Annotated in this window: 44 protein-coding genes, 3 pseudogenes and 1 riboswitch; of the genes and pseudogenes, 25 read left to right on the top strand and 22 right to left on the bottom strand. The window is 65.6% G+C overall.

The window, feature by feature from the left end; translation table 11 throughout:
- A pseudogene (locus DKT70_RS15200) lies at window positions 1-206 on the bottom strand (transposase); the annotation flags it as partial.
- A gap of 72 nt (window positions 207-278) precedes the next feature.
- Here DKT70_RS15200 and DKT70_RS15205 point away from each other — a divergent pair.
- A pseudogene (locus tag DKT70_RS15205) lies at window positions 279-746 on the top strand (LysR substrate-binding domain-containing protein); the annotation flags it as partial.
- A 75-nt stretch (window positions 747-821) separates the two neighbouring features.
- On the opposite strand, the gene DKT70_RS15210 reads toward DKT70_RS15205, so the two are convergent.
- Window positions 822-1,889: an SDR family oxidoreductase gene (locus DKT70_RS15210; protein ID WP_111559938.1), complete on the bottom strand. Its 1,068-nt coding sequence runs from the start codon at window positions 1,887-1,889 to the stop codon at window positions 822-824.
- Window positions 1,890-1,985: 96 nt separating this feature from the next.
- On the opposite strand from DKT70_RS15210, the gene DKT70_RS15215 reads away from it, so the two are divergent.
- The 3 genes from DKT70_RS15215 to map all read left to right on the top strand — a co-directional run bounded on the left by DKT70_RS15215 (window position 1,986) and on the right by map (window position 3,655).
- Entirely contained in the window at window positions 1,986-2,372 is a 387-nt protein-coding gene (locus DKT70_RS15215) for a winged helix-turn-helix transcriptional regulator (RefSeq protein WP_111559939.1), read from the top strand.
- A 97-nt stretch (window positions 2,373-2,469) separates the two neighbouring features.
- The gene (locus DKT70_RS15220) at window positions 2,470-2,820 is read left to right on the top strand and encodes a DMT family protein (protein WP_111559940.1); all 351 of its coding nucleotides are present in this window, start codon (window positions 2,470-2,472) and stop codon (window positions 2,818-2,820) included.
- Window positions 2,821-2,902: 82 nt separating this feature from the next.
- Window positions 2,903-3,655 carry a type I methionyl aminopeptidase gene (map, locus tag DKT70_RS15225; protein ID WP_111559941.1) on the top strand — a complete coding sequence of 251 codons (753 nt, stop codon included), beginning with the start codon at window positions 2,903-2,905 and terminating at the stop codon, window positions 3,653-3,655.
- Between the two features lie 4 nt (window positions 3,656-3,659).
- Here the strand turns inward: map and DKT70_RS15230 are convergent, their stop codons facing one another.
- Genes DKT70_RS15230 through DKT70_RS15245 form a run of 4 tightly spaced genes read right to left on the bottom strand, consistent with a single transcriptional unit; the run spans window position 3,660 to window position 8,003 of the window.
- Window positions 3,660-4,469: a PPC domain-containing DNA-binding protein gene (locus DKT70_RS15230; RefSeq protein ID WP_111559942.1), complete on the bottom strand. Its 810-nt coding sequence runs from the start codon at window positions 4,467-4,469 to the stop codon at window positions 3,660-3,662.
- Window positions 4,448-6,028, bottom strand: a complete 1,581-nt coding sequence (locus DKT70_RS15235; RefSeq protein WP_111559943.1) for an acyl-CoA synthetase — start codon at window positions 6,026-6,028, stop codon at window positions 4,448-4,450. The genes DKT70_RS15230 and DKT70_RS15235 overlap by 22 nt, the downstream gene beginning before the upstream one ends.
- Window positions 6,025-7,194: an acetyl-CoA acetyltransferase gene (locus DKT70_RS15240; RefSeq protein WP_111559944.1), complete on the bottom strand. Its 1,170-nt coding sequence runs from the start codon at window positions 7,192-7,194 to the stop codon at window positions 6,025-6,027. The genes DKT70_RS15235 and DKT70_RS15240 overlap by 4 nt, the downstream gene beginning before the upstream one ends.
- Window positions 7,191-8,003 (bottom strand): IclR family transcriptional regulator, encoded by an 813-nt coding sequence (locus tag DKT70_RS15245; RefSeq protein ID WP_111559945.1) that lies wholly within the window; start codon window positions 8,001-8,003, stop codon window positions 7,191-7,193. The genes DKT70_RS15240 and DKT70_RS15245 overlap by 4 nt, the downstream gene beginning before the upstream one ends.
- A gap of 137 nt (window positions 8,004-8,140) precedes the next feature.
- On the opposite strand from DKT70_RS15245, the gene DKT70_RS15250 reads away from it, so the two are divergent.
- Genes DKT70_RS15250 through DKT70_RS15265 form a run of 4 tightly spaced genes read left to right on the top strand, consistent with a single transcriptional unit; the run spans window position 8,141 to window position 11,757 of the window.
- Window positions 8,141-9,148: a DctP family TRAP transporter solute-binding subunit gene (locus tag DKT70_RS15250; RefSeq protein ID WP_111559946.1), complete on the top strand. Its 1,008-nt coding sequence runs from the start codon at window positions 8,141-8,143 to the stop codon at window positions 9,146-9,148.
- 45 nt (window positions 9,149-9,193) lie between these two features.
- Window positions 9,194-9,673, top strand: coding sequence for a TRAP transporter small permease (locus tag DKT70_RS15255; RefSeq protein ID WP_233490608.1), 480 nt, complete (start codon window positions 9,194-9,196; stop codon window positions 9,671-9,673).
- A complete protein-coding gene (locus tag DKT70_RS15260; protein WP_111559947.1) occupies window positions 9,666-10,979 on the top strand; it encodes a TRAP transporter large permease in 1,314 nt (437 codons plus the stop codon). The genes DKT70_RS15255 and DKT70_RS15260 overlap by 8 nt, the downstream gene beginning before the upstream one ends.
- A gap of 19 nt (window positions 10,980-10,998) precedes the next feature.
- Window positions 10,999-11,757: an SDR family NAD(P)-dependent oxidoreductase gene (locus tag DKT70_RS15265; RefSeq protein WP_111559948.1), complete on the top strand. Its 759-nt coding sequence runs from the start codon at window positions 10,999-11,001 to the stop codon at window positions 11,755-11,757.
- Between the two features lie 6 nt (window positions 11,758-11,763).
- Here DKT70_RS15265 and DKT70_RS15270 read toward each other — a convergent pair whose 3' ends face one another.
- Window positions 11,764-12,897 (bottom strand): Gfo/Idh/MocA family protein, encoded by a 1,134-nt coding sequence (locus DKT70_RS15270; protein WP_111559949.1) that lies wholly within the window; start codon window positions 12,895-12,897, stop codon window positions 11,764-11,766.
- 10 nt (window positions 12,898-12,907) lie between these two features.
- Window positions 12,908-13,648 (bottom strand): GntR family transcriptional regulator, encoded by a 741-nt coding sequence (locus DKT70_RS15275; protein WP_233490609.1) that lies wholly within the window; start codon window positions 13,646-13,648, stop codon window positions 12,908-12,910.
- A gap of 84 nt (window positions 13,649-13,732) precedes the next feature.
- On the opposite strand from DKT70_RS15275, the gene DKT70_RS15280 reads away from it, so the two are divergent.
- From DKT70_RS15280 to DKT70_RS15325, 10 genes are all read left to right on the top strand, one after another.
- Window positions 13,733-14,887: an LLM class flavin-dependent oxidoreductase gene (locus DKT70_RS15280; protein ID WP_111559951.1), complete on the top strand. Its 1,155-nt coding sequence runs from the start codon at window positions 13,733-13,735 to the stop codon at window positions 14,885-14,887.
- On the top strand, window positions 14,888-15,778 hold the full coding sequence (locus tag DKT70_RS15285) for an aldo/keto reductase (RefSeq protein WP_111559952.1): 891 nt from the start codon (window positions 14,888-14,890) through the stop codon (window positions 15,776-15,778).
- Complete coding sequence (locus DKT70_RS15290) at window positions 15,778-16,284, top strand: flavin reductase family protein (RefSeq protein WP_111559953.1); 507 nt, start codon at window positions 15,778-15,780, stop codon at window positions 16,282-16,284. Before DKT70_RS15285 ends, DKT70_RS15290 begins: the two co-directional genes overlap by 1 nt.
- Window positions 16,285-16,339: 55 nt before the next feature.
- Window positions 16,340-16,927 carry a TRAP transporter small permease gene (locus DKT70_RS15295; protein ID WP_111559973.1) on the top strand — a complete coding sequence of 196 codons (588 nt, stop codon included), beginning with the start codon at window positions 16,340-16,342 and terminating at the stop codon, window positions 16,925-16,927.
- Window positions 16,927-18,216: a TRAP transporter large permease gene (locus DKT70_RS15300; protein WP_072297418.1), complete on the top strand. Its 1,290-nt coding sequence runs from the start codon at window positions 16,927-16,929 to the stop codon at window positions 18,214-18,216. The genes DKT70_RS15295 and DKT70_RS15300 overlap by 1 nt, the downstream gene beginning before the upstream one ends.
- A 23-nt stretch (window positions 18,217-18,239) precedes the next feature.
- Complete coding sequence (locus DKT70_RS15305; protein WP_111559954.1) at window positions 18,240-19,295, top strand: TRAP transporter substrate-binding protein; 1,056 nt, start codon at window positions 18,240-18,242, stop codon at window positions 19,293-19,295.
- 51 nt (window positions 19,296-19,346) lie between these two features.
- Window positions 19,347-20,360: a YeiH family protein gene (locus DKT70_RS15310; RefSeq protein WP_111559955.1), complete on the top strand. Its 1,014-nt coding sequence runs from the start codon at window positions 19,347-19,349 to the stop codon at window positions 20,358-20,360.
- Window positions 20,361-20,616: 256 nt separating this feature from the next.
- Window positions 20,617-22,065: a cytochrome ubiquinol oxidase subunit I gene (locus tag DKT70_RS15315; RefSeq protein ID WP_111559956.1), complete on the top strand. Its 1,449-nt coding sequence runs from the start codon at window positions 20,617-20,619 to the stop codon at window positions 22,063-22,065.
- 2 nt (window positions 22,066-22,067) lie between these two features.
- Window positions 22,068-23,099 (top strand): cytochrome d ubiquinol oxidase subunit II, encoded by a 1,032-nt coding sequence (cydB, locus tag DKT70_RS15320; protein ID WP_111559957.1) that lies wholly within the window; start codon window positions 22,068-22,070, stop codon window positions 23,097-23,099.
- Window positions 23,099-23,203: a DUF2474 family protein gene (locus tag DKT70_RS15325; protein ID WP_072297423.1), complete on the top strand. Its 105-nt coding sequence runs from the start codon at window positions 23,099-23,101 to the stop codon at window positions 23,201-23,203. The genes cydB and DKT70_RS15325 overlap by 1 nt, the downstream gene beginning before the upstream one ends.
- Here DKT70_RS15325 and DKT70_RS15330 read toward each other — a convergent pair.
- From DKT70_RS15330 to DKT70_RS15355, 6 genes are all read right to left on the bottom strand, one after another.
- Window positions 23,200-23,568, bottom strand: a complete 369-nt coding sequence (locus DKT70_RS15330; protein ID WP_233490610.1) for a DUF1850 domain-containing protein — start codon at window positions 23,566-23,568, stop codon at window positions 23,200-23,202. The genes DKT70_RS15325 and DKT70_RS15330 overlap by 4 nt on opposite strands.
- Complete coding sequence (locus tag DKT70_RS15335; protein WP_111559958.1) at window positions 23,568-25,673, bottom strand: TRAP transporter permease; 2,106 nt, start codon at window positions 25,671-25,673, stop codon at window positions 23,568-23,570. The genes DKT70_RS15330 and DKT70_RS15335 overlap by 1 nt, the downstream gene beginning before the upstream one ends.
- 54 nt (window positions 25,674-25,727) lie before the next feature.
- Window positions 25,728-26,684, bottom strand: a complete 957-nt coding sequence (locus tag DKT70_RS15340; RefSeq protein ID WP_111559959.1) for a TAXI family TRAP transporter solute-binding subunit — start codon at window positions 26,682-26,684, stop codon at window positions 25,728-25,730.
- Between the two features lie 82 nt (window positions 26,685-26,766).
- Window positions 26,767-27,459, bottom strand: coding sequence for a thiamine ABC transporter ATP-binding protein (locus tag DKT70_RS15345; RefSeq protein WP_111559960.1), 693 nt, complete (start codon window positions 27,457-27,459; stop codon window positions 26,767-26,769).
- Window positions 27,452-28,990, bottom strand: coding sequence for an ABC transporter permease family protein (locus DKT70_RS15350; protein WP_111559961.1), 1,539 nt, complete (start codon window positions 28,988-28,990; stop codon window positions 27,452-27,454). The genes DKT70_RS15345 and DKT70_RS15350 overlap by 8 nt, the downstream gene beginning before the upstream one ends.
- Entirely contained in the window at window positions 28,966-29,946 is a 981-nt protein-coding gene (locus DKT70_RS15355) for a thiamine ABC transporter substrate-binding protein (protein ID WP_199559624.1), read from the bottom strand. Before DKT70_RS15355 ends, DKT70_RS15350 begins: the two co-directional genes overlap by 25 nt.
- 31 nt (window positions 29,947-29,977) lie before the next feature.
- Window positions 29,978-30,078, bottom strand: a riboswitch (TPP riboswitch).
- 70 nt (window positions 30,079-30,148) lie between these two features.
- On the opposite strand from DKT70_RS15355, the gene mutS reads away from it, so the two are divergent.
- Both mutS and aroC read left to right on the top strand, forming a co-directional pair.
- Complete coding sequence (mutS, locus tag DKT70_RS15360) at window positions 30,149-32,779, top strand: DNA mismatch repair protein MutS (protein ID WP_111559962.1); 2,631 nt, start codon at window positions 30,149-30,151, stop codon at window positions 32,777-32,779.
- The gene (aroC, locus tag DKT70_RS15365; protein WP_111559963.1) at window positions 32,776-33,882 is read left to right on the top strand and encodes a chorismate synthase; all 1,107 of its coding nucleotides are present in this window, start codon (window positions 32,776-32,778) and stop codon (window positions 33,880-33,882) included. The genes mutS and aroC overlap by 4 nt, the downstream gene beginning before the upstream one ends.
- Here the strand turns inward: aroC and DKT70_RS15370 are convergent.
- The 8 genes and pseudogenes from DKT70_RS15370 to DKT70_RS15405 form a co-directional block, all read right to left on the bottom strand.
- Window positions 33,873-34,748: a ribokinase gene (locus DKT70_RS15370; RefSeq protein ID WP_111559964.1), complete on the bottom strand. Its 876-nt coding sequence runs from the start codon at window positions 34,746-34,748 to the stop codon at window positions 33,873-33,875. The genes aroC and DKT70_RS15370 overlap by 10 nt on opposite strands.
- A gap of 117 nt (window positions 34,749-34,865) precedes the next feature.
- Window positions 34,866-35,588 (bottom strand): annotated as a pseudogene (locus DKT70_RS15375) (cytochrome c1); the annotation flags it as partial.
- A gap of 319 nt (window positions 35,589-35,907) precedes the next feature.
- Entirely contained in the window at window positions 35,908-37,230 is a 1,323-nt protein-coding gene (petB, locus tag DKT70_RS15380; RefSeq protein WP_108503209.1) for a cytochrome b, read from the bottom strand.
- 11 nt (window positions 37,231-37,241) lie between these two features.
- Entirely contained in the window at window positions 37,242-37,805 is a 564-nt protein-coding gene (petA, locus tag DKT70_RS15385; protein WP_072297434.1) for a ubiquinol-cytochrome c reductase iron-sulfur subunit, read from the bottom strand.
- 172 nt (window positions 37,806-37,977) lie between these two features.
- Complete coding sequence (gene radC / locus DKT70_RS15390) at window positions 37,978-38,748, bottom strand: RadC family protein (protein WP_199559625.1); 771 nt, start codon at window positions 38,746-38,748, stop codon at window positions 37,978-37,980.
- Window positions 38,749-38,794: 46 nt separating this feature from the next.
- Window positions 38,795-39,970, bottom strand: coding sequence for a molecular chaperone DnaJ (gene dnaJ / locus DKT70_RS15395; protein ID WP_072297436.1), 1,176 nt, complete (start codon window positions 39,968-39,970; stop codon window positions 38,795-38,797).
- A gap of 81 nt (window positions 39,971-40,051) precedes the next feature.
- The gene (dnaK, locus tag DKT70_RS15400; RefSeq protein ID WP_111559966.1) at window positions 40,052-41,962 is read right to left on the bottom strand and encodes a molecular chaperone DnaK; all 1,911 of its coding nucleotides are present in this window, start codon (window positions 41,960-41,962) and stop codon (window positions 40,052-40,054) included.
- A gap of 204 nt (window positions 41,963-42,166) precedes the next feature.
- Window positions 42,167-42,991, bottom strand: a complete 825-nt coding sequence (locus DKT70_RS15405) for an ABC transporter permease (protein ID WP_233490611.1) — start codon at window positions 42,989-42,991, stop codon at window positions 42,167-42,169.
- A 158-nt stretch (window positions 42,992-43,149) separates the two neighbouring features.
- Here DKT70_RS15405 and cysQ point away from each other — a divergent pair, with 158 nt between their 5' ends.
- The 5 genes from cysQ to DKT70_RS15430 form a co-directional block, all read left to right on the top strand.
- The gene (gene cysQ / locus DKT70_RS15410) at window positions 43,150-43,947 is read left to right on the top strand and encodes a 3'(2'),5'-bisphosphate nucleotidase CysQ (protein ID WP_111559967.1); all 798 of its coding nucleotides are present in this window, start codon (window positions 43,150-43,152) and stop codon (window positions 43,945-43,947) included.
- A gap of 1 nt (window position 43,948) precedes the next feature.
- Window positions 43,949-44,749, top strand: coding sequence for a 3-deoxy-manno-octulosonate cytidylyltransferase (locus tag DKT70_RS15415; protein WP_111559968.1), 801 nt, complete (start codon window positions 43,949-43,951; stop codon window positions 44,747-44,749).
- A gap of 189 nt (window positions 44,750-44,938) precedes the next feature.
- Entirely contained in the window at window positions 44,939-45,835 is an 897-nt protein-coding gene (locus DKT70_RS15420) for a UTP--glucose-1-phosphate uridylyltransferase (protein ID WP_111559969.1), read from the top strand.
- A gap of 5 nt (window positions 45,836-45,840) precedes the next feature.
- On the top strand, window positions 45,841-46,827 hold the full coding sequence (galE, locus tag DKT70_RS15425; RefSeq protein ID WP_111559970.1) for a UDP-glucose 4-epimerase GalE: 987 nt from the start codon (window positions 45,841-45,843) through the stop codon (window positions 46,825-46,827).
- Between the two features lie 62 nt (window positions 46,828-46,889).
- Window positions 46,890-47,209 (top strand): glycosyltransferase family 2 protein (locus tag DKT70_RS15430; protein ID WP_233490613.1); only part of this gene is annotated, 320 nt, incomplete at its 3' end.

Here is a 47,209-nt window from a genome sequence, read left to right on the forward strand (position 1 = left end):
TCGCGTTCTCATCCTCGAGCGTCTTCAGCCGCTTCGCCTCCGACACCGTCATGCCGTCGAACTTGGCATTCCAGTTGTAAAAGGTGCCTTCCGATATGCCGTCCTTGCGGCACAGGTCAGCGCAGTTCGCGCCGTCGACGTATACGTCGGCCGTGCTCCCCAAGGATGCCGATGATCTGTTCATTCGTGAACCTTGTGCGCTTCATTGTCCGTCCTCAAGTCGGGCCGGACTCTAATCAGCGGTGGAGAAAAATCCCGTGGTAGGTCACGACATCGACGATCTGGTGCCGCACGACATGATTGCGCTGCCCTTGGGGCAGATGCAGCGGCACGCCGTGGTGGCGTCGCCGGCCTGGGTCGCGGTTCACGGCATGCCCCGGACGCCTTCGGATCTGCCGCTGAACGAATGCATTCGCGTGCGCCTGCCCGATGGCGCGTTGTTGCGCTGGCCGTTTCAGCGCGACGACGCCGTGACGCAGGTCGAGGCCCAGGGCCGTTTGACCTTGGACGAGGCCGCCATCGCCCGCGCCGCCGTGCTGGATGGCGCGGGCGTCGGGTTCTTCATCGAACAGGATGTCGCCGCCGACATCGCCGATGGTCGGCTGGTGCATCTGCTGCGGGACTGGACCCCGGCGAGACCGGGCTTCAGCCTGTATTACCTTGGCCGACGCAACCCTTCGACGGGGTTCACGGCCTTCTTGGGAATGGTCAGGAAGGCCGCCGCCCGCGATGCCGACATCGGCTAGGGCGACTGGTCGCCCGGGCAGATGGCCATTGCCGGCCCTTGGTGCCGACAGCGGGTTTCCGGCGCGGACCGGGGATCAGGCCGGGGGAATGATACCGTCCGCGCGAAGCTGTTCGAACAGGTCAAAGAAGGCATCATCCGTCGCCAGGTAACCCGTAAAGCCAAGCCGGCGGCTTTTGGACATATCCGTCACCACCTCGATCGGACGCCCCAGATCGGCGTCGCTGTGCCAGGGCGAGGCAAGGCGGGTGATGTCGCTTTCGACCAGACCGTGGCGTGCGGCGATCTGGGCCCAGATCGCCGCATCATCCGCCATCTGTTCCTGCAGCGGGCGTTCCGTGCCATCGAACTCCTCGGCCTCGATGCCGAACCAGCCCGCGATGCGGAACCACATCCAGTTCCAGCGGAAGACGTCGCCGTTCACGACGTTAAAGTCCTGGTTCTGAGCCTGCGGGGTAACCGCCGCCCAAGCCATCTGCGCGGCCAGCTGACGGGCATCGGTCATGTCGGTCAGCGAATCCCATTGGACCTGCGATCCGGGAAAGCGGAACTTGCGTCCGGTCTCCTTGCAGATCGTGGCATGGACGGCCAGCGTCTGGCCCATGTTCATCGCATTGCCGACCGCCTTGCCGATCACGGTATGCGGGCGGTGGACGCTCCAGGTGAAACCGTCCTGCCGGGCGGCGGCGAACAGTTCGTCCTCTTGGGCATAGTAGAAATTCTCGACCTCCAGACGTCCCTGATCCTCGCGGAAGGGAGTCTTGGGCAGGGTGCCCTTTCCATAGGCTTCGAAGGGCCCAAGATAATGCTTCAACCCGGTGGCCAGCGCCACGTGCTGCACCGAACCGGCCGGGCGCAGGGCGTCAAAGAGATTGCGCAGCATCTGCGCATTGACGCGGATATTTTCGGCTTCGGTCTTCATCCGCAGCCAGGCCGTGACAAAGACATGGCTGGGGTCGATGCCCTGCAGGGCCCGTCCCAGATCATCGGGGTCCAGCAGGTCGGCCGCCACCGGGGTGACCCCGTCCCGGTCCCCGGGCGTGCGGGCCAGTCCGAAGACCTCCCATCCTTCGGCGACCAGCTTGTCCGCCAGGGTGTTGCCCTGGATGCCGGTGACGCCGACCACGAGTGCGCGTTTCGTCATGTCGTATTCTCCGTGTTAATTCGGACTGGACCTAGGCATGCGCGGCGTCCTGCGCTAGACGGCACCAAAATGGGACATAGGCACCAAGAGGTAACCATGCGATCGGGCAGCGATGAAGGCGAATGGCGCGAGGATTGCGCCCCACGGCGCGTGCTGGACATCTTTTCCACGAAATGGACCAGCATGATCCTGCACACGCTGCAGGCGCGTCATAACGGCCAGGCACGGACCGGCGTCCTGCAGCGCAGCGTGCCGGGCATCTCCAAGAAGATGCTGGTCCAGACCCTGCGCGAGATGGAGGCCGCAGGCCTGATCGGGCGGCATGTGGAAAGCGCCGTGCCCCCGGCCGTCCGCTATACCCTGACGCCGCTTGGCCTGCGCTTCGTCGACCTGGTCGAACTGACCTATGACTGGGGACGCCGCAACGCGGATGCGCTGGACGACATGCAGGCCAACCTGTCATCGCGTCAGGGCGACGGCTGACAATGGGCTTTTTCACCGGTCCATGCGCAGGATGCATGGGCGCGATCTTGACGGGAGGCGCGGTCCATGGCGAATGTCGCGTCAAAGGACATATCCCATGACATCCCCGGCCATCATCCCCATTCTGCTGCTGCTGTGTTCCAACGTCTTCATGACCTTCGCCTGGTACGGCCATCTGAAATTCGGCAGCAAGCCGGTGATGATCGTGATTCTGGCCAGCTGGGGGATTGCCTTTCTGGAATATTGCTTTGCCGTGCCCGCCAACCGCATCGGCCATCAGGTCTATTCCGCGGCCGAGCTGAAGGTGATCCAAGAGGTGATCACGCTGACTGTCTTCATGGTCTTTTCGGTGACCTATCTGGGCGAAAGGATCACCATGAACCATGTGGTGGGCTTCGGACTGATCTGCGCGGGCGCCTTCTTCATCTTCAAGGGTCCCTTCAACTGACCCCGATCCGATCCTGGCCAAGCGGCCTGTCCCACGGCAGGATGACCGATCGCATCATGCCTTAACCACCAAGGAGCCGACGATGACCATCACGCAGCAGGATGAGCTGGACGGCCTGCACAAGATCGGCCGGATCGTCGCCAACACCATGCATGCCATGGCCGCCGCGATGGAGCCCGGCATGACCACCCGCGATCTGGACGGCATCGGAGAGGCGCTGCTGGAGCGTGAGGGCGCGGTGTCGGCACCCCGCGCGACCTATGATTTTCCCGGCACCACCTGCATCAGCGTCAACGAGGAAGTCGCCCACGGCATTCCCGGCACGCGCAGGCTGGCGGCGGGCGATCTGGTCAATATCGACGTCTCGGCCTCTTTCGACGGTTATTTCGCCGATACCGGGGCAACCTTTGCCTTGGGTCGCATCGACGCCGGGCTGTACCGGCTGTGCCGCGACGGAAAACGCGCCACGCAGATCGGCATCGCGCAGGTGGGACATGACAAGCCGCTGGCGGGCATCGGCCATGCCATCGGCGCCTTCGCGTCCCGTCGCGGCTATACCCTGATCCGCAATCTGGCCAGCCACGGCGTCGGCAGGGCGCTGCACGAAGCCCCCGAAGAGATCCCGACCTGGCCCACCAAAGGCGACAGGCGCCGGATCCATGACGGCCAGGTGCTGACGGTCGAACCCTTCCTGTCGCGCGGCGGCCAGTGGGCGACACCCGGCCGGGATGACGAATGGACGCTTTACAGCCAGCCTGCGGCACCGGTCGTGCAATATGAACACACGGTCGTGGCGACCCGCCGCGGCGCGATCATCGTCACCCTGCCGGGGTGACGGGTCAACGGTCGATCAGCAGCAGCTCGGCGGTGATGCAGACGGGATTCGGCCCGGACAGCCAGCCTTGGCGCACCGTCCCCGCCTGACCGACCGATGCGATCCGCAGGTTCGCGCGGTCCTGGCCCAGAACCAGGATCTCGGTCGCGGGGCCAGGCAGGGGCGGCCCCTTGGACAGTGCGGTGCCGACCAGGCTGCCCAGCCCCATGACGCGGGACCGGCCACCCGCCATCGCACCGATTGTCGCCCCCAGATCCAGATGCGGACGCAGCCGGACCAGCCGCGCGGGCAGGCCGCCGGGGCGGCGGCGGGGCAGGGTACGGGGGCTGAACAGCGCAAAGCCGGTCTCGGCATCGGGTTCGCGCCGGAAGGTGGCCCCGTCCAGCCCCCAGGCGGCGACATGCGCGTCGCGCGACAGCCGGGTCGCCTCGGGGCGCAGGTGGCCCATGCGCAGCACGCCGGTGGCGTCAGTCCACAGGCCATGGGCGTGGATCGCCCCGCCCTGTCCCAGATGCAGGCCCGCCGTCACGATGCGCGCGCCGCGCCCCAAAACATGGGTGTCGCTGTAAAAGGCCACGCGCCCGTCGCCCGGCGGTGGCGCGGGAATGACATAGGCCAGCTGGTCGCAGGACAGGTTCTCCAGCATCAGCCAGCCGGCCGCAAATCCCGCGCCCCGCGCCGCCGCCGCGATGGCCCGGTCCAAAGGCAGCCCCGCCCGCAGGCGCAGGCGCAATGGATGGGCGCGACAGGGGACGGCGCGGACCCGCTGCGGATCTGCGGGTCCGGGATGGGTCAGCATGCCGGTTGCGGCCATTGGTTGCGGGCGATCAATTCGTCGCGAATCATCTTGCGGGTGATCTTGCCATAGGCGGATTTGGGCAGCGCATCCCACAGGATCAGCCGTTTGGGGCGTTTATAGCTGGCGATGCGCGGCGCCAGCCAGTCCAACACCGTCTGCGGGTCGGGGGTGGTACCCGCGCGCGGGACGCAGACGGCCAGCCCGGCCTCGCCCCAGACCGGGTCGGGGGCGCCCAGCACGATGACCTCGGACAGGTCGGGATGGGTCAGCAGCTTTTCCTCGATCTCGCGCGGGTGGATGTTCGATCCGCCCGAGATGAACATGTCCGACGACCGCCCCGTCAGATACAGAAACCCCTGCGCGTCCATGTGGCCCAGATCGCCGGTCAGGAACCAGCCGTCCCGAAAGGATTTCGCATTGGCCGACGGGTTGTCGTGATAGCCCGCAAAGACCGCCGGGCCGATCACGGCGATCTCTCCGGTCTCGCCTGGGGGCAATTCCTGCCCCTGGTCGTTTTGGACCTGCACATGCATGCCGGTGCGCGCCAGCCCGCAGGTGCCGATGCGCATCGCCGCGTCGTCGGGCGAATGATGCGCGGGCGGCAGGACGGTGATGTTGCCGGTCACCTCGCCCAGGCCGAAATACTGGACCAGCACGGGGCCCAGGGTTTTCAGTGCGCGGATCTGGTCGGCGCGATACATCGGCGCCCCGGCATAGATGACATAGCGCAGGCTGGAATGGTCATGGCGGGCGACGGACGCATCCTCGACCAGCAGCTTCAGGATGGTGGGGACGGTGAACATGTTGCTGACCCGGTGGCGTTCGACCAGCGTCCAGATCTGGGCCGCATCGAAGCGGTCGCCCGCAGGCAGGATGGTCGGCACGCCGCGGGCGATCTGGGTCAGGGCATGGATGCCCGCACCATGCGACAGCGGCGCCACCACCAGCGAGGCATCCGCTTCGGTCGTGCCGGGCATCAGGTCGCACAGGTGGTTGGTGACGACGAAGGCCATCTGGCCATGGGTCAGTACCGCGGCCTTGGGGTGCCCGGTCGTCCCCGACGTATAAAAGAACCAGGCCGGATCGTCCCGGGCCACCGCGACCTCTGGCGGCATCCGGCCCATGTGGCGGCTGATCAGCGCGTCGTGGTCGAGGCCCAGGGGTGACGGGCCGATGGGGATGATCGCCGGGATGTGGGCCGCGCAGGCTGCCGCGTGGTCGGGGAACTGCGCCCCGCAGAACATGGCCCGCGCGCCCGATGATTGCGCCAGCCAGGCCAGGTCATCGGGTGAGAGGCGGAAATTGGCGGGCACCCAGACCGCGCCGATGCGCCAGCAGGCGAACATCGTCTCCAGCATCTGCAGGCAGTTGGCAGATTGCACCAGCACCCGGTCGCCCTTGCTCAGACCATGATCGTGGATCAGCGCATGGGCCAGCGCACCGACGCGGGCCTGCATCTGCGCCCAGGTGGTGACATGGTCCCCATGGATCAGGGCGGGGGCGTCGGGCAGGCGGCGGGCGTTCTGGGTCAGGAAATGCCCCAGGTTCATCACCCGGTCCGAAACGGGGATCATCGCACCCGCTCCAGGATCGAGACATAGTTCGTCACCGCGGCGCCCCCCATGTTGAAGACCCCCGCCATGGTCGCGCCCGGCAGTTGCATGTCGCCGGCATCGCCCATCAGCTGCATCGCAGCCATGACATGCTGGGACACGCCGGTCGCGCCGATGGGGTGGCCCTTGGATTTCAGCCCGCCCGACAGGTTCACCGGCAGGCGGCCTTCGCGGGCGGTCACGCCGTCCCGGATCACGCGGTGGCCTTGGCCAGGTTCGGCCAGCCCCATCGCCTCGTATTCCAGCAACTCGGCGATGGTGAAACAGTCATGGGTCTCGACCAGCGACAGATCGTCCAGCGTGACGCCCGCGCGGTCCAGCGCCTGCGTCCACGCCGACCGCGCGGCGCGCATTTCCAGCATGTCGCGGCGCGATAGGGCCAGCGGGTCGTTGGCCTGCGTCCGGGAGCGAAAGGCGATGGCGCGGCGCATGGTCAGCGCGGTTTCGGCATCGGCCAGCACCAGCACCGCCGCCCCGTCCGAGATCAGCGAACAGTCGCTGCGCCGCAGGGGACCCGCCACACGCGGGTTGCGGTCCGACACGGTATTGCAGAAGGCCACGCCCAGATCCTTGCGCATATGGGCATAGGGGTTGCGCATGCCGTTTTCGTGGTTCTTGGCCGCGATCATCGCCAGTGCCTGCGACCGGTCGCCGTGGCGCTGGAAATAGCTGGCTGCGATCTGACCAAAGAGGCCTGCAAAACCGGCATCGATCTGCCCCTCCTCGGCGTGGAAACTGGCGCCCAGCAGGATGTCGCCCACATCTGCGGTGGGGGTCGCGGTCATCTTTTCCGCCCCCACCACCAGCGCGATCCGGCCCCGGCCCGCGGCGATGAAATCCATCGCGCCATGCAGGGCGGCCGACCCGGTCGCGCAGGCGTTTTCATACCGTGTGGCGGGGACATGGGCCAGCTCCGGCACGGCCATCCCGACCAGCGCACCCTGGAAATCCTGGGGTGAAAAGCCGTTGTTGAAAACACCGGTAAAGATGCCGTCCACATCCGCTGCCGTGATGCCGGCATGGTCCAGTGCCAGGGGCACGGCCTCGGCCATCAGGGCGCAGGTGTCGGGGGCGTCGGATTTACCGAACCGCGTATGGCTCCAGCCGACGATCATCGGGTCGGTCATGTCAGTTTGTCCTTCTGCGTCAGGCGGTTTTCGATCTGCGCAGCCTCGGCGCGCAGGTGGCGGATCAGGTCGGGAAGGCGGTCGGGACGCATCCGCGCCTCGACCGTGGCGACGGACAGCGCGCCCGCCAGCCGCCCGTCGGGGTGATGCAGCGCGATGCCCAAGCCCCAGGACCCCTCGATCACCAGGCCGGGGTTCAGCGCCACGCCCTCGGCGCGGGTCCGCGCGATCAGGGCGCGCATGCGGTCAGGGGTCAGGGTCGGATAGCGGTCGGCCAGAACCGGCGCGATGGCCCGCAGGATGGTGTCGGCTTCGTCATCCGGCAGGGCTGCCAGCATCGCCAGCGACCCCGCACCGACGCCCAAGGGATGGGTCTGACCCGCGACCAGCGCATGGCTGCGCAGGGGATAGCTGCCTTCCTCGCGCATCAGGCACAGCGAACTGGCTCCGCGCCGCACCGACAGCAGCGCCGCATCGCCGGTGATCTGCGCCAGGCGCATCACGCTTTCGCCCGCTGCCGCCATCAGGCCCGGGCGCCGCGCCGCCTGCGCGCCCAACACCTGTATCTGTTCGCCCAGGTGATAGCGGCTGGCGGCGTCCTGTTCGGCCATGCCCGCCCGGATCAGCGCCAAGGCCAGCCGCCGCACGGTGGCCTTGTTCAGCCCGGTCTCGGCGACCAGACTGGCAAGGCTGGCGCCCTGTTCGCCGCTGGCACCGATGCGCCGCAACAGCATCAGCGCCCGGTCGACGCTTTGCGTCCCGGTATCCGGGGTGTCCACGATATGGACCGATGGTTCGGGCTGGGTCATGCATCTTCCCGTTGATTCATGCAAAGATGGCAAGGATATCGCGGATTGCGCAAGTTTTTTCTTGCCACGCCGCGAAAGGTCGCACCATGATATGAACCGACGCCACGGGAGGGTGGCAGGTTCAGGGAGGAATTGCGATGTCACGGACGGGATGGGGACGGCTGGCGTTGGCCACGGCTTTGGTGTCGGCGATGGGCATGGGGGCCGCGCTGGCCGAAACGCTGCGCCTGTCGCACAACACCGGCGACGGCACGACCTGGCACAAGGGCGCGGAACGGTTCGGCGAATTGCTGGCCGAACGCACCGACGGGGACATGGAACTGCGCGTGTTCCCGAACGCCCAGCTGGCGGGCGGCGACCAGATGCGCCAGGCCGACATGGTGGGCCGCGGCGCGCTGGATTTCGTGATGACGTCTGCCATCAACGTGACGCCGCTGGTGCAGGAAATGGCGGTGTTTTCGCTGCCCTACATGTATGAAAACTATGCCCAGGTGGATGCCACCACCGCTGATGGCGGCCCGGCCGAGGCGCTGCGCGAGATCCTGCGCGGCAAGGGCATCGAGGTTCTGGCCTGGGGCGAAAATGGCTTTCGCGAGGTGACGAACAACACCCGTCCGATCACGACCCCCGCCGACATGGCAGGCCTGAACATGCGCGTGGCGGGGCCGATGTATATCGACGTGATGAATGCGCTGGGCGCCAACCCCCAGCAAATGCAGTGGACCGAGACGATGACCGCGCTGCAGCAGGGGGTCGTCGACGGGCAGGAAAACCCCATCGGTGCGGTGATCATCCCGCAGCAGGTCTATGAGGTGCAGAAATACCTGACGACCTGGCACTATTCCTATGACCCGATCTTCCTGGGGATATCGAAGGCCAAATACGACGGCTATGACGCCGAAACCCAGACCATGCTGCGCGAGGTTGCGGCCGAGGCGATGGAATACCAGCGCCAGATCACCCGCGAGGGCACCGAAACCGGCGTGGCCTTCCTGCGCGAAAAGGGGATGGAGGTTCATGAACCTACCCCCGAGGAACTGGCCGCCTTCCGCGAGGCGACGCAGCCGGCCTTCGACCAATGGGCCGAACGCGTCGGACCCGAGCTGGTCGCGTCCTTCCAGGATGCCATCGCGCAGGCACAGTAACCCGGACGGGGGGCAAGGCGCCCCCCGCTCTGCCCGGAGGTCCCCATGTTGTCATTCCTGTCGCGCGAGGCCGAGCGGCTGATCTGCGCCGTCCTGTTTCTGGGCATGACCCTGTTGGGGTTCGCCAATGTGGTCGTGCGCTATGCCACCAACTATTCGCTGGCCTCCTCCGAGGAACTGCTGACCAACGGTTTCCTGCTGCTGACCGTCTTCGGCGCGGCCATCGCGGCGCGGCAGGGTCAGCACCTGGCCGTCACGGCGGTGGTGTCGATGCTGCCGCGCCGGGCGGGGCAGGCGGTCGTGATGCTGTCGGTGGTCCTGTCGGTGGGGCTGCTGATCGCGTCGGCCTGGCTGGCCTGGGGGGCGGTCGCTGTGCTTTATCGCAACGGTCTGACGTCATACGCGCTGCGGATTCCGATGTGGTATTACCAGGCGGCGGTGCCCTTCGCGTTTCTGCTGATCGCTTGGCGCTTCGTTCAGCATGCCATCGAAGAACTTCGGCAGGCGGGGGCGGATCATGGCTGATATCGGCGCCGGCACGCAGATGATCGTGCTGTTCTTCCTGCTGCTGGCGCTGCGCGTGCCGGTGGCGTTCTCGTTGGGCCTCTCGGCGCTTTACGCCATGGCGCGGATGGGCTTCGGGCTGGAGCTGGCGGGCGATCTGATCACCGCGGGCGTCGCGCGCTATTCGCTGCTGGCCATCCCGTTCTTCATCCTGGCGGGCGCGCTAATGGGGTCGACCGGCATCGCGGAACGGATGATCCGGTTCTTTCGCGTCCTGGTGGGTGGTCTGCCCGGCGGCATGGGGGTCGTGGGCACGGTCGTGTGCCTGTTCTGGGGTGCGGTCAGCGGGTCGGGGCCGGCATCGGTCGCGGCCATCGGCTCAATGATCATCAAGGGGATGGAGGAAGACGGCTATACCCGCGCCCATGCCGCGGGGCTGGTCTGCGCGGGCGCGGCGCTGTCGATCGTCATCCCGCCCTCGATCGGGCTGGTGCTGTTCGGGGTCATCGCCGAAGTGTCGATTTCCCAACTGTTCCTGGCGGCGATCATTCCGGGGCTGTTTATGGGGCTGGCCATGCTGGTTGTGCTGCCTTTCATCGCGCCGAAAGGCGCGGGCGGGTCGCTGGACCGGCTGATTCCCGATCCGCATGCCGGCCTGCCCTACGGCACCCGCCTGTGGCGCAGTTTCCGCGACAGTTTCTGGGGACTGATGACGCCGGTGGTGATCCTGGGGGGCATCTATTCCGGCATCTTCACGCCCACCGAGGCGGCGCTGGTCGCCACCGTCTATGCGCTGCTGGTGGGCGGGCTGATCTATCGCAGCCTGTCGCTGCGCGCGCTTTACGACACCTTGGCGGATGCGGCGGCGTCTTCGGCGACGGTGATGCTGATCGTGGCCTATGCGGGCCTCTTCGGATGGGTCATCACGGTCGAGGATCTGGTCGGCACCTATTCCAGCGGCCTGCTGGGACTGTCCGAGAATGAATGGGTGATCCTGCTGGTCATCATGCTGATCCTGCTGGTCGCGGGCATGTTCATGGACGCGATCACGGTGATGTTCATCACCCTGCCCATCGTACTGCCGGTGATGCAGGAACTGGGTTGGGACCCGGTCTGGTTCGGGGTTGTGGTGATGATCAACCTGGCCATCGGGCTGATCACCCCGCCGGTGGGCGTCAACCTGTTCGTGGCCGCCAACGTGGCCCGCCTGCCGATCGAACGCGTGGCCCGCGGCGCGCTGCCGTTTCTGGTGGCGACGCTGGCCGGACTGGCCGTGGTCGCGGCCTTTCCCCAGATGTCGCTGTGGCTGATCCACTGGCTGAGATGATTTCCCGAAAGGACGAACCATGACCGACAAGACCGCCATCATCACCGGGGCCGCGCGCGGCATCGGTCTGGCCACCGCCCGGCTGTTGTCGCAGCGCGGATGGCGCGTGGTGCTGGCCGATATCGATGCCGATGAACTGGCCCGCGCCGCCGCCACCCTGCTGGATGCGCATGCCATCCCCTGCGACGTGTCCGACCCCGATCAGGTCGATGCGATGGTGGCCGATGCCGTCGCCTGGTCGGGTCGCATCGACGCGCTCGTCAACAATGCGGGCGTCGCCGATTTCCGCCCGATGGGCGAGACCGACCTGGCGACGTGGCGGCGCGTCATGGCGGTGAATCTGGACGGGGTCTTTCTGTGTTCGCAGGCCGCGATTCCGCATCTGGCCCGGACGCATGGCGCGATCGTGAACATCGCCTCCATTTCGGGATTGCGGGCCAGCACGCTGCGGGTGGCCTATGGCACCTCCAAGGCGGCGGTGATCCATCTGACCCGTCAACAGGCGGCCGAACTGGGCGAACAGGGCATCCGCGCCAATTGCGTGGCCCCGGGTCCGGTCGATACCAAGCTGGCCTTGGCGGTGCACAGTCCGGCGATCCGCGCGGCCTATCACGACGCGATCCCGCTGAACCGCTATGGCCGCGAGGATGAGATCGCGCAGGCCATCGCCTTTCTGTGCAGCGACCAGGCCTCCTATGTCACCGGGCAGGTGCTGGCCGCCGATGGCGGGTTCGAGGCGACGGGCGTCGGCCTGCCGGCCCTGCGCGCGGGGAACTGAGCGGCCTCACGTCAGCGAGGCCAGCGTCACCGAGGCGCCCGTCGCCATCGACCGTTGTGCGGCAAGGCCCATCAGCACCGCCCATCGGCCGTCGTCCAAGCTGACCTCGGCGGCGGTGCGGGTGCCGCGCACCAGTTCCAAAAAGCGCTGGTGCTGATAGAAGGTCGATCCGTTGTGATCGCCCGCCTCCAGCAGGACGGGGTCCACCGGGACCGGCTCCAGCCGCGGTCCCTTGGGGCTGCGGGGCGAGATCACGACCTCGGGCACGGGGGCGGGGCCCAGATCTTCGGGCCAGAAGCGGCCCGGCCCAGGCACGAAGGCCTCGATCTTGCCCAAGGGACCCATGGCCGAGATCTGTTCCTGGAACCGCGCCCCTTCCGCGAACATGCACAGTTCCAGCATGGCGCGGGCGCCGTTGGCGAAATCGACGATGACATAGCCGTGGTCAAAGATGTCGGCCGGACGCCCGTCGGGCCGTTCGTCCAGGTGATTGACCGCCTGACCGCCCGACGCCATGACCCGCACCGGGTCCGATTTCAGCAACACCCGCATCAGATCGAAGAAATGGCAGCATTTCTCGACGAAGGTGCCGCCGGTCTGGTCGTTGAAACGGTTCCACGCCCCCACCTTGTCCAGAAAGGGAAAGCGGTGTTCCTGGATGGTCAGCATGCGGATGCCGCCAGTCGCCTGCTGCGCCTGCTGGATTATCTTGGCCACGGGCGGCATATAGCGGTATTCCATCGCCACCCAGACCGGCGCGGGATAGCTGGCAGCAAAGGCGTCGATCTGGGCCAACTGGGTCAGGTCGGTGAACAGCGGCTTTTCGACCAGGACCGGCAGGGGCCGGCGCGCCGCGATTGCCTGCAGCTGTTCCAGATGGCGGAAATTGGGGCTGGCGATCAGCAGGCAGTCCAGATCCGCGACCTCCAGCAGGGCCTCGACGCTGTCGACGAACTGCGCCTTGGGGGCCAAGGCGCGGGCGGCGGCGCGCATGCCCGCATCGGGTTCGAAGATGGCACCGATGGCGGTATCGTCCAGCAGGGCGATGTTGCGCAGGTGTTCCTGTCCCATCATGCCGCAGCCGATGATGCCATAGGATACAGTCCGGGTCTTGGCGTGAACCAGGGTCTGGGTGGTCATGCGGGTCTCCTCAGATCAGGCGCTGCACGTAAAGCGCCCTGTCGGTGTCGTACCAGGTTCGAGAAAACTCGACGGCACGGGCGGTCTGTGCCCATGACAGGCGCTGGATATGGGCGGTGATGGTGCCGGGGCGGGGGGCAAAGCGGTCATGCGACCAGTCGGGGACCGGGGCGATGCCCACGCGGTCCTCGGCGCGGGTGATCCACAGCTTCAGCGCACGCTTGTAGGTCAGATAGAGCGAATCCTGCACCTTGTCGCGGGGCACGCGGCCCGCACCGCCATCCAGCCAGATCTCCTCGACGGCGATGGGAATGTCGTCCAGGAATCGCAGGCGGCGAAAGCGCGTGCCGTGGTCGGATGTGCCGTAATCGGGTTGGGCGGCATCCTTGGGCAGGTAATCGACTGACATGATTTCGGCATTGGGCAGCCCGCCCCCGCCCGTCGCATGTTCCAGCCGGAACATCGAATAGACCGAAGCCACCTGCTGGCCCGCACGGACATAGTTTCCCGACCCCTGCCGACGCTCGATCAGGCCCTTGTCTTCCAGCTGGGCCAGGGCCTTGCGCAGGGTGCGGACGGTGGTGTCATGGGCCTCGGCCATCTCGCGCTCGGGGGGCAGGCGCTGGCCGTCGACCAAGCGGCCCGCCGCGATGTCGCGGATGACCAGTTCCTCGATCTGCAGATGGATCGGCAGGGCATCGGGGCGGGCTGTCGATGTGCGGCGGGTCGAATTCAATTCCCCGACCTCCACTCTGGAATAATTGATACACCATTGATCTACATCAAGGCCAAGGCTATGCAAGGGGAAAGTTCGGATGAACCCGCGGAGGAAAGCATGACCGTCGTTCCCGTCACATCGGCCGATCTGGACCGCGTCGAGGTCGCGTGGTTCTCCGCGCTCTGTTCGGATGATTTCCGCCATCTGGGGGTTCCCGACGATGACCTGCGGTCGTCCTGGGCGCATTGTTCCGATATCGTGAAGACCGCCGAGGCGCAGGGTTTCGGCAACATCCTGTGCCCGTCCTCCTATCAGGTGGGGCAGGACACGCTGTCCTTCGTGGCGGGCTGCGCGCCCATCACCGACCGCATCAACATGCTGGCCGCGGTGCGCTGCGGGGAAATGCAGCCGATCATGCTGGCGCGCACGGTCGCGACGCTGGACCACATGATGCAGGGGCGGCTGACGCTGAACATCATCTCGTCGGATTTTCCGGGCGAAAAGGCCGACAGCGAGTTCCGGTATCAACGCTCGCGCGAGGTGGTGCAGATCTTGAAACAGGCTTGGACGCAGGACCGGATCGACTTCCACGGTCAGGTCTATGATTTCAGCGATGTGACCACGGACCCGGCCAAGCCCTATCAGACGGGCGGGCCGATGCTCTATTTCGGCGGCTATTCCCCTGCGGCGCTGGACCTCTGCGGCGAACATTGCGACGTCTATCTGATGTGGCCCGAAAAGACCGAGGACATCGCCGACCGGATGAAGGCCGCCCATGCTGCGGCCGAACGTCACGGGCGGGTGCTGGATTACGGCTTTCGGTCGCATGTCATCGTCCGCGACACCGAGGCCGAGGCACGCGAATATGCCCGCGAACTGGTGTCGAAATTGGATGACGAACAGGGCCGCCTGATCCGCGAGCGTGCGCTGGATGCAGGCTCTCTGGGCGTCAGCCGACAGGCGCGCAACCGCGAGCTGGCCGATCTGGAAGGGTATATCGAACCGAACCTGTGGACCGGCATCGGGCGGGCGCGGTCGGGCTGCGGGGCGGCCATCGTCGGATCGACTGATCAGGTGCTGTCCAAGTTGGAGGAGTTGCAGAAGATGGGCATCCGGTCCTTTATCCTGTCGGGCTATCCGCATATCGATGAGGCCGAACATTTCGGAACCCGCGTGCTGCCGCAGATGAAGACATGCCAGTTGAACCGCGAATGGGGCCGCGTGCCCGCCACCACACCGCAGACGCCGCTTGGCGCAGGAGAACGTCGCTGAATGGAACGCGTCACGATTGCCGAAGGCCTGTCCCTGTCCCGCCTTGTCTATGGCATGTGGCGGGTGGGCGATGATGCCGACACCTCGGTCGCGCATGTGCGCGCCAAGATCGATGCCTGCCTGGACCAGGGCATTACCACGCTGGACCAAGCCGACATCTATGGCGACTATACCGCCGAAGCCATCCTGGGCGCCGCTTTGAAGGCCGACCCGGGTCTGCGCAGCAGGGTCGAACTGGTCAGCAAATGCGACATCGTTGCGCCCTGCGGAAAATACGCCGATGCGTCCTGCAAGCATTACGACACCTCGGCGGCGCATATCCGCGCCTCGGTCGAAAGCTCGCTGCGCGATTTCGGCACCGACCATCTGGACCTGCTGCTGATCCACCGCCCCGATCCGCTGATGGACCATCACGAAACCGGCGGCGTGCTGGATGCGCTGGTCCGCGAGGGCAAGCTGCGCGCGGTGGGCGTGTCGAATTTCCGCCCTTGGGATGTGGAATTGCTGCAATCGGCGATGAACACCAAGCTGGCCACCAACCAGATTGAACTTTCGCTGGCCAGCGTGGCGCCCTTCACCAATGGCGATCTGGCCTTCCACCAGAAGCGGGGCGATTGCGTGATGGCGTGGTCGCCCCTGGGCGGCGGCAGCCTGATGACCGGCGAAGGCCCGGTGCAGGCGGTGCTGGATGAACTGGCGGGCGAATTCGGCGTCGATCGCGCGGCGATGGCCGTGGCCTTCCTGCTGCGCCATCCGGCGACGATCCTGCCGGTGCTGGGCACGAATGCGCTGCCGCGCATTGCTGCCATCTCGGATGCGGCGAAGGTGGATCTGGATCGTCAGCAGTGGTTCCGCCTCTATCAGGCGGCCCTGGGCCACGAGGTCGCGTGATGAAGCATGGCGCGGCCACCAGCTTTGTTCCCGCCGCTGACAACAGCCGCGACCTGCGCGACGCCTTCGGGCGGTTTGCGACCGGTGTCACCATCGTGACGGCGCAGGGGCGGAACGGCTGCGTGGCGATGACCGCCAACAGCTTCGCCTCGGTCTCGATGCAGCCGCCCTTGGTGTTGTGGTCGCCGGGACGGGCCTCGTCGCGCTATCCGGTCTTCGTGGGGGCCGAACATTACGCGATCCACGTGCTGGGGGCCGAACAGGAATCGCTGGCCTTCGCCGTGGCACGCGACCAGGCGGCGCTGCCCGTCGACAAGCTGAGCCTGAACGAAAACGGCGTACCGGTGCTGTCGAACTGCCTTGCGCGCTTCGACTGCGTCCGCCATGCCGTGCATGAAGCTGGCGACCACGCCATCATCGTGGGCGAAGTCCTGCGGGCCGAAATGCGCCAGGGCGATCCGCTGGCCTTCTTCGGCGGTCGGGTGACGCGGCTGGACAACAGTTAGGCGCCGCCGCATCCCGCAGGAGGAGGCGGGGCGCGGAACGGGGCGGAGGGGAATGATGACGTTTCTGAGCGGGCTGATCCGGCCCTTGTCCTGGCTGAATGACCACGTCCTGCGGGTCGGCCGCGCCGTGGGCATCACCGCCGTGGCGGTCATGGTCGCCGTGACGCTGCTGCAGGTGTTCAGCCGCTATGTGCTGAACAGCGCACTGGCCTGGCCTGACGAGGCCGCGCGGTTCTGCATGCTGTGGATGACCGGGCTGATGGCGCCGACGGCCTTTCGCACCGGGGGTTTCGTGGCCATCGACGTGCTGCCGGAAATGTTGCCCGCAACCGTCGCGCGCATCCTGAACCTGATCCTGCTGTGCCTGTCACTGCTGGTCCTGTATTTTACCATTCCCATCGCTTGGGCCGAGGTGACGGGCATTGGCGGCCGCTTTGCCAGCGCATCCCTTTATCTGCCCGTCTCGCTTGATTTCAGCCAGTGGTACCGGGTGCCGCGGTCCTGGATGATGGCATCGCTGCTGGTGGGGGCGGTGATGCTGTTCGTGGTCAACATCGAATTGCTGCTGCGCAACCTGGCACTGCTTCTGGGGGTGACGGGCCTGCCGGAAATTCCGAAAACCGATACGCAAGGGGCCGAATGATGCTGGTCTGGTTTCTTCCGGTCTTCCTGGTCTTCCTGCTGGTCGGCCTGCCCGTCTTCTTCGCGCTTCTGGCCGCGCCGGGGCTGCTGTTGTTCCTGAACGGTCAGGAACGCGACCTGACGCTGCTCTATCGCAACCTCTATAACGGCATCGACAGTTTTCCGCTGATGGCGATCCCCTTCTTCATGCTGGCCGGCGAGATCATGAACCGCGGCGGCATCACGCTGCGGCTGGTCGAATTCAGCCAAGCGCTGATCGGGCATCTGCGCGGTGGTCTGGCGCATGTGAACGTGCTGTCATCGATGCTGTTTGCGGGCCTGTCGGGCAGCGCGGTCGCCGACACGTCCGCCTTGGGATCGATGCTGATCCCCGCGATGGAGAAGCAGGGCTATACCCGCAAATTCGCCGCCGCCATCACCGCCGCCAGTTCCGTGATCGGGCCGATCATCCCGCCGTCGGGGATCATGATCATCTATGCCTATGTCATGGGCGAAAGCGTTGCGGCGCTCTTTTTGGCGGGCATCGTGCCGGGTGTGCTGGTCGGCGTCGGGCTGATGGCCCTGATCAAGCTGATGGCCGACAAATACGACTTTCCCGTCGCGTCGCGCAAATACACTTGGCCCGAACGCGGTCAGGCCAGCCTCAAGGCATTCTTTCCGCTGATGACCCCGGTCATCATCCTGGGCGGGATCCTGTTCGGCATCTTCACGCCCACCGAGGCCGCCGCCGTCGCCGTCCTTTATGCGCTGGTGATCAGCCTTTTCGTCCTGCGGACGTTGCGGGTGCGCGAATTGCCGGACGTGCTGGGCAAGGCGGGGCTGACCTCGGCGGTGGTGCTGCTGCTGGTGGGCGCGGCAATGTCGTTCAAGACCGTCGTCTCGCTCAGCCATGCGCCCCAGCAGCTGGCGGAATTCATCCTGATCCTGACCGACAATCCGCTGCTGCTGCTGTTCCTGATCAACATCCTGCTGTTCATCGTGGGCATGTTTTTGGATGCGGGGCCGGCGATCATCATCCTGGGACCGATCCTGGGACCTGTCTTCACCGGCATGGGTGTGGACAGCATCCATTTCGCCATGATCATGTGCGTCAACCTGACGGTGGGACTGGCGACGCCGCCGATGGGGTTGGTGCTGTTCGTCGCCTCGGCCGTGTCGGGGGAAAGGGTATCGACCATATCGCGGGCGATCCTGCCCTTCCTTGCGGTCGAGATCCTGGTAATCTTTCTGATCACCTATTTCCCCGCCATCTCGCTGACGATTCCGCGCCTGACCGGCTTTGCAAACTGACTGAATTCTGTGGGAGGAACACGATGAAGACGACACTGACATTGGCCGCCGCACTGGCCTTGGGCACGGCCATCGCCCTGCCCGCCATGGCGCAGGAATACACCATCCGCGCCGTGGCCAACTCGAACGAGAACGATGAGGATTACGACGGCCTGCAGGTCTTCAAATCCTATGTCGAGGCCGCCTCGAACGGCGCCATCGCGGTCGAGATCTATATGGGCACGCAGCTATGCTCCAACGGTGCAGAATGTCTGCAGGGCGTGGCCGAAGGGTCGATCGACGTCTATATTTCGACCTCGGACGGGGCGGCGGGGCTGTTCCCCTATGTGCAGGTGCTGGACTTGCCCTATATCCTGCCCAACGACCGTGTGGCGGAAACCGTGCTGTCGGGCGATTTCACCCGCGACCTGCGCGAACGCATGCTGGCCGATTCGGGCGACACGCTGCGGCTGATGACCATCGGCAACACCGGCGGCTGGCGCAATTTTGCCAATACCAAGAAACAGGTCAGCACCCCCGCCGATCTGGAGGGCATGAAGCTGCGCAGCGTCGTGGCCGACCTGCCGCAGGAACTGGTCCGCGCCATGGGCGCATCGCCCACCCCGATCCCCTGGCCGGAGCTGTTCACCTCGCTGCAGACCGGCGTGGTCGAAGGCACCCAGAACGGCATCACCGACATCATGTCGATGAAATTCCCCGACGCGGGGCTGAATTACATCACGCTGGACGGCCATGCCTATATGGGCGCGTTCTGGTGGATGTCGAACCAGACCTTCCAGTCCTTGCCCGAAGACATGCGCGTCATCGTCAATGACGGCTTTTATCAGCTGCAACAGGCGACCTTCGCCTCGCCCAAGCGCAAGTCGATCCCCGCCTACGACGAATTCACCGAGGCCGGCGGCCAGATCTATGTCCCCACAGAGGAAGAGAAGAAGGCCTTCGCCGACGCCGCCCAACCCGTCTATGACTGGTTCACCGAGAATGTCGATGGCGGCGCCGAGATCCTGGAGACCCTGCGCGCCGACGTCGCCGAGGCCCAGGCCCAGATGGACGAAAACCGCGCCCGCGACATCCAGTAAGACCGCAAGGGGGGCCACGCGCCCCCCTTCACCAACCCGGACAATCACGACATGACGCAGATCACATCCGCCCGCCATGCGGCGCAGGCGTTGCAACGGCTGTTTCCCGGCATCGCGCTGGCGCTGATCGTGGCGATGGCCGCGCAGTTCCTGTCCGACCATTATGGCGCGCCGGTGATGCTGATGGCGATCCTGCTGGGCATCGCCTTCAACTTCCTGTCCGACCATGACCGCACCGGCCCCGGCATCGCGGTCGCGGCGCGTGTATTCCTGCGGGCGGGGGTGGCGCTGCTGGGCCTGCGGGTGTCGCTGGACATGGTGCGCGAGATCGGCTGGGGTTTCGTCTTGGTGATGGTGGGCTGCGTGGCGGCGGTGATCCTGCTGTCGGTGCTGCTGGCGCGGCTGATGGGGCGCGACCGCGCCTTCGGCTTTCTGACGGGTGGGTCGGTGGCGATCTGCGGGGCCTCGGCGGCCATGGCCATCGGGTCCATCCTGCCGCAGCGCGACACATCGGAGCGCGATCTGGCCTTCACCGTCATCTCGGTCACGGCCTTTTCGACGGTGGCGATGATCCTTTATCCGATCGTGGCGGGAGCCTTGGGGCTGGATGATCACCAGACGGGTCTGTTCCTGGGCGGGACCATCCACGACGTCGCCCAGGTCGTGGGCGCGGGCTATTCCGTGAACGAGGAAACTGGCGACATCGCTACGGTCGTCAAGCTGATCCGCGTCACGCTGCTGGCGCCCACGGTGCTGATCGGCGCGCTGGTGCTGCGCCGCCACCATCCGACGACCGGCAAAAGGCCGCCCCTGATGCCGGGTTTCGTGGTGGCCTTCCTGCTGCTGGCGACGCTGAATTCGCTGCACCTGGTGCCGCAGGCGGTGACCGACCCCGCCTCGACCCTGTCGCGCTCGCTGCTGGTGACGGCGGTGGCGGCGGTGGGCATGAAGACATCCTTGGGGCGTCTGGTCGATGTCGGGGGCGCGGCCTTCGCGATGCTGACCGCCCAGACCCTGGCGCTGGCCTGCCTAGTGCTGGTTCCGCTGCTGATGGGCGTGATCTGACGCCTGCCCGCCCCGGCAGCGCCAAGTGTGCCGGCCCCCCGGACGGGCGGGCCGTTCCGGGGCACGTTCCATGGCTTGGCCGCATCGGGCCCCCATATCTCTGGGGACCGACCGGCCACAGGGCCTTGGACAAACTGCCCATGTGACATCAGTGCGCTTGCGATAGGGAACCTTCGGGGACTAGCCTTGCTTGAACGACGCCACCCGATGCGCAGCCCGTCTTGTGCCGGGCCAAGTCTTTGCCAAGAGGTTCCTGATGTTCGAAACCGTCGATGCCGTCCTGCTGGCCCGGATACAATTCGCCTTCACGGTCAGCTTCCATTTCCTGTTCCCGGCTTTCACCATCGGCCTGGCCAGCTTTCTGGCGGTGTTGAACGGGCTGTGGCTGTGGACGGGCAACACGAAATATCTCGACCTGTTCCGCTATTGGGTCAAGATCTTCGCGCTGGCCTTCGCGATGGGCGTCGTGTCGGGCATCGTCATGTCTTATCAGTTCGGGACCAACTGGTCGGTCTTTTCCGACAAGGCGGGTCCGGTGATCGGCGCGCCCATGGCCTATGAGGTGCTGTCGGCCTTCTTCCTGGAAGCGGGCTTCCTGGGCATCATGCTGTTCGGCCGCGACCGCGTGGGGCCCGCGCTGCACATGATCGCCTGCCTTGCGGTGGCAGTGGGGACGGCCATTTCGGCCTTCTGGATCCTGTCGGTGAACAGCTGGATGCATACACCCGCAGGCTTCGAGATCGACCCCGACACCGGCCAGTTCCTGCCCACCGATTTCTGGCAGGTGATCTTCAACCCGTCCTTCCCCTATCGCCTGATGCACACGGTGACGGCCGCCTATCTGACCACGGCCTTCATCGTCGGCGGCGTGGCGGCGCTGCACCTGCTGCGTCATCGCCACCGCCCCGACCTGGTCAGCCCGGCCACGCGCACGATGTTTTCGATGGCGATGTGGATGGCAGCGGTCTTTGCGCCCGTCCAGATCTTCCTGGGCGACATGCACGGGTTGAACACGCTGGAACATCAGCCTGCCAAGGTCATGGCGATGGAGGGGCATTTCGAAAGCCACCCCGACGGCGCGCCGCTTTACCTGTTCGGGCTGCCGAACCAGGATGAACAGCGGCTGGAATACGCCATCGGCATCCCCAAGCTGTCCTCGCTGATCTTGAAACACGACCTGAACGCGCCGCTGGATGGCCTCGACACCATCCCGCGCGAGGATCAGCCCCCCGTCGCCATCGTCTTCTGGTCGTTCCGCGTCATGGTGATGCTGGGCTTTGCGATGCTGGGGATCGGCCTGTGGTCGCTGGTGGCCCGTGTGCGGGGCCGACTTTACGAATGGTCGATGCTGCACCGTGCGGCGGTCGTCATGGCGCCCTCCGGCCTGATCGCGGTCCTTGCGGGCTGGATCACCACCGAGGTCGGGCGTCAGCCCTTCACCGTCTATGGCTTCCTGCGGACCGCCAACAGCGCCGCGCCGCTTGATGCGGCGGCGGTCGGCGCATCCTTGGTGGCCTTCATCATCGTCTATTTCGCGGTCTTCGGTGCCGGAACATACTATATCCTGCGGCTGATGAATCGCGCGCCTGCGATTTCGGAACCGCGCCTCATGGATGTCACCAACAGCCCGACGCGCACGGCAGGGACCACGCCCGCCCAGCAGCACATGACCCGCAAGATCAGCCCCGTTCATCCCGGAGAGTGACCATGACCATTGCAGAAGGCGTTTCCTTCGACCTGACCGTCATCTGGGCATTCGTGATTGCCTTTGCGGTCCTTGTCTATGTCGTGTTGGACGGTTTCGATTTGGGCCTTGGCATGCTGTTCGCGACCGAGGCCGAGGGCGAGGATCGCGACGTCATGATGAACTCGGTCGCCCCGGTCTGGGACGGCAACGAAACCTGGCTGGTGCTGGGCGGCGGGGGTCTGTTCGCGGCTTTCCCGCTGGCCTATTCGCTGATCCTGCCGGCGCTTTACGCCCCCATCATCGCCATGCTGCTGGCGCTGATCTTTCGCGGCGTCGCCTTCGAATACCGCTGGCGCACGACGCGCTGGCGGCCGGTTTGGGACGTGGCTTTCATCGGCGGCTCCGCCGTGGCGGCGCTGGCGCAGGGGATTACCTTGGGCGGCCTGCTGCAGGGGATCGATATCGACAAGCCCGGTCGCGCCTATGCGGGCGGCTGGTGGGATTGGTTGACGCCCTTCACGGTAATGGTGGGGATCGCGGTCATGGTCGGCTACATGCTGCTGGGGGCGACCTGGCTGGTGATGAAGACCGAAGGCCCGTTGCAGGAACGCATGCGCCGCAAGGCCTGGGTGCTGGGCATCGCCACGGTGGTCTTCATCGGCATCGTCAGCCTTTGGACGCCCTTCCTGCAGGACGGCTATTACAGCCGCTGGTTCGGGGGCTGGAACATCGCGCTGGCGGCGGGCGTGGGCATCGCGGTCCTGGCGATGGCCTTCGGGATGTTCCGCACGCTGACCGTGCGCCACCACGACTACTGGCCCTTTGTCATGGCCCTGGGGCTGTTCGTGCTGGGCTTTGCGGGTCTGGGCTTTTCGATGTTCCCCTATATCGTCCCCGTCGAGATCACCATCTGGGAGGCCGCCGCCCCCCGCAACAGCCAGGTCTTCATGCTGGTCGGGGCGGCGGTGCTGATCCCGATCATCCTGACCTATACCGCGTTTTCCTATTGGGTGTTCCGCGGCAAGATCATCCCCGGCGAGGGGTATCACTGATGCGGCAGGGCATGGGCCGTTTGGCTTGGTTCGTGGGGATCTGGCTGGCCAGCGTCGCCTGCATCGGCACCGTGGCCTTCCTGATCCGGCTGTGGATCGTCTAGGGCTGCGCGCAATCGGGGGCGGACCACAGGTGCAGCGGTCCGTCCCCTTCCGGCAGGGCGTGACAACGGCCATTCGCGCATAACCGCCAGCCGCCACCTGTGGCGCCGGATGCGCCCAGCCAGACGTTGCGCTGCGGCGGCAGATCAAGCGCATAGTGCCAGGCACCATCGCGCAGAACCGCATCGGGCGGGGGTTCCATCCCCGCCCCTGATGCGCTGATCCAGGCTTGGACGGGGGCCAGCCCAAATTCTGTGACTTGCCAGCGTTCCCACCAGGTCGTGCGTTCCACCGAATGCGTCCAGTCCAGGGTGAATTCGGTCGTGGCCAGCGACAGCAGCAGGGCGCCGCCGGCCACGCAGAGCATCAGGCGACCACCCGGCGCAGCCGCAGCCAGTGCATCGCCCCGAAGGCCAGCGCCAGTCCAAAGCCCAGCTCGTCCGAGAGCGGCATCGCCACGATCAGCGAAACCCCCGCCGCGAAGGCCAGGACCCGTTCGACGATATTGGTGCGGTCCAGGAAATATCCGACCATCGCCACGCCCCACAGACCGACCCCCAGGACCGTCTTCAGCAGGATATAGGCGACCTCGATCGGATAGCCCCAGGTCGCGGCGATGGGGCCGCCATCCTGCAGCATCAGCGACGGTGTATAGACGGCCATGAAGGGGATGATGAACCCCGCCGCCGCCAGCCGGATCGCCTGCATGGAGATCTTGAGCCCCGAGGTCTTGGCGATCGGCCCGGCGGCAAAACAGGCCAGCGCGACGGGCGGCGTCAGGTCGGCCATGATCCCGAAATAGAAGACGAACATATGGCTGACCAGCAGCGGCACCCCCAGCTCCATCAGCGCCGGTCCGGCCAGGGACGAGGTTATGATATAGTTCGGGATCGTCGGGATCCCCATGCCCAGCACCAGGCAGGTCAGCATGGTCAGCACCAGCGACAGGAACAGGTTGTCCTGACCGATGGCGATGATCGCGCCGATGAAGGTCGATGCGATGCCGGTCAGCGTCAGCGTGCCGATGACGACGCCGACGATGGCGCAGGCCATGCCGACAGGCAGGGCGTTGCGCGCGCCCTGCGCCAGCGCGTCGCGGACGATGCCGATGGTGGGGCGGGTGCCCTTGAAGGCCGCGCAGGCCAGCACCAGCAGGGTGATGACCGCCACCAGCAGGTTGATCCCGTATTTCAGGAACAGCGCCGAGGCGACCCCAAGCGCCAGCCAGAAGATGACGCGAAAGGCATAGGGCCCGATCATCGCCGCCAGCGGCGCGCCAAGGATCAGCACCGTCACCAGCGCCAGACCCATGGTGCCCGCAAAGATCGGCGTATAGCCCGCGAACAGCAGATAGACCAAAGCGGCCAGCGGCAGGACCAGCGGCCATTGATCGCGCACTGCGTGCCAAGGGTTCGGCAGGCTTGCACGCGGCAGGCCGCGCAGATCGTCGCGCCCGGCCTGCAGCCAGACCATCCAGAAGACCACCCCGAAATAGAGCAGCGCCGGAATGATCGCCGCCTTGACGACCGACGCATAGGGGACGTTCAGGGTCTCAGCCATGATGAAGGCGACCGCGCCCATCACGGGGGGCATGATCTGCCCGCCCATGGATGCCGTCGCCTCGACTCCGCCCGCGAAGGCAGCCTTGAAGCCGGATTTTTTCATCATCGGAATGGTGAACTGCCCCGAGGCCACGACATTGGCCACCCCCGACCCCGAGATGGTCCCCATCAGCGCCGATGACAGCACGGCCACCTGCGCGGGCCCGCCGCGCACGCCGCCGACCAGCCCCAGGGCGAAATCGTTGAACAGGTTCAACATGCCCGCGCGTTCGAGGAAGGCCGCGAAGACCACGAAGATAAAAATATAGGCGCTGCTGACATAGATCGGGCTGCCATAGATGCCCTCGGTCCCGAAGGCGAAATGTTCGACGATCTGTTCGAACCCATAGCCGCGATGGATGAAAGGCGGCGGCAGATGCTGGCCCAGGAAGCAATAGGCCAGGAAGATCCCCGCGATCACCGCCAGCGGCCAGCCCATCAGGCGCCGCGCGCCTTCGAAGACCAGCAGGACCAGGATGGTGCCCATGACCAGGTCCATCTGCGTCAGGAAACCGGTGCGGCGGATCAGGTCGTTATATTCGACCCAGTTGTAGATGCCGGTGCTGAATCCCAGCACCCCAAGCGCCCAGAAGAACGCCTGCCCCCGCGTCGATTTGGCGACAAGGTTGCCGACCAGGCCGAAGCCCAGCAACAGCAGGAACCCCACATGCATGGCGCGGACGACCTGACTGGGCAGGCTGCCGTATCCGGCCGCCCACAGCTGGAACAGGGAAAAGGCCACGGCCAGCCAGAAGGCCACGCGGCCCATGATGCCGGTGCCGAAGCCGGGGGGCAGGCCCTCGCTGAATTCGGCCTCGGCGGTGGGATCAAGCGTGGCGGGCCCGCTTGCGGGGGGATGGGATGCGGACATCGGGGACCTTTCCTGGGGATCGGCCCGCGCCGGGTGGCGCGGGCCATGGGGCGCTTATTCGATCAGGCCGATTTCGCGGTAATACCGCTCGGCGCCCGGATGCAGCGGGATCGAGATCCCGTCCAGCGCGGTGTCGGTCGAGATGCCCCCCGCCGCAGCATGGGCCGAGGTCATGCGGTCCAGGTTTTCGAACAGCAGCTTGGTCATCTGATAGGCGGCCTCCTCGGAGACGCCGTCATGGCTGATCAGCATGTTGCCGACGGCGGCGGTCGGCACGTCCTGATCCTGGCCGTTATAGGTGCCCGCCGGGATCACGCTGGGCACGAAGGGCGCGCCGATGGCCGTCACGGTTTCCTCGGGGATGGCCACGATGCTGATGTCATGGGTCGAAGACAGGTCCTTGATGAAGGCCACCCCCAGCCCCGAGGATTGCAGCGTCGCCTCCAGCTGGCGGTTCTTGATCAGCTCGCCCGATTCCGCGAAGGGCAGGTATTCGACCTTGCCCAGGTCGTCATAGCTCATGCCCGCGGCGGCAAAGATGGCGCGGGCGTTCAACTCGGTCCCCGAGGCTGGCGCCCCCACGGACATGGTCTTGCCGCGCAGATCCTCCAGCGTGGTCACGCCGGCCGATGCGTCGGCGACGATCTGGATATAGTTGGGATAGATGGCGGCGATGGCGCGGAGTTCCTCCAGCTTGCGGGGAAAGCCTGCCTCCTCGTTGCCCTCCCATGCAGCCTGGACGCTGTCGCCAAGGGCAAAGGCGATCTCTCCGCGGCCTTGGGCCAGCAGGTTCAGGTTCTCGACACTGGCCTTGGTGGCCTGCACCTGCGTGCGTGCGCCGTCGATACCTTCGGCATAGATTTCTGATAGGGCGACGCCAAGCGGGTAATAGACGCCCGAGGTGCCGCCCGTCAGCACGTTGATAAACTCCTGCGCCTGGGCCATGGGCGCGGTGGACATCAGCCCCCCAAGGGCGGCCGCGGGAATGGCGGCGGCGATGCGATGGAACATGTGGTTTCCTCCCGTGATGTTCTGGGGCCGAGGTTAGCAAGCAATCACCCTTGCGGGAACATGATGTTTGCAGCCCGTGAACTTATCCCAGATAGGCGCGCAGACCGGGGGGCGGGTCGTCCAGCAAGGGGCCCGTGTCGCGCGGGGGATGAGCGCGGCCATCCTCGACCAGGATGGTCTTGGGCGAAAAGACGCGGGCATCCTGCGGATCATGGGTGACCATCAGGACCGTGGCCTGCGTGCTGTCGGCAATATCGGCCAGCAGGACCAGCATCTCGGCCTTCAGGGCAGGGCCGAGGGCCGCAAAGGGTTCGTCCAGCAGCAGGACGGGACGTGCCCGCAGCAGCACGCGGGCCAAAGCGACCCGGCTCTGCTGGCCGCCGGACAGCGCGGCGGGACGGCGATCGCCGGTCCCGGTCAAGCCGACCTGGTCGATCACCTGCGAGACGCGGGTGGTCTGATAGCGGTTCAGGCGCAAATCAGGGCGCAGGCCCATGCCTATATTTTGTTTTACGGTCAGATGCGGAAACAAGTTGTGGTGTTGAAACAGGGTTGAGATCGGCCTGTCCCCCGGCGGAACCCCCGTGATGTCCTGCCCCTGCCACAGGATCCGCCCGCTGTCGGGCGCCAGAAACCCGCCGATCAACGAAAGCAGCGTGGACTTGCCCGACCCCGACGCGCCGATCACCGCAAAGCGCCCGCCCTGTTCTAGGGACAGATCGGCGCTGAGGCTGAAATCATCCTGACGGATCGCGATATCTCGCAGTTCAAGCATCCAACCGCCCTCCCTTGTCGAAGACCCAGAACAGCCCGAAGCTGAGCGCCATCAGCAGCACCGCCGCCCCTGCCGCATCCGCCATGCGATAGCTGTTCATCAGCTGATAGAGCTTCAGCGGCAAGGTCGGCTGATCGCTGGCGAACAATGTGATCACCCCCAGGTCACCCATGGCAAGGGCTGCGGCAAGCCCCCCGGCAAAGCCCAAGGGACGCACCAGCCGGGGCAGGGTCAGGTATCGCAACCGCGCCCAGCCCCGCAGGTCCAGCGAAGCCGCCAGCTGGCCGTAATCGTCCTGCAGGCTGCGCGCCGCCGGGATCAGCGCCTGCAGCCCGAAGGGCAGGGCCATGGCGGCGTTGATCGCCACCGTCACTGGCAGGGCCATCTGCTGCGGGCTGGCAAGGTCGCGCAGCAGGATGAACAGCCCCGTCCCCAGGACCAGAGGCGAGGCGATCAGCGGCAGCATGCCCGCCGCCTCGATCCAGCGTCCGGCACCGCGGGCGATGGTCAGCGCCAGCGTCAGGCACAGCGTCACCGCCAGCAGAGCCGAGATCACGGCCATCACCACCGACCGCCCCGCGGCCCACCAGATATCGGCCTGCAGCGCCGGCAGACGCGGCACGCCCACCACCATCACCGCCACCAGCGGCCACAGCAGGAAGCCCGCCGCCAGCGCGATGACCGCCGCATCCGCCGCGACGCGCCAGCCGCGCGGACCGGTCGGGCCCTGGCGTTCATCCATGCCCGCCCCGAATGCCGCCGGAATGGCGATCCAGCGCGCGACCATCAGGGCGGCGATACACAGCGCGATCTGCACCAACCCAAGCGTCGCTGCCCGCCCCAGGTCGAAATCGAAGCGGAAGGCCTGATAGATTGCCAGCTCGACCGTGGTGGCGCGCGGGCCGCCGCCAAGGGCCAAAGCGACGGTGAAAGACGTCAGGCAGACCAGAAAGACCGCCAGCCAGACGCCCGGCAGGGCCGCGCGCAGCATCGGGCGTTCCAGATGGCGGGCGATGTCGGCGGGCGCAAAGCCCAGGCTGCTGGCCAGGCGGAAGCGTTCGGACGGGATCGCCTGCCAGCCCTGCAGAAGCAGCCTTACCGAAAGCGGTAGGTTGAAGAAGACATGCGCCAAAATCACCCCCTGCCAGCCATAGATGCCGATCTCCGGCAGGCCCAAAATACGCAGGCCCTCGTTCAGCGCGCCATTGCGCCCAAAGACCGAGATCAGCCCCATGATCGCCACGATCACCGGCAGGATGAAGGGCGCCCCTAGCAGCGTGACCAGCAGGCCGCGCCCCCGGAACCGCCTTCGCGCCAGCGCCCGCGCGACGGGCACGGCCAGCGCCGCCGACAGCGTGGCCGACAGCGCCGCCTGCCAGATGGTGAAGCGCACCGCGCGCCAGTCCCATTCGCCCAATCCCGACAACCCGCCCGCCTGCCATGCGACGGCGGCAAGCGTGCCAAGGATCAGGGCACCCAGTCCGGCGGCGACGATGCGTCCCGCGATCACCCCGCGAAGGCGCGCAGCCATTCGTCCAGCGCCGGTTGGCGCAGGGCTTCGGCCTCGTCCTCGGAATAGAACAGCGTCTTGTCGGGACGCGGCAGGTCGCGCATGACCTGCGGCCAGTCGTCCTGCGGCAGCTTGGCGGGCAGGGACCAGTTGGCCAGCGGAATGGTCTTCTGGAACTCGGGCGTCAGGATCCAGTCCATGAACTGCTGCGCCAGTTCGGGCTGATCGGTCGAGGCGACCTGGGCTGCCAGTTCGGCCATGAAGTAATGACCCTCGGGGAAGATGGCGGCCTTCTTGGTCAGGTCGTCCTCGGCCGCGATGTGATAGGCGGGCGAGGTGGTGTAGGAGAGGACCATGTCCGCCTCTCCGTCCGTGAACATGCCATAGGATTCCGACCAGCCACGCGTCACGGTCAGCACCTTGGGCGCCAGCTTGGCCCAGGCATCCGGCGCATCGTCGCCATAGATCTGCTTGACCCACAAGAGCAGCGCCAGACCGGAAATTGACGAACGCGGGTCCTGGATCACGATCTTCAGGTCGTCGGGCGCGTCCAGCAATTCCTGAAAGCTGGCGGGCGGGTTTTCCAGACGGGTGTCGTCATAGACGAAGGCGGTTTCGCCCCAGTTATAGGGCAGGAAGATGTCATCGGTCCATTCCACCGGCAGCGACAGGTCGGACGTGTCCTGCCCATGGGGCGCGAACAGGCCGGATGCGCGGGCGCGGGCGGTGACATCGGTGTTCAGACCGAAGACGATGTCGGCCTCGGTGCCCTTCCCCTCCATCAACAGGCGGGGCAGGATGTCGCCGGTGACGAAATCCAGGGTGCAATCGCAAAAGGCCTCGAATTCGGATTTGATCGTCGGGCCGGGGCCCCATTCGCTGGCGATGTAATCGCTGGCATAGACGGTCAGCACGCGATCCTGCGCCAAGGCGGGTGTCGCCGCCAGCAGGGCGGTGGCGATAAACAGGGGTTTCAAGGCAGCCTCCTTTCAAACGGGTTTCGAAAGAAAGGACAGCCGTCACCTTCCCTCCGCCGGGTATCAACCGGATCAGGTTCAACGGGTCCGCAACTGCGTCTCAGCCCATGCAGGGCACCCCGAGGTAGGCTTGAATGTAATGGTTTCACCGCAGCGCGCAAGCGGCTAGATACGGGGGCCAGAAGGAAGCCCAAGGACCGTCATGACCGACCAGCCCACCCCGATGATGGCGCAGTATCTTGCGATCCGCGAGGCGAACCCCGGTGCGCTGCTGTTCTATCGCATGGGCGATTTCTATGAAATGTTCTTTGATGATGCCGTGCAGGCCGCCGCCGCACTGGATATCGCGCTGACGAAACGCGGGACGCATGCGGGCGAACCGATCCCGATGTGCGGCGTGCCGGTCCATGCCGCCGAAAGCTATCTTCTGACGCTGATCCGCAAGGGGTTCCGCGTGGCCATCGCCGAACAGATGGAGGACCCCGCCGAAGCAAAGAAGCGCGGGTCGAAATCGGTTGTCGCCCGCGATGTGGTCCGCCTTGTCACCCCCGGCACCCTGACCGAGGAATCGCTGCTGGAGGCGCGCCGACACAACTTCCTTGCCGCCTATGCGCAGGTCCGCGACGAAGGGGCGCTGGCCTGGGTCGATATTTCGACCGGGGCGTTTCAGGTGATGGAATGCCCGCCCGCGCGGCTGGCCCCCGAACTGGCCCGCCTGACCCCGCGCGAGGTTCTGGCCGCCGGTTACGAATTCGAGGAGCTGGTGCAGGACGCAGGCGCCGCCCTGACCGACCTGCATCCCGGCGCCTTCGACAGCGGCGCAGGGGCCAGGCGGCTTTGCGCGCTTTACGGTGTCGAAACGCTGGACGGCTTCGGCACATTCACCCGGGCCGAGCAGGGCGCGATGGGCGCCATCGTCGATTACCTGGACATGACGCAGAAGGGCAAGCTGCCGCTGCTGCGCCACCCTGTCCGTGAACAAGCGGGCGGCGCGATGCAGATCGACGCCGCCACCCGTCGCAACCTGGAACTGACCCAGGCCCTGTCCGGCGGGCGCGAGGGATCACTGCTGGCGGCCATCGACCGTACCGTGACGGCCCCCGGCGCGCGCTTGCTGGAACGTCGCATCAGCGCCCCAAGCCGGGATCTGTCGCTGATCCATGCCCGGCAGCAGGCCGTGGCCATGCTGGTCGACGATCCGCGCCTGCTGGCCGATCTGCGCAGCGCGCTGGCCCGCGTGCCCGACATGGACCGCGCCCTGTCGCGGCTGGCGCTGGAACGCGGCGGGCCGCGCGATCTGGCGGCGATCCGGGCGGGGCTGACCCAAGGGGCCGCCGTTGCCGAACGCCTGCCCGAAGATGCCGCGCCGGTGCTGCGCGATGCGGTGGGTGATCTGACGGGCCATGACGCCCTGATCGATCTGCTGGACGACGCGCTGGTGGCCGAGCCCCCGCTGCTGGCCCGCGACGGCGGTTTCGTGGCCGAGACCTATGACGAGGATCTGGACCAGACCCGCCGGTTGCGCGACGAAGGGCGCGGCGTCATCGCAGGGATGCAGGCGGACTATGCCGCCCTGGCCGGTGTCGGCAGTCTGAAGATTAAGCATAATAACGTCTTGGGCTATTTCATCGAAACGACCGCCACCCATGCCGAACGCATGATGGCCGCGCCGCTGAACCAGACCTTCATCCACCGCCAGACGACCGCCAACCAGATCCGCTTCACCACGGTCGAGCTGTCCGAGCTGGAGACCCGCATTCTGAACGCCCGCGACCGCGCGCTGGAAATCGAGCGCGGTATCTTCGACCGCCTGCGCGCCGCCGTGCTGGATCATGCTGGGCCTATCGGGCAGGCGGCGCGGGCGCTGGCCGAGATCGATTTGGCGGGCGCCTTTGCCGATATCGCATCGGGCGAAGGCTGGGTGCGTCCGCGCGTCGATGACAGCCGCGCCTTTTCCATCACCGGCGGGCGGCATCCGGTCGTGGAACGCGCCCTGAAGCGCAAGGCCGAAAGCTTTGTCGCCAATGACTGCGACCTGACCCAGGGCGCAACCCCTGCCATCTGGCTGCTGACCGGCCCCAACATGGCGGGCAAATCGACCTTCCTGCGCCAGAACGCCCTGATCGCAGTGCTGGCGCAGGCGGGGGCCTTTGTCCCGGCGCGGCAGGCCCATATCGGCATCGTCAGCCAGCTGTTCAGCCGCGTGGGTGCCGCCGACGATCTGGCGCGGGGCCGGTCGACCTTCATGGTCGAAATGGTCGAAACCGCCGCCATCCTGAATCAGGCCGACGACCACGCGCTGGTGATCCTGGACGAGATCGGGCGCGGCACGGCCACTTGGGACGGGCTCTCCATCGCCTGGGCGGTGATGGAGCATCTGCATGCCGCCAACCGCTGCCGTGCGCTGTTCGCCACGCATTATCACGAAATGACCGCCCTGACCGCACGGCTGGAGGGCGTCGAAAACGCCACCGTGGCGGTGCGCGAATGGGAAGGGGACGTGATCTTCCTGCATGAGGTCCGCAAAGGTGCCGCCGACCGCAGCTATGGCGTGCAGGTGGCGCGGCTGGCAGGGTTGCCCGCATCGGTCGTGGACCGCGCAAGGCAGGTTCTGGACGCGCTGGAATCGGGCGAACGGCAGGGGGCGGCGCGCCCCGCCGCGCTGATCGACGACCTGCCGCTGTTCCGCGCAGCCCCGCCCGCCCCTGCGCCTGCGAAATCATCCCCGCTGGACGCCGCGCTGAAAGCGGTGCATCCCGACAGCCTGACCCCGCGCGAGGCGCTGGATCTGGTCTATACCCTGAAAGCCCTGACCGAGGACGCCGGACCATGAGCTACAATACCTTCGGCCGCGAATTCCGTTTCACCACCTGGGGCGAAAGCCACGGGCCCGCCCTGGGCGCGACCGTCGACGGCGTCCCCCCCGGCGTCCTCCTGTCCGAGGATTACATCCAGCGCTTCATGGACCGCCGCCGCCCCGGCACCAGCAAGCACACCACCCAACGGCGCGAGGCCGACCAGGTCCGCATCCTGTCCGGCGTCTTCGAGGGTGTGACGACCGGCACCGCGATCCAGCTGATGATCGAGAATACCGACCAGCGGTCCAAGGATTACGGCGACATCGCCACCAGCTTTCGCCCCGGCCATGCCGATATCAGCTATCACCTGAAATACGGGGTGCGCGATTATCGCGGCGGCGGCCGGTCATCGGCCCGCGAAACGGCGGCGCGGGTGGCGGCGGGGGCCGTGGCCCATGCGGTTCTGGCCAAGCTGGCCCCCGACATGCAAATCATCGGATACATGGTGCAGATGGGTGCGCTGCATCTGGACCGCGACCGCTTTGATGCCGACGCGATCGACGGCAACCCGTTCTTTTTGCCCGATGCGGGCGCGGTCGAGGCCTGGTCCGATTACCTTGACGGCATCCGCAAGGACCGGAACAGCGTCGGCGCCGCGATCGAGGTGCTGGTGCGGCATTGCCCGCCGGGGCTTGGCGCGCCGGTCTATGCGAAGCTGGACACCGATCTGGCCGCCGCGATGATGTCGATCAACGCCGTCAAGGGCGTCGAGATCGGCGAGGGCATGGCCGCCGCCGGCCTGACCGGCGTCGACAATGCTGACGAGATCCGCATGGGCGAAGACGGCCCTATGTTCCTGTCGAACCATGCGGGCGGTATCTTGGGCGGGATTTCCACCGGTCAGGACATTGTGGTGCGGTTTTCGATCAAGCCAACCAGCTCGATCACGACGCCCCGCCGGTCGATCAATTCGCGCGGCGAAGAGATCGAGGTCATCACTAAGGGCCGCCACGACCCCTGCGTCGGCATCCGCGCCGTCCCGGTGGCCGAGGCGATGGCCGCCTGCGTGTTGCTGGACCATCTGCTGATGGACCGCGCGCAGACCGGCGGCCTGCGCGGGCGCATCGGTCAGGACTGAGCGTCCAGAAAGGCATCGACCTCGGCGGCGGTGGGGATGGCATCGCCCGACCCCGGCCGCGTCACCTGCAGCGCCGCCGCCGCCGATGCGCGGCGCAGCGCGTCGGGGATTGCCAGCCCCGCGTCCAGACCGGCGGCGAAATAGCCCGCGAAAGTGTCGCCCGCGCCTGTCGTGTCCACCGGCGTCACCTTGAATGATGCCTGTTCATGCGTCCTGCCTGTCGTCAGGTCGCGGTATTCAGCCCCCTTCGATCCGCGCGTGATCAGCAGGCCCTGCACCGGCAGATCGCCGGGCATGGCGGCGAACAGCTGCGCGGCCTCGCCTTCGTTCATGGCCAGAATGGTGACATGGTTCAGGATCTGGCGGACGGCCTGCAGGTCGAAGGGCGCGGCGGAATAGATCACCCGCGCGCCCGCGACCTGCGCCGCTTGTGCGGCCGCGACCTGACCGTTGGTCTCGTTCTGCATCAGCAGTGTGTCGGACGCCCCAATCCCTGCCAGCGCCTGCGCCAGACGGTCGTCGCCAATGGCGCGGTTCGCACCGGGATGAATGACGATGGCGTTTTCGGCATGAGCATCGACCATGATGATGGCGTGGCCCGTGACCTGATCGTCCATCCGTGCGACGTGATCTGTGCCGACACCTTTTTCGGCCAGCCGCTCGATCACCCAGTCATCGCCAGATCCCATGGCGCCTAGGTGATGCGTCACCGCGCCCGCGCAGGCCGCCGCGACCGATTGGTTCGCGCCCTTGCCGCCCAGGCCCGAATCATGACTGCGCGACGTCAGCGTTTCCCCGGGCAGCGGCAGGCTGTCCAGCCGATAGACCCGGTCGATATTGATGGACCCCAGATTCCAGATCGCCATGGCCGTCTCCTCCGTTCGACGGGCGACATCTGACCGAGGGGGCGGTCCCTTGTCCAGAGACGAAAAAACGCGCCCGTTGCGGGGCGCGTTCGTTCAGGTCGGGATGATCGCCGGCGATCAGTGCTTCAGCTTGCCCTTGTGGGGTGCCCAGAGGCGCTTGTTCACCAGATACAGCAATGCGCTGAGGATCAGCAGGAACAGCACGGCGACAAGGCCCACGGACTTGCGGTCCATCATCTTTGGCTCGGCAGTCCACATCAGGAAGGCCGAGACGTCGGTCGACATCTGGTCGACGGTCGCCGCCGTGCCGTCGGCATAGGTCACGCGGTCTTCCGACAGCGGGGGCGGCATGCCGATCCAGCCACCGGGGAAGGCGGTATTGCCGTAAAGGACCGAACCGGCCTCTTCCTTTTCCTCACCGGTGTAACCGGTCAGGACGGCGTGGATGTATTCCGGGCCGCCGATGCCCTTGACCAGCTGGTTGATCCCCAGGCCGACGGGGCCGTGAAAGCCCGCACGTGCCTTGGCCATCAGCGACAGGTCGGGACCCATGCCCATGCCCGAGATGGTCGGGAAGTGGTCGGTGGCCACGCGGTCGCGCTCCTCGCCGGTGGCTTCGTCCAAGATGGGCAGAAGCATCGCGGCATAGGCGCGGACCTGATCCTCGGGCAGGCCGGGGCCGCCTTCATCGGACAGGGTGCGGATCGGGACGAATTTCATGCCGTGGCAGGCCGAGCAGACCTCGGTATAGACCTGAAGGCCGCGCTGCAGCTGGAACTGGTCATAGCTGCCGAAGGGGCCTTCGAAGCTGAAATCGATATCCTCGATATGGGCAGCGCCGTGGTCGCCCCCTTCTTCGGCGTGACCGGCATCTGCATGCTCGGCCTCGCCTTCGGCAGGTTCGGCCCCGGCTTCGGCCTCGGGCTCGGCCGCTGCGGGGTCTTCCGCAGCAGCCTCGGTGGTTGCGGTTTCGGCCGCGGTCTCGGAGGGCGTTGCGACGAAGGTGGTGCCTTCGGCGGGTGCCTGTTCGGCATCCGCCGGCTGCATCGGCACCGTGGTCGTGGTGGCCTCCTGCGCCAGCGCGAAGCCGGTCGCAGAGATCGTCAGGGCCAATGCGGCCGTGAGCGTCTTGGTTCTCAGGGTCATTCCTTGGCTCTCCTTACTCGGCCGGTGTCGCCTTGGCGCTGTAATGCGCGTTGAAGTCTTCCTCGATCGTGGCCGGCATCGGCTCGGGCTTCTCGATGACGCCCAGAAGCGGCAGGATGACCAGGAAGTAGGCGAACCAATAGGTCGAGGCCAGCAGCGCGATATAGGGGTAGGGACCCGTGGTCGGCATGGCGCCGACCCACATCAGCACGACGAAATCGACGGCCAGCAGCCAGAACCACCACTTGAATTGCGGGCGGTAACGGCCCGAACGCACGCGCGAGGTGTCGAGCCAAGGCACCAGCGCCATGACGATGATCGCACCGAACATCGCCAGCACGCCGAAGAACTTGGCGTCGACGATGCCGAAGGACAGGAACTGGACCAGCTGCACGGCCCAGACATCGCCGTCGAAGGCGCGCAGGATCGCGTAGAAGGGCAGGAAGTACCATTCGGGAACGATATGGGCAGGCGTCGCAAGCGCGTTCGCCTCGATATAGTTGTCGGGGTGGCCCAGATAGTTCGGCATGAAGCCGACGATCGCGAAGAAGACGACCATGATGACGGCCAGCGCCAAGAGGTCCTTGATCACGAAATAGGGCCAGAAGGGCAGGGTGTCCTTCTGCGCTTCTTCTTTCGAACCGCGGCGGACCTCGATGCCAGTCGGGTTGTTGTTGCCGGTCGAGTGGAAGGCCCAGATGTGGACGATCACCAGGCCCGCGATGACGAAGGGCAGCAGGTAGTGTAGCGAGAAGAAGCGGTTCAGCGTCGCGTTGCCGACGGCTGGTCCGCCCAAGAGCCAGGTCTGCAGCGATTCACCGATGCCCGGAATGGCACCAAACAGTCCGGTGATCACGGTCGCGCCCCAGAAGGACATCTGACCCCAAGGCAGCACGTAGCCCATGAAGGCCGTGGCCATCATCAGCAGATAGATCAGCATGCCGACGATCCAGGTCACCTCGCGCGGGGCCTTGTAGCTGCCGTAATACAGGCTGCGGAAGATGTGCAGGTAAACGGCCACGAAGAACAGCGACGCGCCGTTCGCATGCAGGTAACGCAGCATATAGCCGCCGTTCACGTTGCGCATGATATGTTCGACGCTGGCGAAGGCCATGTCGACATGGGGCGTGTAGTGCATGACCAGCACGATGCCGGTGATGATCTGCAGCGCCAGGCAGAAGGTCAGGACGATGCCCCAGATCCACATCCAGTTGAGGTTCTTGGGGGTCGGGATGACAAGCGTGTCATAGAGCAGTCCGGCCACCGGCAGACGACGGTGCAGCCAGCGTTCGAAGCCCGATTTGGGCTGATAATGGTCGTGCGGAATTCCGGCCATGAGAACCCTCCTCAGCCCAGCTGGATGGTGGTGTCGTTGATGAACGACGCCACGGGAATATGCATGTTCTGGGGCGCGGGACCCCGGCGGATGCGGCCTGCCGTATCATAGTGGCTGCCGTGGCACGGACAGTACCAGCCACCGAAATCACCCGCACCATCCCCGATCGGCACGCAGCCCAGATGGGTGCAGACGCCGATCTGGACCAGCCATTCGCCGGCCTCGTCCAGGGTGCGGTTTTCGTCGGTGGCGGGCTGGTCCGCGGGAAGATTGGGGTTCTGCGCGTTCTGGTCGACCAGTTCGTTCAGTTCGACCGCGCGTCCGGCCTCGATTTCCTCGGCGGTGCGGCGACGGATGAAGACCGGCTTGCCCAGGAACAGGACGGTGATCTGCGATCCTTCGGCCACGCCGCTGACATCGACCGGGATCGAGGCAAGGGCCTGGACATCAGCCGAGGGGTTCATCTGGTTCACAAGCGTCCAGGCGGCGGCACCGGCGGCCACCGTGCCTGCGCCCGCCGCGGCATAATAGAGGAAATCCCTCCGGGTGCCTACGTGGTCATCTGCGTGGGACACGGGTCATACTCCAATTCGGGCCGAAATTCAGGCCGATACGACATTCCGGGCCACGTCCAAGACGCAGCCTTCGCGTCGCGGTTCTACCGTTCAAATTCATGTCAGTCCAGACTGTAACCCGGAACAAACCGGCGCATTTCGCCGCATCTGTCGCAAATGCACCACGTTCCGGTTACAGCAGGCCTTCGGAACGGAAACTGAGTTCGCGCGATTTGCCGATGATCAGGTGATCGTGGATGGTGATGGACATGCTTTCGGCGGCCTGCGCGATGCGGGTCGTCATGGTGATGTCCGAATCCGAGGGCGTCGGATCACCCGAGGGGTGGTTATGCACCAGAATGAGCGCCGAGGCATTCAGCTCCAGCGCCCGGCGAATGATCTCGCGCGGATAGACGGGGACGTGATCGACGGTGCCGCGGGCCTGCTCCTCATCCGCGATCAGGACGTTCTTGCGGTCCAGATACAGGACGCGGAACTGCTCGATCTCCCGATGGGCCATGGCGGTGTGGCAGTAATCCAGCAGATCCTGCCAGCTGGACAGCACGGGACGGTGCATGACGCGGGCTCGGGCCAGGCGTTGGGCGGCGGCCTCGATGATCTTCAGTTCTGTCACCACCGCGGGGCCCACGCCGTCGATGGCCTGCAGTCGCGCAGGGGTGGCGGTCAACACGCGGTTGAAATCGCCGAAGGCTTCGATCAGGCGGCGGGCCAGCGGTTTCACGTCCTGCCGGGGGATGGCGCGGAACAGGATCAGTTCCAGCATCTCGTAATCGGGCATGGCAGCGGCGCCGCCCTGCATGAAGCGGTCGCGCAGCCGCGCGCGGTGATCGGCCAGATAAGAGGGGGTCGTCTTGCCGCGTGTCGAGACCGCCTGCACCACGTCGTCAGGTGCGGGGGCGAACAGGGGCAGGGGCATTTCGCCAAAGGAGCGATTCGGGTCCATGCCCGCAAACATGGGCCCGATCGGTAAACAAAGGGTTAAACCGCGATCAGCGGGTCATCCCGTCCCAGAAGCTGCGGACCTTGTCGAAAAATCCGTCGGACTGGGGACTGTTGTCGGCCTTCTGCTCCTCGAACTCGCGCAGCAATTCACGCTGGCGGGCGGTCAGGTTCACGGGGGTTTCCACCGTCAGCTCGATCAGCATGTCGCCCAGCTCTCCGCCGGCACCGGCACCATGGCGCAGGGGCGGCATGCCCTTGCCGCGCAGACGCATCTGGCGTCCGGTCTGGCTGCCCGCCGGCACCTTGACCTTGGCGCGACCGCCATCGATCGTCGGCACCTCGACCTCGCCGCCAAGGGCGGCAGTGGCCATGCTGACGGGCACCTGGCAGGCCAGCATCTTGCCATCGCGCAGGAAGATCGCGTGTTCCTGAACCTCGACGAAGATGTAGAGGTCGCCAGCAGGCCCGCCGCGCAGCCCGGCCTCGCCCTCGCCGGCAAGGCGGATGCGGGTGCCGGTCTCGACACCGGCCGGGATGTTCACCGACAGCGTGCGTTCGCGTTCCGTGCGCCCCGCGCCATGGCAGGCCTTGCAGGGGTTCTTGATGATCTGGCCGGCGCCGCCGCAGGTGGGGCAGGCGCGTTCGACGGTAAAGAAGCCCTGCTGCGCACGAACCTTGCCCATGCCCGCGCAGGTCGGACAGGTTGCGGGCTGGGTCGCGCCCTCGGCGCCCGTGCCGTCGCATTCGTCGCAGGCCGCCGAGCCCTTGACCGTGATCGGCTTTTGCACGCCGACATAGGCGTCTTCCAGCGACACCCGCAGGTTATAGCGCAGGTCCTGACCGCGCTGCGCGCGCGACCGACCGCCGCCGCCTGCGCGACGTCCGCCCATCATGTCGCCGAAAAGATCTTCGAAGACATCCGCGAAGGCCGATCCGAAATCGCCTTGGCCGGCACCGCCGCGACCGCCGAAGCCACCACCGAATCCGCCGCCGCCACCTTCGAAGGCGGCATGGCCGAAGCGGTCATAGGCGGATTTCTTCTGGTCGTCCTTCAGGCAGTCATAGGCCTCGTTCGCTTCCTTGAAGCGGGCCTCGGCCGAGGCGTCGTCCGGGTTGCGGTCGGGATGCAATTCCTTGGCCTTGGTGCGATAGGCCTTCTTGATCTCGTCGGCCGAAGCCCCGCGGCTGACCCCGAGCACCTCGTAATAGCAACGCTTGCTCATGTGTCGTCCTGTTCAATTGTCCCAAAAAACGCGGGCCGGTCCGCGAAAGCAGACCGGCCCCTTTTTGAGAGTCGGCCCCGATCAGCCGCGCTTCTTGTCTTCGCCCAGATCTTCGAAATCGGCGTCCACGATATCCTCGTCAACCTCGCGTTCGGTATCCTCGGACGAGCCGGCGTCGTCGTTGCCTTCCTGGGCCTTGTAGATGGCCTCACCCAAGCGCATCGAGGCGTCCATGACGTTCTGGATGCCCGAGCGGATCTTGCCCGAGTCCTCGGATTTCAGGGCTTCTTCCAAGGCGCCGATGGCCAGTTCGATGGCTTCGACGGTCGAGCTGTCAACCTTGTCGCCATGATCGGCCAGCGACTTCTTGGTCGAATGGATCAGGCTTTCGGCCTGGTTGCGGGCCTCGACCAGTTCGCGACGGTTCTTGTCGGCCTCGGCATTGGACTCCGCATCATCGACCATCCGCTGGATGTCTTCGTCGGTCAGACCGCCCGAAGCCTGGATGGTGATGTTCTGTTCCTTGCCGGTGCCCTTGTCCTTGGCCGAAACCGAGACGATGCCGTTGGCGTCGATGTCGAAGGTCACCTCGATCTGGGGCATGCCGCGCGGTGCGGGCGGGATATCCTCCAGGTTGAACTGACCCAGCATCTTGTTGTCGGCGGCCATCTCGCGCTCGCCCTGGAAGACCCGGATCGTCACGGCGTTCTGGTTGTCTTCGGCGGTCGAGAAGATCTGCGACTTCTTGGTCGGGATCGTCGTGTTGCGGTCGATCAGGCGGGTGAAGACACCACCTAGGGTCTCGATGCCCAGGGACAGCGGCGTCACGTCCAGCAGAACCACGTCCTTGACGTCACCCTGCAGCACGCCGGCCTGAATCGCGGCGCCCAGTGCCACGACCTCGTCGGGGTTCACGCCCTTGTGGGGTTCCTTGCCAAAGAATTCGGTCACTTCCTGCACGACCTTGGGCATGCGGGTCATGCCGCCGACCAGAACGATCTCGTCGATCTCGCCCTTGGCGCAGCCAGCATCCTTCAGCGCGTCTTGGACGGGCTTCATGGTGCGCTTGATCAGGTCGGCGACAAGGCTTTCCAGCTTGGCGCGGGTCAGTTTCATGACCATGTGCAGCGGCTGGCCGTTCGAGCCCATGCTGATGAAGGGCTGGTTGATCTCGGTCTGGCTGCTGCTGGACAGTTCGATCTTGGCCTTCTCGGCGGCTTCCTTCAGGCGCTGAAGGGCCATCTTGTCCTTGGTCAGGTCGACGCCATGCTCTTTCTTGAACTCGTCAGCCAGATAGTTGACGATCCGCATGTCGAAGTCTTCGCCACCCAGGAAGGTGTCGCCGTTGGTCGACTTGACCTCGAACAGGCCGTCGTCGATTTCCAGGATGGTGATGTCGAAGGTACCGCCGCCAAGGTCATAGACCGCGATGGTCTTGGTCTCTTTCTTGTCTAGGCCATAGGCCAGGGCAGCCGCGGTCGGCTCGTTGATGATGCGCAGGACTTCAAGGCCGGCGATCTTGCCCGCATCCTTGGTGGCCTGACGCTGGGCGTCGTTGAAATAGGCCGGAACGGTGATCACGGCCTGGGTCACGGTCTCGCCCAGATAGGATTCGGCGGTTTCCTTCATCTTCTGAAGGATCATCGCGCTGACCTGCGAAGGAGAGTAGTTCTCATCCTTGACCTGGACCCATGCGTCGCCATTGCCGCCATCGACAATGCTGTAGGGAACCAGCTTGCGGTCTTTTTCTACGGCTTCGTCACCGATGCGACGGCCGATCAGGCGCTTGACGGCAAAGACGGTGTTGCTGGGGTTCGTCACGGCCTGACGCTTGGCGGGCTGGCCGACCAGACGTTCGCCATCCGTGAAACCCACGATCGAGGGCGTGGTGCGTGCGCCTTCGCTGTTTTCGATGACCTTGGGCTGGCTGCCGTCCATGATGGCCACGCAGCTGTTGGTGGTGCCAAGGTCGATGCCGATGACTTTAGACATATGAATATAACCTCTCTTGCGGCGATATTGTGAGCCTCGGGTCCGTTTTGGCCCCCGCGGCCCGATCCCTTGCTTTGAATTAGGCCCGGAACCTCCGGACTGCTTCGGGGGTGTATATAGGGATGCAATTCAGCCCCGCAAGCACCGCGGCAGCGCAAAATCGGCCCCCTGTGCCGCCTTTTGCGGCCTCGCGGGGGGGCAATCCTACTGCGTGGCGGCCCAGCTGATCGATTCGTGCTTGCGGGTGGTGAAGTTGATCAGGAGCCCGATCATCAGCATCGCGATGGAAAACCACAGCGGATACAGAAGCACCGTCTTGTGCGGCGAATAGTTGATGAACAGGAAGCCGCGTTCCTGGTCGATCAGGTGGAACAGCGGGTTCCAGATGAACCAGGGCAGGATGAAGTTCGGCATGGTGTTGGCCACGAAGAACTTGCCCGAGGCGAACATGTTCACCCGCTGGTACAGCGTCGTCAGCACCTTGGCGGTGGCGGGCGACCAGGGCCTGATCCCCAGAAAGACCAGCCCCACGCAGCACCCCGAAAACCAGGCCAGCAGGAACAGCGCCGCCGCGCCCAGGGGGTCATAGATGGTGATCGGCTTGAACAGCACGTGATAGGCCAGCAGCAGCACGATGATGCTGATCGCCTGCTTGTAGAGGATCGCCAGCGCCGCTCCCGAGATCAGCACCGCCGCGTTCAGCGGTTCGTGCTTGATGATCCCCGATGAGACGGAATGGCTGGCCGACACCGCCCCCACCGCCTGCACATGCAGCATGAAGACGAAGATGCCCGACATGATATAAAGGAGGAAGTCGCCCCGCAGCGGCGCCGTCTTGATGCCCACCAGCGCATAAAGCGCCAGGAAGACCAGCATGAACAGCGATGTCTGGACGATGGTCAGCAGCAGCCCGACCGCCGCGTTTCGGTGTTCGGTCCGCAGGTTGTAGACGGTCTGGTGATAGATCAGGGCCAGCGTCGTGAAGGCGGCCTGGGCCATGTTGCGGCTTTGACGTTGCTTGAACAGCATTCCGACCCCTTGGCCTTGAATTGATGCGGGATTGTCGCAGCATCGGGGCTGCCACGGTGGCGGTGCTTGCCGATATTCCCCCGGCACAGCATAAGGATGGCAGCACACTCAGACAATCCGGCATGGCCGGACCGGCCCCGCCACGTAAAGGAAAGTGAATGCAATTCGACCGATTGACCACCGAAATGCGCCGCCTTGCCCTGCTGGCAGGCGAGCGGATCATGGAAATCTATCAGTCTGATGATTTCGAGACCCGCACCAAGGCCGACGATTCGCCCGTGACCGAGGCCGATGAGGCCGCCGATGCGATCATCTCGGCCGGCCTGCGCGAGGCCTTTCCCGACATCGCCCTGGTGACCGAGGAGCAGGCCGACACCCATGGCCAGTCGCTGTCCACCTTCCTGATCGTCGATCCCCTGGACGGCACCAAGGAATTCGTCCAGCGCCGCGGCGATTTCACCGTCAACATCGCCTATGTCGAAAACGGCGTTCCGGTCCGGGGCGTGGTCTATGCCCCCGCCAAGAACCGCCTGTTCTATACCAGCGCCGACGGCATGTCGGTCGAGGAGAAGGCCCCCTTCGGCGAGGCCCCCGGCAAGGTCGAGCCGATCGGCGTCAACGCCATGCCCGACAACCGCGCACTGCTGGTCGTGGCCTCCAAGTCGCATCGCGATGCGGCCACCGACGCCTATATCGGCCAATATGCGGTGCGCGACATGACCAGCGCCGGGTCGTCGCTGAAATTCTGCCTGGTCGCCACGGGCGAGGCGGATCTCTATCCGCGGCTGGGGCGGACGATGGAATGGGACACGGCCGCCGGTGACGCCGTCCTGCGCGGCGCGGGCGGCGAGATGGTACGTTTCGACGACCACAGCACCTTCGTCTATGGCAAGCCGGGCTTCGAGAACCCCTTCTTCATCGCCTATGCCCCCGGCGTCCTGCTGGCGAAGTCGTGAGATGTCCGTCGTCATCGTCATCCCCGCCCGCCATGCCTCGACACGCTATCCGGGCAAGCCGCTGGTCGAACTGCGCGGGGCGGGCGGCGCGGCGCGCAGCCTGATCCGGCGCAGCTGGGATGCGGCCATGGCGGTGTCCGGCGTGGACCTTGTGGTCGTCGCCACCGATGACGACCGCATCCGCGACCATGCCGAAGACTTCGGCGCCCAGGTCGTGATGACCAGCGCCGAATGCCGCAACGGCACCGAACGCTGTGCCGAGGCGATCGCCAATCTGGGCATCACCCCCGAGATCGTCGTGAACCTGCAGGGCGACGCGCCGCTGACCCCCGCCTGGTTCGTCGAGGATCTGGTCGCGGGCCTGCGCGCCGCCCCCGAGGCCCAGGTGGCCACGCCGGTCCTGCGCTGTTCGGGCCGGATGCGCGCCGACCTGATCGCCGATCGCCATGCCGGTCGCGTGGGCGGCACCACGGCGGTCTTCGGGCATGACGGGCAGGCGCTCTATTTCTCGAAGGAAGTCGTGCCCTTCGTGCCGGGCGACATCGACGACGATGCCGACAGCCCGGTCTTTCATCACGTGGGCGTCTATGCCTATCGCCCCGCGGCGCTTGCGGCCTATGCGACCTGGCCGGAAGGCACGCTGGAAAAGCTGGAGGGGCTGGAGCAGCTGCGCTTTCTGGAACGCGGCCGACCTGTCCTTTGCGTCAAGGTCGAGGCCCGGGGGCGTCAATTCTGGGAACTGAACAACCCGCAGGATGTTGGGCGGCTTGAACAGATGATGTCCGATATGGGTCTTCAGTGACAGCCTGCCATCAACACTGCCGTTCCCTTGGGCGATAAATGTTAAACATTTGTAGCATTCCGGCAGAATGGCTTGGCGGGTAACTGCCTAGAATATAGTCTGTCTATTGAAATTCGGGCCCCTGCGTGTAGTGCAGTGGCTGCAATTAGGGCGGCCGCCTGGTCCGTCACGTTATCAGAGGTAGTTGAAATGGGTCGCAAGGTTACAAAAGCCATCTTTCCGGTCGCGGGTTTGGGAACACGCTTCCTTCCCGCCACGAAGAGCATTCCGAAGGAAATCCTGTCCCTGGTCGACAAGCCGCTGATCCAATACGCGATCGACGAGGCCCGCGCCGCCGGGATCAAGGAATTCATCTTTGTCACCTCGCGGGGCAAGGGCGCGCTGGAAGATTATTTCGACCACTCGCACGAGCTGGAATCGAACCTGAAGAAGGCCGGCAAGGACAAGCTGCTGGAAACTCTGCGCCAGACCAACATGGATTCGGGCGCCATCGCCTATATCCGTCAGCACAAGGCGCTGGGCCTCGGCCATGCCGTGTGGTGCGCCCGTCGCCTGCTGTCCGATGACGAGCCCTTCGCCGTCGTGCTGACCGATGACGTCATCCAGGGCGAGCCGCCCTGCCTGCAGCAGATGATCGAAGCCTATGGCGAGACCGGCGGCAGCATGGTCGCCACCATGGAGGTCGCCCCCGAGAAGGCCTCGGCCTATGGCGTTCTGGACGTGGCCGAGGATATGGGCGCCATCGTCCGCGCCAAGGGCATGGTCGAAAAGCCCGCGATGGGCACGCAGCCGTCGAACCTTGCAGTCATCGGCCGCTATATCCTGGCCCCGACCGTCATGAAGAACCTGAACAAGCTGAAGCAGGGTGCCGGTGGTGAAATCCAGCTGACCGACGCCATCGCCGAGGAGATCGAGGCTGGACGCGACGTCTTCGGCCTGCGCTTCCGCGGCCAGCGCTTCGATTGCGGGTCCAAGGCGGGCTTCCTGCAGGCCACCGTCGCCTTCGGCCTGGAGCGCGAGGAACTGCGCGACGAATTCGCCCAATACCTGCATCACGTCATGTCCACGAACCGCGCGGCCGAGTAAACTTTATGACCAAGTACGTTCTGGTCACGGGCGGTGCGGGCTATATCGGCTCGCACGCCTGCAAGGCCCTGTCGCAGGCGGGATATACCCCTGTCACCCTGGACAACCTGACGACCGGCTGGCGCGATGCCGTCAAGTTCGGCCCGCTTGTCGAGGCCGACCTGATGGATCGCGCGGCGCTGGATGCGGCATTCGCCGAATATCAGCCCGTGGCCGTGCTGCATTTCGCTGCTCTCAGCCAAGTGGGCGAAGCCATGGCCGAGCCGGGGAAATACTGGCGCAACAACGTCGCGGGTTCGCTGAACCTGATCGAGGCGGCGGTTGCGGCGGGTTGCAAGAACTTCGTCTTCAGTTCGACCTGCGCCACCTACGGCGACCGCGACGGCGAGGTTCTGGACGAGGATACCCCGCAGGCGCCCCTGAACGCCTATGGTGCCAGCAAGCGCGCCATCGAGGACATGCTGGTCGATTTCGAGGCGTCCCACGGGCTGCGCCATGTCATCTTCCGCTATTTCAACGTGGCGGGCGCCGATCCCGACGGTGAGGTGGGCGAATTCCACCGCCCCGAGACGCATCTGATCCCGCTGATCCTCGATGCGGTGGACGGCAAGCGCGCGGCGCTGACCATCCATGGCACCGATTACCCGACGCCGGACGGCACCTGCATCCGCGACTATGTCCATGTGATGGATCTGGTCGATGCGCATGTGAAGGGTCTGGAATGGCTTCAGGCCGACAAGGGCAGCCGCGTCTTCTGTCTGGGCACCGGCGACGGCTTCTCGGTCCGCGAGGTCGTGGATGCCACGCGCCACGTCACCAACCGCCAGGTGCCGATGGTCGATGGGCCGCGCCGTGGCGGCGATGCCGTCAAGCTGGTCTGCGGCAGCCAGCGCGCCAAGACCGACCTTGGCTGGACCCCGGACCGGTCCACCATGAAGCAGATGATTGCCGATGCATGGCGCTGGCATCAGGCGGGCGACTATCGACAGTGAGCCTTGACCCGCTTCGCCACGCCTGGCAGGTCTATCGGGCTCGGTGGAAGCGACGTGAACTGATGTGGCGCGCCATCAAGGCGCGTCGCGATCTGCAGCCCATCGCCGACCGGACCCGGGCGATCAAAGCCGACGACATCTTGGTCGTGACGACGCTGCGCAATGAAATTTCGCATCTGCCGGGATTTTTTGACCACTACCGTCGATTGGGGGCCGCGCATTTCCTGATCGTGGACAATGCCAGCGATGACGGGTCCGACGAGTTTCTGGCGGCACAGCCCGACGTGTCCCTGTGGCGCTGTCAGGCCAGCTATCGGGCGGCGCGCTTTGGGTTGGACTGGACGAACGCGCTGCTGATGCGGCATGGCCACGGCCATTGGTG

This window comes from Paracoccus sediminilitoris, assembly GCF_003259195.1.
Classification (GTDB): domain Bacteria; phylum Pseudomonadota; class Alphaproteobacteria; order Rhodobacterales; family Rhodobacteraceae; genus Paracoccus; species Paracoccus sediminilitoris.

What these genes read in the sequence shown, in the direction of transcription:
- DKT70_RS15210 (WP_111559938.1), bottom strand. Translation starts at nt 1,889, where the DNA reads ATGACGAAACGCGCACTCGTGGTCGGCGTCACCGGCATCCAGGGCAAC.
- DKT70_RS15215 (WP_111559939.1), top strand. Translation starts at nt 1,986, where the DNA reads ATGCGATCGGGCAGCGATGAAGGCGAATGGCGCGAGGATTGCGCCCCA.
- DKT70_RS15220 (WP_111559940.1), top strand. Translation starts at nt 2,470, where the DNA reads ATGACATCCCCGGCCATCATCCCCATTCTGCTGCTGCTGTGTTCCAAC.
- map (WP_111559941.1), top strand. Translation starts at nt 2,903, where the DNA reads ATGACCATCACGCAGCAGGATGAGCTGGACGGCCTGCACAAGATCGGC.
- DKT70_RS15230 (WP_111559942.1), bottom strand. Translation starts at nt 4,469, where the DNA reads ATGGCCGCAACCGGCATGCTGACCCATCCCGGACCCGCAGATCCGCAG.
- DKT70_RS15235 (WP_111559943.1), bottom strand. Translation starts at nt 6,028, where the DNA reads ATGATCCCCGTTTCGGACCGGGTGATGAACCTGGGGCATTTCCTGACC.
- DKT70_RS15240 (WP_111559944.1), bottom strand. Translation starts at nt 7,194, where the DNA reads ATGACCGACCCGATGATCGTCGGCTGGAGCCATACGCGGTTCGGTAAA.
- DKT70_RS15245 (WP_111559945.1), bottom strand. Translation starts at nt 8,003, where the DNA reads ATGACCCAGCCCGAACCATCGGTCCATATCGTGGACACCCCGGATACC.
- DKT70_RS15250 (WP_111559946.1), top strand. Translation starts at nt 8,141, where the DNA reads ATGTCACGGACGGGATGGGGACGGCTGGCGTTGGCCACGGCTTTGGTG.
- DKT70_RS15255 (WP_233490608.1), top strand. Translation starts at nt 9,194, where the DNA reads ATGTTGTCATTCCTGTCGCGCGAGGCCGAGCGGCTGATCTGCGCCGTC.
- DKT70_RS15260 (WP_111559947.1), top strand. Translation starts at nt 9,666, where the DNA reads ATGGCTGATATCGGCGCCGGCACGCAGATGATCGTGCTGTTCTTCCTG.
- DKT70_RS15265 (WP_111559948.1), top strand. Translation starts at nt 10,999, where the DNA reads ATGACCGACAAGACCGCCATCATCACCGGGGCCGCGCGCGGCATCGGT.
- DKT70_RS15270 (WP_111559949.1), bottom strand. Translation starts at nt 12,897, where the DNA reads ATGACCACCCAGACCCTGGTTCACGCCAAGACCCGGACTGTATCCTAT.
- DKT70_RS15280 (WP_111559951.1), top strand. Translation starts at nt 13,733, where the DNA reads ATGACCGTCGTTCCCGTCACATCGGCCGATCTGGACCGCGTCGAGGTC.
- DKT70_RS15285 (WP_111559952.1), top strand. Translation starts at nt 14,888, where the DNA reads ATGGAACGCGTCACGATTGCCGAAGGCCTGTCCCTGTCCCGCCTTGTC.
- DKT70_RS15290 (WP_111559953.1), top strand. Translation starts at nt 15,778, where the DNA reads ATGAAGCATGGCGCGGCCACCAGCTTTGTTCCCGCCGCTGACAACAGC.
- DKT70_RS15295 (WP_111559973.1), top strand. Translation starts at nt 16,340, where the DNA reads ATGACGTTTCTGAGCGGGCTGATCCGGCCCTTGTCCTGGCTGAATGAC.
- DKT70_RS15300 (WP_072297418.1), top strand. Translation starts at nt 16,927, where the DNA reads ATGCTGGTCTGGTTTCTTCCGGTCTTCCTGGTCTTCCTGCTGGTCGGC.
- DKT70_RS15305 (WP_111559954.1), top strand. Translation starts at nt 18,240, where the DNA reads ATGAAGACGACACTGACATTGGCCGCCGCACTGGCCTTGGGCACGGCC.
- DKT70_RS15310 (WP_111559955.1), top strand. Translation starts at nt 19,347, where the DNA reads ATGACGCAGATCACATCCGCCCGCCATGCGGCGCAGGCGTTGCAACGG.
- DKT70_RS15315 (WP_111559956.1), top strand. Translation starts at nt 20,617, where the DNA reads ATGTTCGAAACCGTCGATGCCGTCCTGCTGGCCCGGATACAATTCGCC.
- cydB (WP_111559957.1), top strand. Translation starts at nt 22,068, where the DNA reads ATGACCATTGCAGAAGGCGTTTCCTTCGACCTGACCGTCATCTGGGCA.
- DKT70_RS15325 (WP_072297423.1), top strand. Translation starts at nt 23,099, where the DNA reads ATGCGGCAGGGCATGGGCCGTTTGGCTTGGTTCGTGGGGATCTGGCTG.
- DKT70_RS15330 (WP_233490610.1), bottom strand. Translation starts at nt 23,568, where the DNA reads ATGCTCTGCGTGGCCGGCGGCGCCCTGCTGCTGTCGCTGGCCACGACC.
- DKT70_RS15335 (WP_111559958.1), bottom strand. Translation starts at nt 25,673, where the DNA reads ATGTCCGCATCCCATCCCCCCGCAAGCGGGCCCGCCACGCTTGATCCC.
- DKT70_RS15340 (WP_111559959.1), bottom strand. Translation starts at nt 26,684, where the DNA reads ATGTTCCATCGCATCGCCGCCGCCATTCCCGCGGCCGCCCTTGGGGGG.
- DKT70_RS15345 (WP_111559960.1), bottom strand. Translation starts at nt 27,459, where the DNA reads ATGCTTGAACTGCGAGATATCGCGATCCGTCAGGATGATTTCAGCCTC.
- DKT70_RS15350 (WP_111559961.1), bottom strand. Translation starts at nt 28,990, where the DNA reads ATGGCTGCGCGCCTTCGCGGGGTGATCGCGGGACGCATCGTCGCCGCC.
- mutS (WP_111559962.1), top strand. Translation starts at nt 30,149, where the DNA reads ATGACCGACCAGCCCACCCCGATGATGGCGCAGTATCTTGCGATCCGC.
- aroC (WP_111559963.1), top strand. Translation starts at nt 32,776, where the DNA reads ATGAGCTACAATACCTTCGGCCGCGAATTCCGTTTCACCACCTGGGGC.
- DKT70_RS15370 (WP_111559964.1), bottom strand. Translation starts at nt 34,748, where the DNA reads ATGGCGATCTGGAATCTGGGGTCCATCAATATCGACCGGGTCTATCGG.
- petB (WP_108503209.1), bottom strand. Translation starts at nt 37,230, where the DNA reads ATGGCCGGAATTCCGCACGACCATTATCAGCCCAAATCGGGCTTCGAA.
- radC (WP_199559625.1), bottom strand. Translation starts at nt 38,748, where the DNA reads ATGGACCCGAATCGCTCCTTTGGCGAAATGCCCCTGCCCCTGTTCGCC.
- dnaJ (WP_072297436.1), bottom strand. Translation starts at nt 39,970, where the DNA reads ATGAGCAAGCGTTGCTATTACGAGGTGCTCGGGGTCAGCCGCGGGGCT.
- dnaK (WP_111559966.1), bottom strand. Translation starts at nt 41,962, where the DNA reads ATGTCTAAAGTCATCGGCATCGACCTTGGCACCACCAACAGCTGCGTG.
- DKT70_RS15405 (WP_233490611.1), bottom strand. Translation starts at nt 42,991, where the DNA reads ATGCTGTTCAAGCAACGTCAAAGCCGCAACATGGCCCAGGCCGCCTTC.
- cysQ (WP_111559967.1), top strand. Translation starts at nt 43,150, where the DNA reads ATGCAATTCGACCGATTGACCACCGAAATGCGCCGCCTTGCCCTGCTG.
- DKT70_RS15415 (WP_111559968.1), top strand. Translation starts at nt 43,949, where the DNA reads ATGTCCGTCGTCATCGTCATCCCCGCCCGCCATGCCTCGACACGCTAT.
- DKT70_RS15420 (WP_111559969.1), top strand. Translation starts at nt 44,939, where the DNA reads ATGGGTCGCAAGGTTACAAAAGCCATCTTTCCGGTCGCGGGTTTGGGA.
- galE (WP_111559970.1), top strand. Translation starts at nt 45,841, where the DNA reads ATGACCAAGTACGTTCTGGTCACGGGCGGTGCGGGCTATATCGGCTCG.